Origin of the sequence: Peribacillus sedimenti, from assembly GCF_046237635.1 — a bacterium.
In the GTDB taxonomy this organism is placed as follows: Bacteria; Bacillota; Bacilli; order Bacillales; family DSM-1321; genus Peribacillus; species Peribacillus sedimenti.
On record NZ_CP143547.1, the window covers coordinates 4,117,399 to 4,172,500 of the forward strand.

Annotated in this window: 52 protein-coding genes, 1 rRNA gene and 1 other annotated feature (1 of these 54 cut by a window edge); of the genes, 7 read left to right on the top strand and 46 right to left on the bottom strand. The window is 42.4% G+C overall.

Features of this window, described 5'->3' with window-relative positions; all coding sequences use genetic code 11:
* From V1500_RS20205 to V1500_RS20340, 28 genes are all read right to left on the bottom strand, one after another.
* On the bottom strand, positions 1-435 hold the 5' portion of the coding sequence (locus V1500_RS20205) for a YsnF/AvaK domain-containing protein (protein ID WP_409302082.1). Its footprint begins 657 nt before the window's first position; 435 of the gene's 1,092 nt are visible here — the first part of the coding sequence; its start codon is at positions 433-435; the stop codon falls past the left edge of the window.
* A gap of 528 nt (positions 436-963) precedes the next feature.
* Positions 964-1,593 carry a nitroreductase family protein gene (locus V1500_RS20210; RefSeq protein ID WP_409302083.1) on the bottom strand — a complete coding sequence of 210 codons (630 nt, stop codon included), beginning with the start codon at positions 1,591-1,593 and terminating at the stop codon, positions 964-966.
* Positions 1,594-1,728: 135 nt separating this feature from the next.
* Positions 1,729-2,814 (bottom strand): M42 family metallopeptidase, encoded by a 1,086-nt coding sequence (locus V1500_RS20215; protein ID WP_409302085.1) that lies wholly within the window; start codon positions 2,812-2,814, stop codon positions 1,729-1,731.
* 468 nt (positions 2,815-3,282) lie between these two features.
* Positions 3,283-3,849 carry a TVP38/TMEM64 family protein gene (locus V1500_RS20220; RefSeq protein ID WP_409302087.1) on the bottom strand — a complete coding sequence of 189 codons (567 nt, stop codon included), beginning with the start codon at positions 3,847-3,849 and terminating at the stop codon, positions 3,283-3,285.
* 139 nt (positions 3,850-3,988) lie between these two features.
* Positions 3,989-4,267, bottom strand: a complete 279-nt coding sequence (locus tag V1500_RS20225; protein WP_409302088.1) for a DUF1294 domain-containing protein — start codon at positions 4,265-4,267, stop codon at positions 3,989-3,991.
* Between the two features lie 65 nt (positions 4,268-4,332).
* Positions 4,333-4,692: a 50S ribosomal protein L20 gene (gene rplT / locus V1500_RS20230; protein WP_409302090.1), complete on the bottom strand. Its 360-nt coding sequence runs from the start codon at positions 4,690-4,692 to the stop codon at positions 4,333-4,335.
* Positions 4,693-4,725: 33 nt separating this feature from the next.
* Positions 4,726-4,926: a 50S ribosomal protein L35 gene (gene rpmI / locus V1500_RS20235; protein WP_028392188.1), complete on the bottom strand. Its 201-nt coding sequence runs from the start codon at positions 4,924-4,926 to the stop codon at positions 4,726-4,728.
* Positions 4,927-4,948: 22 nt separating this feature from the next.
* Positions 4,949-5,452: a translation initiation factor IF-3 gene (gene infC, locus V1500_RS20240; RefSeq protein WP_409302091.1), complete on the bottom strand. Its 504-nt coding sequence runs from the start codon at positions 5,450-5,452 to the stop codon at positions 4,949-4,951.
* Between the two features lie 118 nt (positions 5,453-5,570).
* Positions 5,571-5,708 (bottom strand) — a sequence feature (ribosomal protein L20 leader region).
* A gap of 156 nt (positions 5,709-5,864) precedes the next feature.
* Positions 5,865-6,359: a GNAT family N-acetyltransferase gene (locus tag V1500_RS20245; RefSeq protein WP_409302093.1), complete on the bottom strand. Its 495-nt coding sequence runs from the start codon at positions 6,357-6,359 to the stop codon at positions 5,865-5,867.
* A gap of 687 nt (positions 6,360-7,046) precedes the next feature.
* Positions 7,047-8,978, bottom strand: a complete 1,932-nt coding sequence (thrS, locus tag V1500_RS20250) for a threonine--tRNA ligase (RefSeq protein ID WP_409302095.1) — start codon at positions 8,976-8,978, stop codon at positions 7,047-7,049.
* 444 nt (positions 8,979-9,422) lie between these two features.
* Positions 9,423-10,277, bottom strand: a complete 855-nt coding sequence (gene ytxC, locus V1500_RS20255; RefSeq protein WP_409302097.1) for a sporulation protein YtxC — start codon at positions 10,275-10,277, stop codon at positions 9,423-9,425.
* Positions 10,278-10,425: 148 nt separating this feature from the next.
* On the bottom strand, positions 10,426-11,364 hold the full coding sequence (dnaI, locus tag V1500_RS20260; protein ID WP_409302099.1) for a primosomal protein DnaI: 939 nt from the start codon (positions 11,362-11,364) through the stop codon (positions 10,426-10,428).
* 7 nt (positions 11,365-11,371) lie between these two features.
* Positions 11,372-12,775, bottom strand: coding sequence for a replication initiation and membrane attachment family protein (locus V1500_RS20265; protein ID WP_409302101.1), 1,404 nt, complete (start codon positions 12,773-12,775; stop codon positions 11,372-11,374).
* Between the two features lie 81 nt (positions 12,776-12,856).
* Positions 12,857-13,324: a transcriptional regulator NrdR gene (gene nrdR / locus V1500_RS20270; RefSeq protein WP_409302102.1), complete on the bottom strand. Its 468-nt coding sequence runs from the start codon at positions 13,322-13,324 to the stop codon at positions 12,857-12,859.
* A 69-nt stretch (positions 13,325-13,393) separates the two neighbouring features.
* The gene (locus V1500_RS20275; RefSeq protein WP_409302104.1) at positions 13,394-13,807 is read right to left on the bottom strand and encodes a hypothetical protein; all 414 of its coding nucleotides are present in this window, start codon (positions 13,805-13,807) and stop codon (positions 13,394-13,396) included.
* A gap of 254 nt (positions 13,808-14,061) precedes the next feature.
* The gene (gene speD / locus V1500_RS20280) at positions 14,062-14,442 is read right to left on the bottom strand and encodes an adenosylmethionine decarboxylase (protein ID WP_409302106.1); all 381 of its coding nucleotides are present in this window, start codon (positions 14,440-14,442) and stop codon (positions 14,062-14,064) included.
* Between the two features lie 326 nt (positions 14,443-14,768).
* Positions 14,769-15,800: a glyceraldehyde-3-phosphate dehydrogenase gene (locus tag V1500_RS20285; protein WP_409302108.1), complete on the bottom strand. Its 1,032-nt coding sequence runs from the start codon at positions 15,798-15,800 to the stop codon at positions 14,769-14,771.
* A gap of 298 nt (positions 15,801-16,098) precedes the next feature.
* Complete coding sequence (coaE, locus tag V1500_RS20290) at positions 16,099-16,701, bottom strand: dephospho-CoA kinase (RefSeq protein WP_409302110.1); 603 nt, start codon at positions 16,699-16,701, stop codon at positions 16,099-16,101.
* Positions 16,702-16,719: 18 nt separating this feature from the next.
* Positions 16,720-17,346, bottom strand: coding sequence for a sporulation membrane protein YtaF (gene ytaF, locus V1500_RS20295; protein ID WP_409302111.1), 627 nt, complete (start codon positions 17,344-17,346; stop codon positions 16,720-16,722).
* A 333-nt stretch (positions 17,347-17,679) separates the two neighbouring features.
* A complete protein-coding gene (gene mutM, locus V1500_RS20300; protein ID WP_409302112.1) occupies positions 17,680-18,507 on the bottom strand; it encodes a DNA-formamidopyrimidine glycosylase in 828 nt (275 codons plus the stop codon).
* Positions 18,508-18,636: 129 nt separating this feature from the next.
* Entirely contained in the window at positions 18,637-21,270 is a 2,634-nt protein-coding gene (gene polA / locus V1500_RS20305) for a DNA polymerase I (protein ID WP_409302114.1), read from the bottom strand.
* A gap of 437 nt (positions 21,271-21,707) precedes the next feature.
* On the bottom strand, positions 21,708-23,480 hold the full coding sequence (gene pnpS / locus V1500_RS20310) for a two-component system histidine kinase PnpS (RefSeq protein ID WP_409302115.1): 1,773 nt from the start codon (positions 23,478-23,480) through the stop codon (positions 21,708-21,710).
* Positions 23,477-24,193 (bottom strand): response regulator transcription factor, encoded by a 717-nt coding sequence (locus V1500_RS20315; RefSeq protein ID WP_409302117.1) that lies wholly within the window; start codon positions 24,191-24,193, stop codon positions 23,477-23,479. The genes pnpS and V1500_RS20315 overlap by 4 nt, the downstream gene beginning before the upstream one ends.
* A 295-nt stretch (positions 24,194-24,488) precedes the next feature.
* Positions 24,489-24,947 (bottom strand): MaoC/PaaZ C-terminal domain-containing protein, encoded by a 459-nt coding sequence (locus tag V1500_RS20320; RefSeq protein WP_409302119.1) that lies wholly within the window; start codon positions 24,945-24,947, stop codon positions 24,489-24,491.
* Positions 24,948-25,079: 132 nt separating this feature from the next.
* Complete coding sequence (mdh, locus tag V1500_RS20325) at positions 25,080-26,018, bottom strand: malate dehydrogenase (RefSeq protein ID WP_409302121.1); 939 nt, start codon at positions 26,016-26,018, stop codon at positions 25,080-25,082.
* A gap of 180 nt (positions 26,019-26,198) precedes the next feature.
* Positions 26,199-27,467, bottom strand: coding sequence for an NADP-dependent isocitrate dehydrogenase (gene icd, locus V1500_RS20330; RefSeq protein WP_409302122.1), 1,269 nt, complete (start codon positions 27,465-27,467; stop codon positions 26,199-26,201).
* Positions 27,468-27,577: 110 nt separating this feature from the next.
* On the bottom strand, positions 27,578-28,693 hold the full coding sequence (gene citZ / locus V1500_RS20335; protein ID WP_409302124.1) for a citrate synthase: 1,116 nt from the start codon (positions 28,691-28,693) through the stop codon (positions 27,578-27,580).
* A 542-nt stretch (positions 28,694-29,235) separates the two neighbouring features.
* The gene (locus tag V1500_RS20340; protein ID WP_409302125.1) at positions 29,236-29,694 is read right to left on the bottom strand and encodes a DUF441 domain-containing protein; all 459 of its coding nucleotides are present in this window, start codon (positions 29,692-29,694) and stop codon (positions 29,236-29,238) included.
* A gap of 147 nt (positions 29,695-29,841) precedes the next feature.
* Between V1500_RS20340 and ytvI the strand changes: the two genes are divergently transcribed.
* Positions 29,842-30,969 (top strand): sporulation integral membrane protein YtvI, encoded by a 1,128-nt coding sequence (gene ytvI, locus V1500_RS20345; RefSeq protein ID WP_409302127.1) that lies wholly within the window; start codon positions 29,842-29,844, stop codon positions 30,967-30,969.
* Between the two features lie 98 nt (positions 30,970-31,067).
* On the opposite strand, the gene aceA is transcribed toward ytvI, so the two are convergent.
* From aceA to dnaE, 8 genes are all read right to left on the bottom strand, one after another.
* Complete coding sequence (gene aceA, locus V1500_RS20350; protein ID WP_409302128.1) at positions 31,068-32,369, bottom strand: isocitrate lyase; 1,302 nt, start codon at positions 32,367-32,369, stop codon at positions 31,068-31,070.
* A gap of 535 nt (positions 32,370-32,904) precedes the next feature.
* On the bottom strand, positions 32,905-33,291 hold the full coding sequence (locus V1500_RS20355) for an FxsA family protein (RefSeq protein WP_409302130.1): 387 nt from the start codon (positions 33,289-33,291) through the stop codon (positions 32,905-32,907).
* A 160-nt stretch (positions 33,292-33,451) separates the two neighbouring features.
* Positions 33,452-35,212 (bottom strand): pyruvate kinase, encoded by a 1,761-nt coding sequence (gene pyk, locus V1500_RS20360; protein WP_409302131.1) that lies wholly within the window; start codon positions 35,210-35,212, stop codon positions 33,452-33,454.
* 43 nt (positions 35,213-35,255) lie between these two features.
* Positions 35,256-36,215 (bottom strand): 6-phosphofructokinase, encoded by a 960-nt coding sequence (pfkA, locus tag V1500_RS20365; RefSeq protein WP_409302133.1) that lies wholly within the window; start codon positions 36,213-36,215, stop codon positions 35,256-35,258.
* A gap of 457 nt (positions 36,216-36,672) precedes the next feature.
* On the bottom strand, positions 36,673-37,650 hold the full coding sequence (gene accA, locus V1500_RS20370) for an acetyl-CoA carboxylase carboxyl transferase subunit alpha (protein WP_409302135.1): 978 nt from the start codon (positions 37,648-37,650) through the stop codon (positions 36,673-36,675).
* The gene (gene accD / locus V1500_RS20375; RefSeq protein WP_409302137.1) at positions 37,647-38,513 is read right to left on the bottom strand and encodes an acetyl-CoA carboxylase, carboxyltransferase subunit beta; all 867 of its coding nucleotides are present in this window, start codon (positions 38,511-38,513) and stop codon (positions 37,647-37,649) included. The genes accA and accD overlap by 4 nt, the downstream gene beginning before the upstream one ends.
* A 91-nt stretch (positions 38,514-38,604) precedes the next feature.
* Positions 38,605-39,234 carry a FadR/GntR family transcriptional regulator gene (locus tag V1500_RS20380; RefSeq protein WP_409302139.1) on the bottom strand — a complete coding sequence of 210 codons (630 nt, stop codon included), beginning with the start codon at positions 39,232-39,234 and terminating at the stop codon, positions 38,605-38,607.
* 345 nt (positions 39,235-39,579) lie between these two features.
* A complete protein-coding gene (dnaE, locus tag V1500_RS20385; RefSeq protein WP_409306056.1) occupies positions 39,580-42,945 on the bottom strand; it encodes a DNA polymerase III subunit alpha in 3,366 nt (1,121 codons plus the stop codon).
* A gap of 159 nt (positions 42,946-43,104) precedes the next feature.
* On the opposite strand from dnaE, the gene V1500_RS20390 reads away from it, so the two are divergent.
* Positions 43,105-43,446 (top strand): YtrH family sporulation protein, encoded by a 342-nt coding sequence (locus tag V1500_RS20390; protein ID WP_409306057.1) that lies wholly within the window; start codon positions 43,105-43,107, stop codon positions 43,444-43,446.
* Complete coding sequence (gene ytrI / locus V1500_RS20395; protein WP_409302141.1) at positions 43,443-43,943, top strand: sporulation membrane protein YtrI; 501 nt, start codon at positions 43,443-43,445, stop codon at positions 43,941-43,943. Before V1500_RS20390 ends, ytrI begins: the two co-directional genes overlap by 4 nt.
* A gap of 37 nt (positions 43,944-43,980) precedes the next feature.
* On the opposite strand, the gene V1500_RS20400 is transcribed toward ytrI, so the two are convergent.
* Positions 43,981-44,916, bottom strand: a complete 936-nt coding sequence (locus V1500_RS20400) for a DHH family phosphoesterase (RefSeq protein WP_409302143.1) — start codon at positions 44,914-44,916, stop codon at positions 43,981-43,983.
* Between the two features lie 132 nt (positions 44,917-45,048).
* Between V1500_RS20400 and V1500_RS20405 the strand changes: the two genes are divergently transcribed.
* Positions 45,049-45,357: a YtpI family protein gene (locus tag V1500_RS20405; RefSeq protein WP_409302145.1), complete on the top strand. Its 309-nt coding sequence runs from the start codon at positions 45,049-45,051 to the stop codon at positions 45,355-45,357.
* A gap of 46 nt (positions 45,358-45,403) precedes the next feature.
* Here V1500_RS20405 and V1500_RS20410 read toward each other — a convergent pair whose 3' ends face one another.
* The 3 genes from V1500_RS20410 to V1500_RS20420 form a co-directional block, all read right to left on the bottom strand.
* On the bottom strand, positions 45,404-46,723 hold the full coding sequence (locus tag V1500_RS20410; RefSeq protein ID WP_409302146.1) for a DRTGG domain-containing protein: 1,320 nt from the start codon (positions 46,721-46,723) through the stop codon (positions 45,404-45,406).
* Positions 46,724-46,790: 67 nt separating this feature from the next.
* A complete protein-coding gene (locus tag V1500_RS20415; RefSeq protein WP_409302148.1) occupies positions 46,791-47,030 on the bottom strand; it encodes a hypothetical protein in 240 nt (79 codons plus the stop codon).
* 234 nt (positions 47,031-47,264) lie between these two features.
* Positions 47,265-47,948 carry a metal-dependent hydrolase gene (locus V1500_RS20420; protein WP_409302150.1) on the bottom strand — a complete coding sequence of 228 codons (684 nt, stop codon included), beginning with the start codon at positions 47,946-47,948 and terminating at the stop codon, positions 47,265-47,267.
* Positions 47,949-48,112: 164 nt separating this feature from the next.
* On the opposite strand from V1500_RS20420, the gene V1500_RS20425 reads away from it, so the two are divergent.
* Positions 48,113-49,210 (top strand): M24 family metallopeptidase, encoded by a 1,098-nt coding sequence (locus V1500_RS20425; protein WP_409302152.1) that lies wholly within the window; start codon positions 48,113-48,115, stop codon positions 49,208-49,210.
* Positions 49,211-49,300: 90 nt separating this feature from the next.
* Here V1500_RS20425 and V1500_RS20430 read toward each other — a convergent pair whose 3' ends face one another.
* Positions 49,301-49,456: a hypothetical protein gene (locus V1500_RS20430; RefSeq protein WP_409302153.1), complete on the bottom strand. Its 156-nt coding sequence runs from the start codon at positions 49,454-49,456 to the stop codon at positions 49,301-49,303.
* 110 nt (positions 49,457-49,566) lie between these two features.
* Here V1500_RS20430 and V1500_RS20435 point away from each other — a divergent pair, with 110 nt between their 5' ends.
* Complete coding sequence (locus V1500_RS20435) at positions 49,567-50,010, top strand: universal stress protein (protein ID WP_409302155.1); 444 nt, start codon at positions 49,567-49,569, stop codon at positions 50,008-50,010.
* Positions 50,011-50,034: 24 nt separating this feature from the next.
* On the opposite strand, the gene argH is transcribed toward V1500_RS20435, so the two are convergent.
* Both argH and V1500_RS20445 read right to left on the bottom strand, forming a co-directional pair.
* On the bottom strand, positions 50,035-51,435 hold the full coding sequence (gene argH, locus V1500_RS20440) for an argininosuccinate lyase (RefSeq protein ID WP_409302157.1): 1,401 nt from the start codon (positions 51,433-51,435) through the stop codon (positions 50,035-50,037).
* Complete coding sequence (locus V1500_RS20445; RefSeq protein ID WP_409302159.1) at positions 51,432-52,637, bottom strand: argininosuccinate synthase; 1,206 nt, start codon at positions 52,635-52,637, stop codon at positions 51,432-51,434. Before V1500_RS20445 ends, argH begins: the two co-directional genes overlap by 4 nt.
* A gap of 183 nt (positions 52,638-52,820) precedes the next feature.
* Between V1500_RS20445 and V1500_RS20450 the strand changes: the two genes are divergently transcribed.
* A complete protein-coding gene (locus V1500_RS20450) occupies positions 52,821-53,135 on the top strand; it encodes a hypothetical protein (RefSeq protein WP_409302160.1) in 315 nt (104 codons plus the stop codon).
* Between the two features lie 59 nt (positions 53,136-53,194).
* Here V1500_RS20450 and V1500_RS20455 read toward each other — a convergent pair whose 3' ends face one another.
* The 3 genes from V1500_RS20455 to rrf form a co-directional block, all read right to left on the bottom strand.
* Positions 53,195-53,707 carry a molybdenum cofactor biosynthesis protein B gene (locus V1500_RS20455; RefSeq protein WP_409302162.1) on the bottom strand — a complete coding sequence of 171 codons (513 nt, stop codon included), beginning with the start codon at positions 53,705-53,707 and terminating at the stop codon, positions 53,195-53,197.
* A complete protein-coding gene (locus tag V1500_RS20460) occupies positions 53,704-54,546 on the bottom strand; it encodes an EcsC family protein (protein WP_409302164.1) in 843 nt (280 codons plus the stop codon). Before V1500_RS20460 ends, V1500_RS20455 begins: the two co-directional genes overlap by 4 nt.
* Before the next feature lie 324 nt (positions 54,547-54,870).
* Positions 54,871-54,987 (bottom strand): 5S ribosomal RNA (rrf, locus tag V1500_RS20465).
* Between the last annotated feature and the right edge of the window lie 115 nt (positions 54,988-55,102).

Here is a 55,102-nt window from a genome sequence, read left to right on the forward strand (position 1 = left end):
ATTCGGATCCGGATTATTAGTTAGTCCGGCTGTTCCCCTGTTTAAGGTGTCATTTGTATCCGTATATAGGGTATCCTGTGTATCGATGCCGGCTGCAGACTGATCAACCAGAACCACTATTCTTCCTGCTTCGACATCATTAACATATTCAGCAGCCTCGGCATCGCTCAATCCAGCTGCGGTCAATCTGTCCTGCAGGCCATATGTTCCATCGTTCATAAAGAATCGCATGACCTTGTCCATAAATGAATCATCGTGATCAGTATTATTTGTTACTGTATTTACGTCTCTTGCTGCGCCTCTCAGATTCAGCGTTTCCTCATTATCCGCAATAACCGTAATATCATCACTATCGAAACCTTTTGCCTTTAATGAGTTAATAGCCTGAATAACCTCCGGGCTGGAATTATAGACTCCATATACTGTTTTATCCATTATAACTCCTCCTTGAAATTTATTGCTTTGTGCCATGTTCAATATTTACCCGCGGGAGCAGTTCGTAAACAGAAAAAAACAGTTAGCGGCAAGACAGTCAACTAGTAAATTTTGCCTTACGGCGAATTTCATGCTTCATTTAAATTTTTGGTCAAATTCGTAAGGAAAGCAGAAGAAAGCAGCCGAAGCCGTCAAGGAATACATCTGGCAGAAGTATTAAAGAAACGTAACTGCAATGAGGGATATTGGGCTATTTTTTACATTACTGAAAAAAGGAGCCTTCATATTCAAAATGAAGGGCCACACTTGTTTTATAGCTGAAATAAGGGCCATCCTATGGATAATGAAGAAGAGAAATACCTAAGGACTATATCTGAAATACCAGAGTACATAGGGGTGATGAGCGACTCATTTGTTTTATATGAAGAAAGGTTTTTCATATTACATATGAAAGATATGAATTACCCCTAGAAATCTACCACGCAAAAAACATCCTTCACTACAGGCAGTGAAGGATGTTTAAACTCATTACGCAAAACGAACAGTTGCGTCCAATGGCAAGCGTGTTGTCTGGAATGCCGGTGCCGCTGCTTTCCCGATCGCAATCAATACAATCGGAAATTCATTATTTGCAAGGTTGAATTTCTGGCTAAATTTAGCCTTATCAAAACCCCCCATCGGGACGGTATCATAACCTCTTGCTTTAGCAATGAGCATCAGCTGCATGGAAACAAGCCCAGCATCAAAATTGGCGATATTCTGCCTTACTGAATCTGGAAGTTTTGGATACAGCTGATTTGTACCTTCTACCAATCGCTTCATATTAGCTTCATCCACTAAGCCTGCTTCGAAGCTTTGGCTATAGATCTTTTCTACGTTTTTATATGCTTCTGTATCGCCAAGTACGGCGATCACAGCTGAACTGGTTTCAACCTGTGCCTGGTTATTGGCGATTTCCCTAAGCTCTTTTTGTGTTTCCTTATCATCAATGACAATGAACCGCCATGGCTGAAGATTGCTGGAAGATGGCGCCAGCATAGCTTCCCTAAGCATATCCTCGAGTTCTTCACGAGGTATTGTGACTGTGTCGTCATATACCCGTACAGATTTTCTTTCCTGAATAACTTCCTGCAGAGTTTTCTCTGATAGTGTAGACATTGTAAGTTCCTCCCTGTTATCGACTCACTTATAATAACGATATATGTAACTTACTAAAAGTAAGTATTAGGAGTCAAATGTATTGCTCAAATCAAGGATATAAAAAACAGGCCTTATAAAGACCTGTTCGCATTCTCATTCAAATGTAATTTTGTCTACTGTTTCACGGTCCAATTTCTTAATAACTTCGACAATCAGCTTAACCGCGTTTTCATAGTCATCCCTATGGAGCATGGCAGCATGTGAATGAATATATCTTGTTGCAATGGTGATTGCCAGTGCGGGAACACCATTCGCCGTCACGTGAATGGACCCTGCATCTGTTCCGCCGCCCGGAATAGACTCATACTGATATGGTATGTTCAATTCATCAGCCGTATCGGTTACCAGGTCTCTAAGGCCTTTATGAGAGACCATGGAAGCATCATAAATGACAATTTGCGGCCCATGTCCCATTTTGCTGAGTGCTTCCTTTTCTGTGACGCCAGGAGTGTCTCCAGCAATACCAACATCAACAGCAAACCCTATATCCGGCTGGATCTTGAACGTTGAAGTTTTTGCACCGCGGAGTCCAACCTCTTCCTGGACAGCCCCAACCCCATATACTATGTTTGGATGGTCTTGGCCCTTTAGCTGCTTTAGCACATCGATGGCAATTGCACAGCCAATCCGGTTATCCCATGCTTTAGCCAGCAGCATCTTTTCATTGTTCATTACTGTGAATTCAAAGTAAGGAACAACCATATCCCCTGGCCGAACTCCCCATTCCTGTGCTTCTTCTCTTGAAGATGCACCAATATCAATGAACATATCCTTAATCTCGATCGGTTTTTTTCTAGCTTCAGCAGAGAGAATGTGCGGCGGCTTTGAACCAATGACTCCTGTAACATCGCCTTTTCTGGTTACGATGGTCACCCTCTGCGCAAGCATGACCTGTGACCACCATCCGCCAACCGGCTGGAAGCGAAGGAAACCTTTGTCGTCAATCTGTGTGATCATAAAGCCTACTTCGTCCATATGCCCGGTAACTACAATTTTAGGCCCATTTTCTAGTCCGGTTTTTTTTGCAATCAAACTCCCTAAACCGTCCGTTTCAATTTCATCTGCGTACGGAGTTATGTATTCCTTCATTACTTTTCTTACCTGGCCTTCATTGCCGGGAATCCCGTTGGCATCGGTAAGGTCTTTAAGCATGGTTAAAGTTTCATCTAATTGTGCCATGAAAATGCGCCCCCTCTTTAAGTGGTGTCCGTCTAAAGATATTCTGTTCCATTCAAATTGTGCATAACAAAACTGGTTAGATGTACACGCTTATTTAATTATACAAAACTAATGAATATTCTCAAAACGATTAATATCCTTCCTTTTGTCTCGTATAATTTACCTTATTTTTTTTGTAATATGCATCTGCTGCTTCTTTTCTGTTAAGCCTGATGCATCGCTAATTCTACATATAATCGGATCTTGCTTCCATAACTTCGAGGAAAAGGAAAACATGCAGGCCGCGTATCCTGACGTTGCTGTAATCAGGCTTCACTCCGGGAGCTGATCAGTAAAAATAACCTTCCATTCCGAGGGAAAGTTTATACCGTCTGCGTACCGTTTCTTTCGCTGAGAGCCTTTGAGAGCCCCGGTACGCAAAAAAACCCTGTACGATAACATACAAGGCTATTTCAGCTAACAGGTTTTCTACTCATTCGTTTGAAAAAATTCCTGCCATTTGATGATCGTATTTTTTTCCCTCAACACATAAAGGAGGATCATAACGGTTGCTAAGATCACTGCCACCATTGTGGGGCTGAAGGCGGAGATATAACTTCCGAAGACAGTATAACCGAACGCCAGGGGTAAATTGGACAGAAAGGATTGGTTCACATAATGTTTAATGCCGCTGCTTTTTTCCATCAAACAAAGTGATAACAAATGAAAATGGACGAATGGCAATAGCCGCAGAACTGTTATTTGCCTGACGTTCAACGTCCGGTTCCCAAATAGCTTACTTTTCAGTTTCATCAATCGCTTCAATGTTTTTGGGAGTTTATTTATCGCCATGTAAAAAACAATACTGGATAATGTCAGCCCAATAACCGAGTATATAGAGCCCAATAACGAACCGAACAGTATTCCTCCCGATATACATACAACAGCTACAGGAACAAACAGAAACTGCCTAAAGATATGGAATAAGATAAAGAAGAACGGAGCAAAAACACTTCCTGAGCTTACGACGGCTGTAATGAGAGTAAGTTCTTCCATTCATGATTAGCCTCCCTGCGGTGTCTGTCTCGAACTCACTACAAGCATATACATGTGGCACTGTCCATATGCCTACAAACTGCCGACAGCTTATGTAATCAGTGATCAAACAGGAGTTCGCCCTTGAAGAATCAGCCCTTTATTGTTGGCGGATCATTCCATACACAAGCAGTATAATATGGCAAACCGCAAGGAAAGGGAGCCCTATTTTAAAGTTCAAATGTTTTGTTTTATGCCGGAAGACCTTCATCCCGGCGGTACCTCCAGCTGCTCCTCCAAATATGGCAAGCAGCCAAAGCGTCCTTTCACTGATGCGGAATCGGCCCTGCTGCGCTTTCCGCTTATCTGTGCCCATGGCGATAAAAGCAGCCGCATTGATGACGATACAATAAACCGCCAGCAAGCTAAAATTATCCAATATAAAACACTCCGTTTCTATATTAAAAAGCCATCCTCTCATGGAGAATGGCTTATAAGAAAAGATTACTTATCTAATTGCTGCTTAGCTGCAGTTGCTAATTGTGCAAATGCCTGCTCGTCAGCTATTGCAAGTTCAGCTAGCATTTTGCGGTTAACTTCGATACCAGCCAGCTTAAGACCATGCATTAAACGGCTGTAAGAAAGACCATTGATACGAGCTGCTGCATTGATACGAGCGATCCAAAGCTTACGGAAGTCGCGCTTTTTCTGGCGACGGTCACGGAAAGCATACATTAGAGATTTCATTACTTGCTGGTTAGCAACTTTATATAATGTATGTTTTGAACCATAATAACCTTTAGCTAATTTAAGAACTTTTTTACGACGTTTGCGAGTAACAGTACCGCCTTTTACACGTGGCATGTTATTTCCCTCCTATTTAAATCGATAGCACGATTACTTAATATTGTCTAACATGTGGCGAATGCGTTTGAAGTCACCTTTGCTTACAAGGCTAGCTTTGCGAAGCTTACGCTTAGCTTTAGTAGATTTGTTAGCGAATAAGTGGCTTGTGTAAGCGTGTGAACGTTTCAGCTTGCCGGATCCAGTTTTCTTGAAACGCTTTGCAGATCCGCGGTGAGTTTTCATTTTAGGCATAAGGTATTCCTCCTCATTACAATTACTTGTCGTTTTTCGGTGCTAAAACCAAGAACATGCTGCGCCCATCCATTTTAGGGTGAGTCTCAATAGTAGCCACCTCTTTGCATGCCGCTGAGAAACGGTCCAGAACACGCTGACCAATTTCTTTATGTGTAATGGCACGTCCCTTGAATCGGATAGAAGCTTTAACTTTATCCCCTTTTTCCAGGAACTTGATTGCATTGCGGAGCTTTGTATTGAAATCATGTTCTTCAATTGTTGGGCTCAGACGAACCTCTTTCAAGTTAATGATTTTTTGGTTCTTGCGTGATTCTTTATCTTTCTTTTGCTGCTCGAAACGGAATTTTCCGTAGTCCATGATACGGGCTACCGGAGGCTTTGCGTTTGCAGCAACTACAACTAAATCAAGGTTAACACGAGCGGCGATTTCCAATGCCTCGAATTTCGTTTTAATTCCCAACTGCTCGCCGTTTTGGTCAATTAGACGAAGTTCACGGGCACGAATACCCTCGTTTACCATCATGTCTTTACTAATAGTTAGCCACCTCCAAGGTTATTTAGCGAATACTGAGTTTTAGAAAATATTCGTAGTACCAATCCTAAACTACTCACCATGATCTGCAGCGCAATACTCACTTGTAAGCATTAAAAAAGTGTGGATGCTATAAACACCCACACAGATAGACTAAGTAGAATAAATCCAAATAATCAAATCATGAACCTGCCAACTGCATTATCTGCGTCACTCAGGTGAGAAGCGGGTGCCTCTTCTTTTCCTATAACACGTATTCAATTCACCTTAGAAAATATATCATAAATCATGATGATAGTCAATTCATAACTTGTTTTTTACAACAACAAAAATTATATTACCAGAGTCTTATATGATTTGCAACCTATTTTCGTTAATTTCAAGTAAACCAAACTCAGTTTTTTCATATAAGCTTAGATAAATAATATTCATCCACATAATGCCCATCAATATAGAGCGAATCCCGCTTAGTACCTTCTATTCGAAAGCCTCTTTTTTTATACAAGGCCAGTGCCGCTGTGTTATTTGCCAGGACGGTAAGTTCTATTCGGCGGATGCCCTTTCTACTGGCCCAGTCTTCCATGAATTCAAACAGGAGCGTTCCAACTCCTTTTCCTCTTGCGTGTTCGGCAACTCCTACAACCAGGTAGATTCTATGCCTGACCCTTATAGGCGTGTTTCCAATGATGATCAAATATCCCGCAAGCTCTCCGGATAATTCGGCGACCAGCAGTTCTGACTGCGGGTCATCATTTAATCTTACAATTGTTTTCAGCTGTGCTTCCTCTGTAAGTTTTCTTTCTCCCGGACCAAATAACATAGTATTGGATTCTTCCACCGAATGAATCAAATCTGCCAATTTTGCCGCATCTTCTGGAACAGCTTTTCTAATAATCATTGCTAATCCCCCATCATCACGTAAGTTTGATTTTTAAATCAGTTGACAGATAATACACTAGAGTACAATATTAATTGTTTATTTGTGATGTTATGGTAGTCGAACCATGATTTTTAAAGATAATATACTCTGAATAGAGGAACATTTTTCATAAGGTAATCTATATTAAACATTTTATTAACTTCTTTAAAACAAAAAGGATTTAGTATGAAATAGCCAAAAATTCTCTGAATTTACTAAAGAATGTTGTGAGAGCATGATGTTTTTGATATCCACAATGGGGTTTATGATAGAAATTCCACGCTTTATGGGCGAAATGCTAAAGTTTATGATCGCTATCCGTGAGCCATGATCGTAATTCGTTATTTATGCTCGAAATCTGTATTTTATGCTCGAACTGCAATTTATGATCGATTTGGCTTTTCAGTTTTCGAGGGAAAGGAACAGGTATCATTGAAATTCACAGTTTATACTCCAGTCTGAAATTTTGATTGAATTTCCGGACATAAATCGAAGTAAAAATTTAAAACAGCTTGCTAGCTTCTGTATTGACTTTATTAAACAACCCATATGCCTACCCAGTACAAATACAGACCCACGTTACACCCTACCTGAATCAAAAAAGGGAAGCACCAAAAGTGCTTCCCGGTTGTAGAATCTTAAAATATACAGTCAGCAGCCAAGCCATCAATGGCTGACTTCTTCTTTTAATGAACGCATGAAGTCTTCAAATGCTACAGTATTTGATGCCTGCTGTCCATACTTACGCACATTCACACTGCCTTCTTTAATTTCGTTGTCACCCACAACGAGCATATATGGAATTTTCTGCATTTGAGACTCACGGATCTTGTAGCCGATTTTCTCATCGCGCTGGTCCAATTCTACACGGAAGCCTTCAGCCTGCAGCTTCTCCCTTACTTCCTTTGCATAATCAAGATGAACATCGGGAGAAACAGGGATGACTTGTACCTGTACCGGTGCCAGCCATGTCGGGAATGCTCCTTTGTATTCTTCAATTAAGAAAGCAACAAAACGTTCCATTGTAGATACGACTCCGCGGTGGATAACAACAGGGCGATGCGGCTTGCCATCCTCGCCTACATAGCTAAGGTCAAAACGCTCAGGCAATAGGAAATCCAGCTGTACAGTAGACAGAGTCTCATCCTTTCCTAATGCAGTTCTTACCTGGACATCCAGCTTTGGCCCATAAAAAGCCGCTTCTCCTTCTGCCTCGAAATATTCAAGTCCCAGGTCATCCATGGCATCCTTCAGCATGCCCTGCGCCTTTTCCCACATTGCATCATCGTTGTAATATTTTTCAGTGTCCTGTGGATCACGGTAAGAAAGACGGAAAGTATAATCCTTGATATTAAAGTCTTTATAAACAGCTAATATCAGGTTTACAACGCGTTTGAATTCATCCTTGATCTGATCTGGGCGGACAAAAATATGGGCATCATTCAAAGTCATCCCCCGCACACGCTGAAGTCCGGAAAGTGCACCAGACATCTCATAGCGGTGCATTGTCCCAAGCTCTGCGATACGGATTGGAAGTTCCCGGTAGCTGTGGATGCTGTTTTTGTATACCATCATGTGATGAGGACAGTTCATCGGACGCAGAACAAGCTGTTCATTATCCATATCCATAACCGGGAACATATCCTCCTGGTAATGCTCCCAGTGTCCGGAAGTCTTATACAAATCAACACTTCCCATGATCGGAGTGTATACATGTTCGTATCCAAGACGCTGTTCTTTATCAACGATGTAACGCTCAATTACCCTGCGGATTGTTGCACCCTTTGGGAGCCATAGAGGAAGTCCCTGGCCTACCAATTGAGAGCTTGTAAAGAGGCTAAGCTCTTTCCCCAGCTTTCTATGGTCACGCTCTTTCGCTTCTTCCAGCAAGCGAAGGTGTTCTTCCAGGTCTTCTTTCTTGAAGAACGCAGTTCCGTATATACGCTGGAGCATCTTATTGTCGCTGTCGCCTCTCCAATAAGCACCGGCGATGCTCATTAATTTGAATTCCTTTATCTTGCCTGTGGATGGAACATGAATCCCGCGGCAAAGATCAAAAAATTCTCCCTGCTCATATATAGTTACCTGATCTTCTGCAGGAATCGCTTCAATTAATTCAAGCTTATACTCATCGCCAATCTCTTCAAAGCGTCTTACCGCTTCATCGCGGCTCACTTCCACACGGTGGATATCAAGATTCTCATTGACGATTTTTTTCATTTCCTTCTCAATCTTCGGAAGGTCTTCAGGTGTTAAGGACTCTTCCAGATCCATATCGTAGTAAAAACCGCCTTCAATGACTGGCCCAACACCAAATTTGGCATTCTTATACAGGCGTTTAATCGCCTGTGCCATTAAGTGGGCAGTGCTATGGCGAAGTACTTCAAGGGCTTCCTTGCTGTCCTGGGTTACAATTTCAATCGGCCCATCAGCTTCTAGGGGGCGTCTTAAGTCGTACAGTTGTCCGTTGAATTTACCGGCGATTGACTTCTTTTTTAACCCCGGGCTAATCGAAGCTGCAATGTCTTCTGTAGTCGTTCCCCTTTGAAACTCCTTCACCGCTCCATCTGGAAAACTAACTTTAATCATTTCAGACATACAGTCTCACTCCTTCGTTTTAATTAATTCGTTTTGCCAGGGGCCTGGCTATTTCCGGGATAAACGCAAAAAAGCCCGCCCCTGTATATAAATACAGGGACGAGCTTATTAATTGTTTTATATAAACCCGCGGTTCCACCCTCGTTTCAATCCGGCTAAGCAGATCGACACTTATAACTGATAACGGCAGCATCCCGTCAGCCAATACTTACACGAATGCTTTCATAGCTGAAGTTTAGAGGTGGTAGGTGCCCTAACCGTATTAGGAAGCTTTCAGCCATGTCTTCCCTCTCTGCAAACCGTTTTTAGAATACCCATATCCTCATCATAACTTATGGAAATATTATGTTTCATAGTATGTAGGAAATTATAATTTGTTATGTACAGAAAATCAAGTCAAATTAAGAAGAATTTTAAGGTATGGATGAAGTGCTCTTTCTATAATTACTCACCAATCGGTGTCTGTACCGCGCTGTAAAAGCCTTTAACAGAACGGACGACAGTACGCTCCTCAAATATGCGGATGACAGTTTGAATCAGCCCGTCCTCCCTTTCATCCGTATATATTTGCAAGGTTTGGGGCGCTATGGAGATTAGCGGTGCAATGGTCGTCGAATCAATATACACCGGATTCTCCGACAATAGCTTTCTGTCGATCAATTTATGTATCACCTGTTTCCCCATTTCCCTAAATTGCGAGTCATAAAAGTGGAAGCCGTTATGGTGCAAAAGGTGGATTACATCCATTTTCGATTCGGTATTATTTAAAAAATCGCGAAGGGTTGCGATGAAGTTTTGGTAGTCCTGCTCCAATTTATATTCATCAATTGCATTCTCAACGAATACGAGCAGCGATTCATGGAAGGATTTCAATCGAAATGTAGCAAACGAATCAAATGAGAACGAAATGTGCCCGAGCAAAAAACTGCATAGTCCTTCATGGAGAATCTGTCTTTCTTTTGAAAAAATGGCATCGCGTGTTTCAATCATTTTTGTTTCGATAAGGGAGTACGCAATTTCTACGATTGTATCAATCTCTTCCTGTTCCCGATAAAAGAACTTTTGCCTTAGGATGTTTTCCATCAGGCTAAGGAGTTTATGTTCAAGTAGAAACCTGTAAAACACATCGCTCAGCAAATTGACGAGCTTGCCCGTATAGTTTGCCTTCATATTAACAAACAATCCCTTTTCATCTTCAAATACTATATATTCATTTAATTCCCGCCCAAATGGATGGGCAGAAACATACTGTAGCATTTTCATGGCTTCTGATGGTTTTTCAAAATGAATGTATAACAATAAAACCCCCCCTAAACCCTTTCCTGATATATGTATATGGAAGGGCCGGTTTGTTTAGAAGTAGAATGGGTACCAGTTTGGGACAAATATGACTGCTAGACTACAAAAAAAAGCAAGCCAGTGTCAGCGGCACTGGCTTGCATGGTATTCATGCCCTTCTGTTCTCTCCCTGAAGCAGAAGAGGTTCGGCAAGATATTTGATTCGTTCCATGATTCTTGCTGCCTTGACCTCCTCTTTCTCTCCTCTCTGAGAAAAGGTAAAGTGATTTTGAAGGCCAGCGTAATCAAAATTGGATGTAAAGAAGGTGGGCATATTTTCAAGCATCCTGAATTGTAAAATCGGACCTAGAACTTCATCCCTTGCCCAGCTGCTCATCGTTTCTGCACCGAAATCATCAAACATGAGCACCGGAGCTTTCTTTATCATTTCAATTTTTTCGTTAACTGTGTTATCTCCTATAGCTGCCTTGATTTCGCGTAAAAAGTCTGGAACATACACAATCATGGAAGGTATATTCTTTGCTGCCAATTCATTGGCTATTGCCCCCAGCAAATAGGTCTTGCCTACGCCAAAACTCCCATATAAGTACAGCCCTTTTTGCTTCTTGCCTTCAGCATACTCTTCGACAAAGCTGGTTGCCTTGTCGACTGCCTCCATTCGATAATCACCTCTGTCGCTCTGATAAAAATCTTCAAGTGTCGCCGACAGGATTTCCTTAGGAACGTAGAGGCTTTGGATGAGTTTTTGCTGCTTGCTCTTTTCATCATGAATAAGCTTGCGTGGACAAGCTTCATATTGCAGGTCTATCAAGTTGCCACGTATGACAAGCTTTGGGTGATACCCCTGCATCATGTTAATACAGCCGTCCAGGCTTGGGCATTTATCGCACATCTTGCTTTGGGCTGAAAATTCATAGAGTTTGCTTAAACTTTTGTCAACCATTTCCTTTGTGATACGGGAGCTGTTTTCATTCAGAAAAAGCCTGACGCTTTTGTCGTTAAGAACCTCATTTTTTAGATGTTCATAGCGTTTAAGAAAATCTGTACTGTTTGTGAGTTTGCTTAAAGAATCGCCGATTTTTTCCATTATTCATTCACCCCCTGCTTTTTAGCTTCTTCAGTCTTTCCTCCAGCTGGCGTTTACGTTCCTCGGTTTCTTTATCCGCTTTGTTTTGCTTTCTATCCGCCATTGCTGGAGCATTCTCTTCTTTCAGCCACTCCGGAACTATTTCACTCCTGGTAGCTCTTTTTTGTATATTCCTGCCATCCTTTTTGCCTTGAGCCCATAATTGATACTGGTTTTCCTCCCGTTTTGCCAGATCCATCGCTTGTTTAACAGTCTCAACCTTTTTCCGTGCCCAATGACTGGCAATTTTCTCAATATAGCTCTTAGTTAGCTTCATATCCGTCTTTAGCATTACATACTCAATGAGGACATTCACGACGCCCGGATTCAAGTTTTGGTTCATCATAATTCCTTCGATAATCTGCAAATCTGAATTAGATGGCTCCGCACCGCCAGAGAGCTGCATTAATCTTTCTCTGGGAGACACAGTTTCCAAATGGCGAATCAGCTGTTCCTCCTTGGTAACAGGCTCATTTTTTTGTGACTGCAATATCGCAGGCTGCACTCTGTCAATCAAGGAGGGCATCTCATTGCTATACTCTATCTGATACCAGTCTCTTGCCGCTTTTCGGAGGGCTTCAATATCAATTTCATTCTGCACATCCAAGGAACCAATCACAAGCTTCTGCATTTGCAGAACGTCAATACCATATAGGAAAGAAAGCTTGGCAATGGTATCCTTCACCTTTGGAGTGAAAGCCTTTGAGGGTATTAAGGAAGACTTAATGCCGGCGAGCAAAAGGTCAAAATCAAACAATTCATCAAATCCCTTTGTGTCTCCAGCCTGCGCCTTACTAAAGAAATTGGTTCCTTTTTCAGGAAGCAGCTCCTCTCTCGCTTCGTCAGTGACATATAGAGAATCCAACTGGTCTGAGGCAAATACCTCTGTAAACGACTTTGTCACATTATCATATTGGTCTGTAGCTATCACTTGGTCGGAAAAAAGCTTTTTGAGCCTGCCAAATTGGACCTTACCCACTTTTTTATACAAATAAATATTTAGCATGCCGTCCGTAAAAAATTGCTCCGGTGAAAGAGGAGCATTCAATTCATAAACAAAATTGGTTTCCTCTTCTCCTTTGTTTTTATAAACATTGAGCAGCCCTATGCCTTCCAGTTTAATCCTTGCCGAATAAATGTCTGCCAGGTTAAGTCCCATTGCATTCATTAAATTATAATGAAGCGAGGATTGTGACCAGAGGCGGTTTTCTTCCAATTCACTCCATAGAGTCATATACAAACTGACGCAAACCGGTCCGATTAAAGGCTGGTATAGCAGAGTAATTATTTTACGGTCGTATTCATGAAGAAGCCCAGCAGCCGATACCATATATCTGTCTACCGGAAGCAGTTCTTGCCAATGCTTTGTCATAGCTTCAAAACCTTTCCTTTCACTCTTTCATCGAAACACTCTCTAGGTGGCAAGCTAAAAAAGAGCCAAAGGATGATTTCTTCAGCTCTGATTTCGTTCTTTATTTATTAGTTCCTTAAGTTCATCTATGAAGACATTGATATCTTTAAATTGCCTGTAAACCGAGGCAAAGCGCACGTATGCCACCTCATCCACCTTGGCAAGCTTGTCCATTACCATTTCACCAATATCGTCGCTTTTCACTTCCGAGACCCCCTGGTTCCGTAGCTCCTTTTCGACGTGATTGGTAATATCCTCAAGTTCTTTTAAGGGAACCGGCCTTTTTTCACAGGCCTTAATCAGCCCACGCAATATTTTATCCCTGCTGAACTCTTCACGGGTTCCTTCTTTTTTAACTACAATAAGCGGTATTTCTTCCACCTTTTCAAATGTAGTAAATCGGAATCCGCATGCCTCGCATTCCCTTCGCCTTCGTATCGATTTACTCTCATCTACCGGGCGGGAATCCAACACTCTTGTTCCATTATATTGACAGGATGGGCACTTCATAACAATCAGCTCCGGAATCAAATGATTATACTTTGTAATGAAAAACAGGTGTACAGTACAGGAGAGAACTTACGGACGGATGCCCCTTCCCCGCTTTCCTGCACCTATGGTTGTAAGTTTTTGATCAAGGCCGCCGTATGCCTCGCTAATTTGCTTTCTTAACGCAGGGTAAATTCCAGCAATAGACTTTTTATCCGAAGAAGCAGTAAAGTCAACAGCTGTTTCAAATGGTTTAACAGTTATGCATGTCGCTACCAGAAATATTTTTGGAGAAGTAAGCGTTTCTATAAACATTTCTCCATGCTCCTTGGAGACAGACCGTATTTTATAATTGCGTTGATTGGAAAACACTTCTTGCAGCGAAGATAGGGCCTGGTCTGCCGTAGCTTTATAGTATCTGGTCAAAAGCTGTTCATCCGAATGCTTTTCACTTGTTTCGCACTGCTGTGAATATCTTTGGAACAATGTCTGAAACAATCCCACTTATACATCATCCTTAGACTTAATTTCAGGTTTATTTTATAAAAATTTGAACTCCCGCACACATTTCTCCGAGCCAAAGACACCGGCTCCCTGCATGATGATACCCCTATTATACATGTTTATGTGAAATTTAAATAGCGAATCAAATAACAAATGCTTATGTAAAACTTGTCACTTCACGCTTCTACCGGAATACACATAGTTTTGCATCAAAAAAGAGATGCAGTCAATTCTACATCTCTTGCGGCTTCTTCTTATAGGGCATTTGCCTTGTTTTGTTTAACTTGAACAGGACCCATGCCACGAGGAAGTTCAATAATTTCGCGAGTCTGTGCATGTAATGCTTCTGCAATATAGTCTGCAGCAATGTTAGGATCTAGATCTCCGCATGTGTAGACATCAATGCTTGCGTAACCATGTTCGGGAAAACTGTGAATGGTCAAATGTGATTCAGAAATGATGACCACACCGCTTACTCCCTGTGGCGCAAACTTATGGAAAGTTACTTCACGTACCTCTGCACCAGATTTCAATGCAGCATCAACAAAGATTTGTTCAATTAACTGAACATCGTTTAATTTTCCAACGTCACAACCCCAAAGCTCTGAAATGACATGCCTTCCCATTGTTTCCATGTTCAAGTTCCCCCTTTAAACATGATTTGGAATCTAACCCAATAATCTAACAAACAACTACCACGGGGGAAAGTTAGTCCAAAGAGGTCCTAACCCTTTAAGTAGCTATTTATGAACTATAACAAGTTCACGAGTCATAGTATACTTTGTTTATTTTTGATTTGCAATAAATCTATTTATTTTTTTAGGTTCTATATTCCTCCCCAGGTTGACCGCAATATAGAAGCATTCTTAATTATTAAAAGCCGACTTTGCAGCTATGAAATGTTTTATGTCAAAAAAAACCTGCTGATGAGAACAGCAGGTTTAGCAGGCAGGTATCCTATTTATCCAACCTTGACGTGTTGCATGCTAAGCAATTCATGGGCTACATATTTCGCAAGATCCACTACTCTTGTTGAATATCCCCACTCATTATCGTACCAGGCAAGCACTTTTACCTTAGTTTCTCCAATCACCATGGTAGAAAGCCCATCAATGATAGCAGAGTGTGGATTGCTGTTAAAGTCAACGGAAACCAATGGCTTTGTCGTAAAATCCAAAATGCCGCTTAAAGATCCTAATGAAGCAGCTAAGAAAGCATCGTTAATCTGCTCAACGGTTACCTCCTGCTTTAAATCCACGACCAGGTCTACCAGGGACACATTAGGTGTAGGGACACGGAGTGCCATACCATGAAGCTTGCCCTTCAAATGGGGCAGTACAAGCGAAAGAGCCTTGGCAGCTCCGGTAGTAGTCGGAATGATACTTTGTCCGCAAGCACGTGCACGCCTTAGGTCCTTATGCGGGTTATCTATATTTTTCTGATCGTTTGTATAGGCATGTACTGTTGTCATTAAACCATTCTCTATCCCAAATTGCTCATCCAGTATCTTCACCACAGGTGCCAGACAATTGGTTGTACAAGATGCGTTAGAAATGACATGGTGCTTATCGATTTTAAGCGCGCCCTCATTTACACCCATTACAATGGTAACATCTTCATTTTTACCTGGAGCAGTCAGAATCACTTTTTTGGCGCCAGCCTCCAGATGCTGTGCTGCTTTCTCCCTATCATTGAATTTACCAGTTGCTTCTATGACGATATCTATGTTCATCTCTTTCCACGGAAGCTGTTTTGGATCCCGGTTGTTTATTAACTGAACACGGTGGCCATTTACTATGAGAGCACCTTCCTCGGCAGCCACCTCTCCTTCAAATTTTCCATGATTTGTATCGTATTGTATTAAATGAGCTAATGTTTCTGCAGGATAGCTTGCATTAATTGCTATAATATCGAGATTACCTTCCAATATTGCCTGACGGAAAACCATTCTTCCAATTCTACCAAACCCGTTGATTGCTATTCTCGCCTTCATTTATTCGGCCCTCCAGAATTAATGTTATACTTTTTCGGATTATTCTTGGAATTAGTATAACATATTAACGAAAAAATGTGAGGACTAAATGTATAATTTTTTTAATTTTCCAACCTGTTTGTAATTTATCTTGTAAAATATCTATTTTCATCAAATTCATACAAAAAAGGAAAGCCCAAGTCGGCTTTCCTGATGTTATATACGGGTTTTTGGAAAAATACATTTTGGTATCATGCTACGGTTATGCCCAAGAATCACCATGCCAGGTTAATCCCGTCCTGGAGTTAGAAACCAAGATTTATAGAATACCCATATTATGCAAGGCGGCTTTAACCTGACGCTTCGTTTCAGAGATATCTCCATTATTATCAATGACTACGTCAGCCAGTTCTTTTTTTTGAGTAAGCGGCATTTGAGAGGAAATTCTGGCCTTAGCTTCCTTTTCATCCAGCTGGTTTCTGTTCATTAAACGTCCCAATTGAATATCAGGGTCAACATAAACAAGAATCGTTTTATCCACCATATGGGTTAGATTGCTTTCAAACAGAAGAGGAATATCCATAAAAACCGTGTTTTCTCCACGCAAGAAAGCCAGCTCCTTTTGTTCATTCATCCATGCCCTAACAGCTGGATGGACAATACTATTCAGCAACAGCCTCTTTTCTTCATTATGAAATATTATTGCTCCCAATCTGGGGCGGTTGATCGATCCGTCAGCACCAATGATTTCTTGCCCAAATGCTTCCACGATTTGATTGAATGCCTTCTCCCCCGGTTCGGCCACCACTCGTGCTGCTATATCTGCATCGATAATTATATAGCCTAATTCCTCTCTGATATAACTGCTGACTGTACTCTTGCCGCTTGCAATTCCCCCGGTAATGCCTATCACCTGTCCCATACAAAGCTCCTTAATCGTTCAAAATTTTATAACTCCGATTATGATAAGTAAAACTCCGGGAAGAAAAGTAATTTTTCTAATTAGATGGTTCTCTGCCAGCAGCTTTCCGCTCTGTACGCCTCCCCATATGAATAAACCGCTCATGGACGCTGAGATTATAGACAGAATGATAGGTGATATGCCAATCATAGCCGCCGCTATCCCAGCACCAAAGGCATCCAAAGAAAGAGCCAATCCAAGCATGAAGGCTTCAATCCCATTGATTGCACCTGATTTATCAAAATCAGCTGTTAAAGGTTTGCGCAGAATGTTGATAACTAATCCAAGAGACTTGATTTCCAGATTAATCAAAGTTTTCTCATGCTTTTCTTCCATTTGTTTTTCGGGCCTGAAATATTGATATACCACCCAGCATCCAATGAAGATAAGTATCGAGCCGCCAATCTTTTCTGCAGTTACTGCTGAGAAAAAACGGCTAATCATTTCCCCAATCGTCATGGAAACACCTAGACTGATAGCAGAACAACATGCAATCACTGCTATAGATGCCACTGAAATCTTCATTTTTTTCAGCCCATATGTCAGTCCTACGCCAAAACTGTCAATACTTACGGCAAAAGCAAGAAATAATAGCTGCAGCCACATATAATGGACGCTCCCTCCCTCCCTAGTGCTAGGATAGTATATGGAAGGAGCAAATTGGGTGTGTGTCATTATTACAAACAAAATCGGCAATTGAAATTATGTGACATTCTTTTCTTGCTGCAGGCGTTCAGCCCATTCGGAATCATTAGATATGCGTTGAAGTGCCTTGGGAACATCCTCCTTGCGTTAAGTCTTATGCCTGCTGCGGCTGGATGAACGGTCTGATTTTTCTCATTATACAACTAGTTGGCGCTAGCCGTTGTGGCTGCAGGGGAACGGCCACCTCGATGTCTTAAGTCTGTCGCGATTTTTGGAGCCTTTCGTTTTTCTTAATTACAGTGGCTGGCAGGATGGACATATATGAGTCCCTCTTCCGCCTACTGTCAGCTTTTCAAGCGGTTTGCCGCAGCGCTTGCACTCCTCGCCCTTTCGTCCGTAAACGAAAAGCTCAAGCTGGAACATCCCGATTTGTCCCTGAGAGTTGACATACGACCGGATAGTACTGCCGCCTTTCTCAACGGCTTCCGATAATGTTTGGACAATTTCATTGTGCAAGCGTTCGATTTCCTCATCAGTTAATGTCGATGCGATTCTTTCAGGATGTATTCCTGACCTGAATAAGGATTCATCAACATATATATTGCCAATACCCACTACTATGGTTTGGTCGAGGAGAACGGGTTTTATTTTTCTGTTCGTTCTTGCCAGCCTTTCAGCCAAATATTCTATAGTAAATCCTTCGGACAAAGGTTCAGGACCAAGGTGGAGAAGAGGCAGCTCATTTAATTCCCTGCCCTTTGCGAACAGATGCATCGTGCCGAATTTCCGGACATCGCGATATCTCAACTGGGATCCGTCGGTAAAGTTAAAGATTACATGTGTGTGCTTATCATAAGGCTCCTCTTCAGGATAGAGCCCATATTTTCCTTCCATCCTCAAGTGGGAAACCATAGCATAGTCATCCAGCTGGAAAATTAAAAATTTCCCCCTTCGCCCTATCGAATGAATAGTCTGCCCCTTGAGGGCGTCGCGGAACTGTTCAACATCGAGCGGTGCTTTAATTATTTTTGGCCAGAAAACCGAAACATGATCAATGGTTTTCCCCACCACAAGCTGTTCAAGTGTCCTCCGTACTGTTTCAACTTCAGGTAGTTCAGGCATATGGCGCCCTCCTTTCAAGATAGATCCCTTTTCTGTTGTTGAAGGAGCCGGGCCATCTTTTAAAATGCTTTATATTTTATAGCTCACTCGCAAACAATATATAAACCATGATTTAGAACAAATTCTAGATTATTTTGCATCGAACCACGTAGGGCCATATGCATAATCGACCTTTAACGGAACCGTCAATTCAATGGCTCGTTCCATCTCCTCAGGTACGATCTTCATAAGGATCTCCAACTCATCCTTTGGCGCTTCCAGGATAAGTTCATCATGTACCTGCAATAAAAGTCGAGCCTGCATCTTTTCTTCTTTAAGCCTCTCGCTCATGTTGATCATCGCAAGTTTGATGATGTCAGCGGCACTCCCCTGGATCGGAGTATTCATCGCAGTACGTTCTGCAAAGCTTCTTACATTAAAGTTTCTGCTGGTTATTTCAGGAATATAACGCCTTCTTTGAAGCAAGGTAGTGGAATAACCTTTTTGCTTTGCTTCCTGGATGCTCTCGCTCATGTATTCCTTAACGCCCGGGAAGCTCTTTAAATATTGGTCAATAAAATTTCCGGCTTCTTTTCGGGTAATCCCCAGACTTTGCGACAAGCCATAATCGCTGATTCCGTAAACAATTCCAAAGTTTACTGCCTTTGCATGGCGGCGCATATTGGAAGTTACTTCTTCCTGTGAAACATGAAAGACATCCATGGCCGTCTTCGTATGAATATCCATATCGTCACGGAATGCTTCGATTAAACCGGCATCATTTGCAATATGCGCGAGCACACGCAACTCAATCTGTGAATAGTCTGCGGCAAAAATGATCCAGTCCTTTTCTGATGGAATGAAGGCTTGCCTGATTTTGCGTCCTTCTTCCAGGCGAATTGGAATATTTTGCAGGTTGGGGTCTGTAGAACTTAACCGGCCAGTTTGCGTTAATGCCTGATTAAATCTGGTATGGACCTTGCAGGTATCCGAATGGACGACTTTCAACAAGCCCTCTATATATGTCGACTGCAGTTTTCCCAGCTGCCGGTAATGCAAAATTTCCCTAACTATTTCATGTTGATGCTCCAGCTTCTCTAAAACATCCGCTGATGTAGAGTATCCAGTCTTAGTCTTCTTTGCTGCAGGCAGCTTCAGCTTTTCAAACAGAATGACTCCGAGCTGCTTCGGTGAATTAATATTAAACTCTTCTCCGGCCAGCGTATGAATTTTTTCCTCGATAGATCGGATCCTGCTTGTGAGCTCGACGCCCATCTCCTTTAGTCTGTCAACATCTACTTTAATACCCTGTATCTCCATTCCGGCAAGGATGATGGCAAGCGGCATCTCAAGCTCTGTGAGCAAATGATATTGTTCGTTTTCCTCCAGGGCCGTTATCATTGGCTCCTTCAATTTGAAGACGGCATCTGCTTTACGAACCAAATGCTCGCTCAGCAGATCTTCCGAAGGGACTTTCCGTTTTGCTCCCTTTCCATAAAAGACTTCATCCGGCTGAAGAGAAATTTCCAGCTGCGCTTTGGCCACCGCAGCCACATCAACCGCCTGCTCAGATGGGTTTAGGATATACGAAGCCAAAAAGACATCGAACTCGATTCCCGCTAATTGAATATCCCGCCGTTTCAGTGCGACAATGGCACGCTTAGCATCATAGACAGTCTTTTTCTTCATCTCATCCTCTGCCCATTCCTTAAAAGAAGCTGAGGATAAAGCCAGCTGTGCAGGAATAAAGAAATTGCCCTTTTCGTTCGAAACGGAGACACCAAGGATTTCACCATGAAAGTAATTGTCCTCTAATATTTCAATGTAGAGTCCATTTTCACCGGCAAATATATCTGAGGTTACTTCGGTGACAATCCTGAAGTCAATGTCTTCTTGTACTGCTGCTTCTTCCCCAGGAATTTCTTCATCCAGTTTTTCCAAAAGAGTTTTAAAACCAAGTTCTTTATATATAGACACAACCTTGCCTGGATCCATACCAAGGTATTTTGTATCCTCAACCGTGATTTCTACCGGAGCTTCCCTGGTAATCGTAGCGAGTTTCTTGCTTAGAGCAGCTAAATCCTTATGTTCTTCTACTTTTTCCCTGAGTTTGTTCCCGCTTATATCGCCCGTCGATTCGATTAGATTTTCCACCGTGCCAAATTGCTGGATTAGCTTGAGGGCCGTTTTTTCCCCTACACCCGGAATACCGGGGATGTTATCGGAGGCATCCCCCATCAGGCCTTTCATATCTATAATTTGTTCAGGTTTTATCCCGTATTTTTCCTGAATATGCTGAGGAGTATATTCCTCAATATCCGTAATCCCTTTTTTCGTAATGGCTACTGTCGTCGCCGGGGAGGATAGCTGCGTTAAATCCTTATCTCCGGAAATGACTTTAACTTCAAACCCCTCTTTTTCAGCATGCAGGCTGAGCGTGCCGATGATATCGTCAGCTTCATAATTTTCAAGTTCATATTGCGGAATACGATGCGCATTAAGCAATTCCCGAATGAACGGAAATTGTTCCGATAACTCTGGGGGCGTCTTTTGCCTCCCGCCTTTATATTCCTTAAATGTCGCATGCCTGAAGGTAGTTTTCCCTGCATCAAAAGCTACCAAGAGATGGCTGGGTTTTTCATCCTCCAATATCCTGTTAAGCATCATGGCAAATCCGTACACCGAATTTGTATGTACCCCTTTTTCATTATTTAGCAGCGGAAGAGCGAAAAAAGCTCGATACGCAATACTATTTCCGTCTATCAGCACTAATTTTTTCTCCATTAATACGTATCCTCCCATTCATTTTGAGGTATATATCCTTCGAATGCTGCTGCCCCAGGCTAAACAACAGGGTCTGGCGGGCAATCACTTTGTTCGAACCATTTATTTATGAGTTTATAATAGCGCTAGACAAACAGCCGTTCTTTTCCCTCTATATTCTACCACGAGAATAATACGAAAGAAAAACAACGGCTATAAAAGCTTGATAGTTGTTTTACAAATAGAAAAGGCGAGGACGGGGTCTGTCCTCACCTTTCCAAACCTTGGATGAAGGGGTTTTCAAAGGTAATTGTAACGCCATGATATTAAGGCAGATTGAATAAATTGTAAAATTCATGTAAATTCCCCTGCCCCCCTTCTTCCATTCCAATTTGTTCATTTGTAATATAGAATGAGATTTTTACAATGTTTTTATAGTGGGATCCCCGGTAAATAGCCTATGTAAGTCTTTTGTTTAAAACCAGTGTAAACGAAGTGCCCTTTCCAGGTTCACTTTCCACATGTATCCTGCCCTTGTGTGCTTCTACTATGTGTTTGACAATGGCAAGACCAAGACCGGTTCCCCCGGAATTCCTGCTGCGAGCCTTATCCACTCTGTAGAACCTTTCAAATATTCTCGGCAGCTCGCCCTTTTCGATTCCAATGCCTGTATCGCTGATGATGATGCGTACATCCCTTTTTTGCTCGATGATTTCGGCTTTGACCTGGCCTCCATTTGGCGTATAATTCAGCGCATTGGAAATAAGATTAAGGAATACTTGTTTAACCCTATAAGAATCTCCTTCAATCGTAACCGGTGCAGTTGGAATCTCTTGAATCACCTTTATTCCTTTTTCCGCTGCCCTTCCCTGGAGGATGTCACAAGACTCCTTCAATAGGCTTGTTACATTAAGAGAAGTCAGGTTTAATATGAAGTCCTGCTGCTCAAGCTTGGAAAGCTCCAGTAGCTCCTGTATTAATTGCTGCAGCCTATCGCTCTCTTTTAAAATAATCGTCAAAAAATGTTGCAGGGTTTTTTCATCATGCAGAGCACCATCCAGCAGGGTTTCTGAAAATCCTTTAATGGAAGTTATAGGGGTCTTTAGCTCATGAGAAACATTGGCGACAAAATCCTTCCTCATTTGCTCCAGCCTCTTTAATTCAGTAATATCATGAAAAACTACCAGGATGCCCTTCCATTCATCATTATTGCCGATGATCGGGGCGCCATACACCTCAAAATTCCTTCTTTCAAACGACAAAGGAATGTTCATCTGGCGTTTAAAGCTCTGTTCAGTAATAAAAATCTCTTCAATAAAAGCAATGATTTTTTTATGCTCGATCACTTCGTAATATACTCTATAAAGGAAGTCTGATGCGTCCACTTTAAATATATCCTTATAGGCTTTATTTATAAGGGTGATATATCCTTTATTGTCAATCAACAGTACTCCGCTTCCGATGTTTTCAATAAGTGTCACCAGCCGGTCCTGCTGCATCTCTGTGGCTATTTCCATCTCCTGAAGATTCCTGGCGAGAATATTAAGTGAAGTGCTTAACATACCTGTTTCACCCGAACCCTTTTCATAGGTCCTGGCACGATAATTTCCTTTTGCAAGCTGCATCGCTGTATGGGCTGCAGCTTCAATCGGCCGGGTATACCGCGATGCAATCTGGCTTCCCAGCATGATGATCACAATCAGGCATGAGCCAAGGCTGACAGCGAGAATCCACCACATTTGGCGATTGACTTTCTTAATGGCATCAATCTCATAGCTTAGTACTACATAACCTTCTATTTGATCATTCTTTCGGATGTCCTTCCAATAATAGTGGAGATCAGATGTGCCTTCAGCCACTTCAAACCCCTCAGTATTATCTAAGCTATGATTTTCAATAATTTTCTCCAATACTTTAGCATGCGTATCCGGGTTATTTTTTCTGTTGTTATTCCAGTCGAGGAGGATTTCTCCTTTCGCGGAAAGTATCGTGAAATTCGATTCCAATAATGAAGCCAGCTCTTTTTTGTTTCCATCCCTTAAAAATGGCTCAATCCCGCCATGCTCTTCTATATAATGTGAGATAAATACAGTTTCCTTTTTTATTCTTTCATTAAAGGACTGCACATAATAGTTTTTAAACAGCTGTCCAAGAAGCAGACCAACTGCTACCAATACAATCATAATTAAAGATATTAATGCAAATAGCAGCTTTGTTTTAAACCTGGTCATTCAGTTTTGGGCTCCTCCAGTTTGTACCCGAGGCCTCGAATTGTTTTTATATAGACCGGTTTCTTAGTATCAGCCTCTATCTTCTCCCTTAAATGGCTTATGTGTACATCCACAATTCTAGTGTCCCCGGCAAAGTCATATTTCCAGACAGCACTTAGAAGCTGGTCCCTTGTCAGAACTCTGCCCTTATGCTTGGCCAAATATAAAAGCAGTTCAAATTCCTTCGGTGTCAATTCCAGCTGGTTATCCTCAAAGTAGGCTTCATAACGTTCAGGATATACCTTTAGTTCCCCGAACCGCAACGTCTCATCCTGTTCCAACTCTGTGTCACCGGATTCCGCCTGTATTTGGGAACGGCGAAGGATCGCCTTCACCCGTGCGACAACTTCACGAGGGCTAAACGGCTTGGTCATGTAATCATCAGCACCTAGCTCCAGGCCGAGCACCTTATCAAATTCATCATCTTTTGCTGTCAACATCAGGATAGGAACCATGATTTTCTGCTGTCGCAATTGTTTGCAAACTTCAATTCCATCAAGTTTAGGCAGCATTAAATCAAGGACAATTAAATCTGGGGATTCCTGTTCGGCAAGTGTCTTCCCTTCCTCACCATCCATGGCTGTGATCACTGAGTAACCTGCTTGCTCAAGATTGTACTGAAGTAAGGTAAGAATAGAAATTTCATCATCCACTACGAGAATTTTTTTAGACATGACATCCTCCAACATAAGATTACCCCTTAAAACATTATCTCTCCTTCATCCACTTTCATTATAATGAAATTATGCCAATGAGAAAACAGTTATGGCAAGAACTTAAAATATGCCATGTATAAGATTCATGGCCAAGCACATTTTTACAATTCCCCTAATTGTATATACATTTTTATCATAATGGATTAGGAATCTGCCCATGAATAAATTATCGCAGAATTATTTTGAGGTCTGGCTACCGGCCTGAACTCGATGCCCTCCCAAAAAAAACCTTGCCAATCGGCAAGGTTTTTAATCAAAATTTTTCCGCAAAGGCATTTGGATTTGGCGGACTAACTCTGACTTTACCAGTCAAAACATTTTCCCCTTCTTCATTTTCACCTTGCACTTCTATTGTTACTTCATGCTCAACTAGATCGATGCGGATGACTTCAAATAAAAATTTGACTGTTCCGTAATGATATACCGGTTTTAGGAATTCGATTTCCTGTGCAAGAATATGGCTGCCCGGCCCTGGCAAGTACTTGGAAATCGCAGATGTGATAATGCCCAGAAGCATTATGCTTGGTACAATTGGTTTTTTGTAGAGGGTCTGAGAAGCATAGTCATGTTGAATATATAAAGGGTTGGCATCATTGGTAAGCCCCAGATATAACAGAAGATCACGATCCTCAATTTGTTCTGTCAGGGTCAATTTTTCACCTGTGGCCATCTCCTCAATTTTTCTGCCAGGCTTTCGTTTCTTTAACAACATACCAGCACCTCCAATTTGGGTAAAAAATGAAAGATATTGGGGTTATTGGCGAAAAGAGGGTGCCCTCCTGAAACATTATATTCCTGGTGGACATCCCCTTTTCATTTCCTGCCTATTCAAAAAACATCATCATTAGTTCAATACCTTCATAACACTGCGCACAGAATCAGCAGACTTAGATAAGGCCGCTTTTTCTGTTTCGGTTAACTCTAGCTCGATAATTTGTTCGATTCCGCCAGCACCTAGAATGGTTGGGACTCCTAAATAAATTCCGTCAAATCCGTATTCTCCTTCTAAATATGCGACAGAAGGAATGACACGGCGCTGGTCCTTCAGTATAGCTTCTGCCATTTCCACAAGTGATGCAGCCGGGGCATAATAGGCACTTCCATTGCCTAGCAGGTTAACGATTTCCCCGCCGCCCTTTCTTGTACGTTCTACAATCGCCTCTAAGCGGTCTTGCGGGATCAGCGTTTCTAGTGGAATTCCTCCAGCGTATGAATAACGGACCAAAGGCACCATATCATCACCATGTCCGCCCAATACGAATCCCGTTATATCTTTTACGGAAAGATTCAATTCCCGTGCTACAAAAGTGCGGAAGCGTGCTGTATCCAGTACGCCTGATTGGCCGATCACACGGTTCTTAGGAAATCCTGATTCCTTAAACACTGTATATGTCATGGCATCTACTGGGTTTGTCAGAACGATAATGTAAGTATTTGGAGCATATTTCACAACTTCCTGAGTAACGGATTTCATGATTTTTTGGTTTGTCTGCACCAAATCGTCGCGGCTCATTCCAGGCTTGCGCGCGATACCTGCAGTAATGATCACTAAGTCAGAATCAGCAGTATCTTCGTAGTTGGATGTACCTGTAATGTTTGCATCGAATCCTTGTATAGGGCTTGCCTCCAGCATATCGAGGGCTTTACCCTTTGTTGGGTTTTCCATTTGTGGAATATCGACCAGCACAACATCGCCAAGTTCTTTCTGCGCCAATAGGAATGCAGTGGTAGCACCGGTGAATCCGCTGCCAATAACAGAGATTTTTTTGCGTTTCATGGACATAGTAAGTCCCTCCTTGAAAATATAAAAATCTCAAAACAAACAGACAATCTTTAAAAATAGGGAGCGAAACAACGCTCCCCATTTTCATATATTTTTTATGAAGCCATACTCTAGGCTGCTGTGTGGTACCATAGCATAAATGCTCGCCCTTACAACATAATTACATAGACAGCTTTGAAATTAAAGGTTCTTGATCAGCTCATCAGCAAATTCAGAACACTTAACTTCGGTTGCACCGTCCATCAAACGGGCAAAATCATAGGTTACAACCTTGGAAGAGATTGTTTGTTCAACAGATTTCTCGATTAGCTTAGCTGCTTCATTCCAGCCGAGGTGCTCCAGCATAAGTACGCCTGAAAGCAATACAGATGAAGGATTTACCTTATCCTGGCCTGCATATTTAGGAGCAGTACCATGTGTAGCTTCGAAAATGGCGTGTCCGGATTCATAGTTAATATTTGCTCCTGGGGCAATACCGATTCCGCCCACTTGTGCAGCCAAAGCATCGGAGATATAGTCACCATTCAAGTTCATGGTAGCAACTACATCGAATTCCTTAGGACGGGTAAGGATCTGCTGTAAGAAGATATCGGCAATAGAATCCTTGATAATGATTTTGCCAGCCGCTTCGGCTTCCGACTGAGCCTTATTGGCAGCCTCTGTACCCTGTTCTTCTTTAATGCGGTCGTATTGCCCCCATGTGAATACTTTATCGCCGAATTCCTGTTCAGCTAGTTCATATCCCCAGTTCTTGAAGGCACCTTCAGTAAACTTCATGATGTTTCCTTTATGTACTAAAGTAACAGACTTGCGTCCTTCTTTAATCGCATAATTGATCGCTGCACGAACCAGGCGCTTTGTTCCTTCTTCAGACACTGGCTTAATCCCGATTCCAGAAGTTTCAGGGAAGCGAATCTTGGAAACACCCATTTCATTTTGCAAGAAGTCAATCAATTTCTTAACTTCATCGGATCCCTTAGCATATTCAATCCCTGCGTAGATATCTTCAGTGTTCTCACGGAAAATTACCATATCTGTATCTTCAGGGCGCTTTACTGGAGAAGGCACTCCGTCAAAATAACGAACCGGGCGCAAGCATACGAACAAATCAAGTTCCTGGCGCAAAGCAACATTCAAAGAACGAATTCCGCCGCCGATTGGTGTAGTAAGGGGTCCTTTAATTGCGATGAAATACTCACGGATCACATCTAATGTTTCCTCAGGAAGCCATTCTCCTGTTTGGTTGAATGCCTTTTCTCCTGCAAGTACTTCCTTCCATACAATCTTCTTTTCCCCGTTATAAGCCTTCTCTACGGCAGCTTCTAAAACTCGGGAAGCGGCAGCCCAGATATCAGGGCCAATTCCATCTCCTTCAATAAAAGGAATAACTGGATTATTTGGCACGTTTAAAGTACCGTTTACAACTGTAATCTTTTCACCTTGTGTCATTTACATTACCTCCGCTTCAATATCAAAGGTTAGTGGCTATACTCTGCCAGCTAACCCTTCAGTTATCAATCACATATATTAATTTACTACATAATTACTAATTTTTAAAATTATCTTTGCTCTACTGGTACATATTTTTGCAGTCCTGGACCAGTATACTCTGCACGCGGACGGATTAATCTATTATTTTGATACTGTTCCAAAATATGAGCCAGCCAGCCAGAGGTACGGCTAACAGCAAATATTGGCGTAAACAGATCATGGTCGATTCCAAGGCTGTGGTATACAGATGCTGAATAGAAATCCACATTTGGCGGAAGATTTTTCTGTGATGTTACCAGCTCTTCGATTTTTGTGGACATTTGGTAATATTCAGGCTGTCCAGTAAGCTCTGTTAGTTTTTTTGACATATCTTTTAAATGCTTCGCACGGGGATCACCCTTGCGGTACACTCTGTGGCCAAAGCCCATGATTTTTTCTTTATTTTCCAATTTGCTATTAATGTAGGTTTCTACATTATCCAATCCGCCAATTTCTGTAAGCATTTTCATCACTGCTTCGTTGGCTCCCCCATGAAGTGGTCCCTTAAGGGCCCCAATGGCGGCAGTCACACCAGAATAAACATCAGAAAGCGTAGCCACACAAACACGGGCTGTAAATGTAGAAGCATTTAACTCATGGTCGGCATGGAGTACAAGTGCTTTGTTGAAAGCTTCTTCTTCAACCGGAGATGGTTCGTTTCCGCTGAGCATATATAAGAAATTGGCTGCAAAGCTTAAATCAGTCCTTGGGGCTACAGGTTCAAGCCCTTTTCTTACACGGGCAAACGCTGTAACTATAGTAGGGATTTTTGCCTGCAGGCGGATTGCTTTCAGATAGTTCACTTCGTCGGTCATCTCGTCGGCTTCCTCATCATATAAGCCCAGTAAAGATACCGCTGTACGAAGAGCAGCCATAGGATGCACTTTATCAATCGGATATTGTTTAAAATGCTGCAGGACCTCGTCAGGCAGGCTGGCGTTTTCGGCCAATTGCCTTGTCAATTGCTCTAGCTGAGCCTGATTTGGAAGTTTGCGGTGCCATAATAAATAGATGACTTCCTCGAACGTTGCATTTTCTGCAAGGTCATCGATGTCAAATCCTACATAAGTAAGAGTGTCATCAATGATGGAACTGATAGATGAAGTTGTTGCGACAATTCCTTCAAGACCTTTTGTTACTGTCATAAAAACCTCTCCTTTTCTTGAATTTTCCCCTATGCTCTTGCTTTGTAAATATAGAGCGCTTCCAAGATGGCTGGCTTTCGCACAGTCATTATGTATAGTGAGAAGTGTTTACTCATAACTGAAAGCGTTACCAATAAGACTATACTTATAAATATATAAATATATCAATTGAACTCTTTCATTTTTACCCTGAAAGCAAATAAGTAAAACTTCTTGTCGAGCGCTTGCTCGGAAGCAGCCCAAGCGAATTGAACCTATAATTTTCACAATTTGCTGGAATACTAATCTGACTTCCTGAACGGCGGCTACATATCTATTATAATCAATTATCTGACTTTTGGAAATGGTAAGCGCTTAAAATGTGAAAAAATTATTATTTTATTAGAAAAATACAATTGCCATTCCAGGCTAGTAGGGAAAATGTGTTTTCAACTTTTATCCGCCGATTTTTCTCTCATGGTTCCAACTCTAACTCCTTTGAGTAATAGACATGTTCCGCCGTCCATGAACAAGCGGAAAGCAGGAATTTCTCCTGCTCATTACTACTTGATCAAGCTGTAAAGCTGCATGCATAAGTATGCAATGCCTGCACCAATTAAAGGTCCCACTGCCACACCCCTGAATAACGCAACCGCCATGATAGTTCCAAATACCAGGGCCACAGTTATATGGGGATCGTTAGCAAGCAAAACAAGGCCGCTTTTAGCGATCAAAGCAACTGTGATCCCTGAAATAAGCGCAATCCAGGCATATGGGGATTTCAGTGCATCCGCGAGTTCTTTAAACCCAATGGAGCCATTGGCAATAGGAACTAAGACAGCAATTGTGATGATGGTTACACCAAGATTGATGCCTTTGGCTTCCAGGTACGGAAAAACCTTTACATCCAAGCCAGTGATGCGCAGCAGAACAAGTGTGACTGACGCTGCTATTAAAGAGTTGTTTTTCGCAATAAAGCCTATTATGGCAAGCATAATTAAAAATAGGAATGCTCCATTCATATCTGTCCCGCCTTATTCGTTCTTACTATGGTAGCATAACATTATCCAAGGAATTTTACATTAATTTTCCTTCACGAGACTAATCTCCCTTTTATGTTCTCCATTCAGTTCAAACATAATAGGATGATTATAAAGGAGGAGAAAACATTGAATACAGTGATAGGCCACCGAATCATCCGTTTCATTTTTGTTGTACTAGCCTTTTTAATTGGATCCTTATTCATTTTTTATTTATCCCAATATACATATCCATTTATCATCGCCATCATCCTCGCCTTTTTAATGAACCCGACGGTTAACTTCCTTCAGATAAAACTTAGGCTTCCTCGAGCTCTCTCGGTATTGTGTACCATGTTATTCATTTTCTTTATAGTTGCCGGCTGTATAACGCTCCTGGTTACCGAAATTGTTTCGGGGGCGACCTATCTTGGGACGGCAGTGCCTCATCACCTTCAGACGATCATTCATTTCATGGAGGATTTCATTGCAGATAAGCTGCTTCCTTTTTATAACAGCATCGCCCTATTCTTCAATGATTTAGATAGCAACCAGCAGCAGGCCATCCTGAAAAATATCCAGTCCATAGGAGAACAAATTGGTTCCTCAGCAGGTAATTTTGTACAGGCCTTTTTTCTCAATATCCCTTCCATTATCGCCTGGATTCCAAGTACGGCAACAGCATTAATATTTTCACTTCTTGGTACATTTTTTATTAGCAAGGATTGGTACCGGCTTTCACGGTTAAGCCACACCATACTGCCCTCCAATGTGTTTTCCGGCATTAAGCGGGTGTTTGAAGATTTAAAGAAAGCACTATTTGGGTTTATCCGGGCCCAGTTTACTCTGGTCTCACTTACAATCATTATTGTCCTGGCCGGTTTACTTATACTCAATATAAAATATGCCATAACCATTGCCCTGGTCTGCGGCATTGTGGACATTCTTCCATACCTGGGAACAGGGACGGTCTTTATACCGTGGATTATTTATGAAAGCATTACAGGCCATACAAGCCTTGCAGCCGGCCTCGGAGTCTTGTATGTTGTGGTTATTGTCCAGCGCCAGCTGATGGAGCCGAAAGTATTATCCTCCAGCATTGGCTTGAACCCACTTGCAACCCTTATTGCTTTATTTGCGGGCTTTAAATTATTTGGATTTCTCGGACTGATTACTGGACCAGTCATTCTTGTTATCATCAATACTCTATATAAAGCAAACTTTTTAATGGCGATTTGGAATTTCATTCTGGGAAAAGAACCTGGCGGCAGGGTATAAACAACCGTTCGAAGGATGGACCGCATGCCCTATAAACGGATAATATAAAAGCCGTCTGTCATTTTACGTATCGACAGACGGCTTTTTGTGCTATAGAGTTATGCTCCTACTCCCTCTTTTTCTTCACTGTAGAACTGATCAGCCTCAGTAGAGCCAGTTAACGCTGTGGTAGATGAAGTCCCCCCCGAAATTACCTGTGATACTTCATCGAAATATCCTGTGCCAACTTCGCGCTGATGCCTTGTAGCGGTATAACCAAATTTTTCACTGGCAAACTCCGCTTCCTGCAGCTCTGAATAAGCTGCCATGCCGCGATCCTTATATTGTCTCGCCAATTCAAACATGCCATGATTTAATGCATGGAAACCTGCAAGTGTAACAAACTGGAATTTGTATCCCATTTTGCCGAGTTCCTTCTGGAAATTGGCGATGGTTTCATCATCAAGTTTTTTCTTCCAATTGAATGATGGGGAGCAGTTATACGCCAGCAGCTTGCCAGGGAATTTCTTGTGAATCGCTTCTGCAAAACGGCGGGCTTCATCAATATTTGGTTCAGATGTTTCACACCAGATTAAATCTGCATATGGAGCGTAGGCCAATCCCCTGGCAATCGCCTGGTCAAGGCCCGCATTTGTCCTGAAAAAGCCCTCAGGTGTTCGTTCACCTGTAATGAATTCAGCATCCAGCGGATCGATATCACTGGTGATTAAATCAGCCGCATTTGCATCCGTTCTTGCCACCAGGACAGTTGGAACCCCCATTACATCCGCAGCAAAACGGGCCGCTATCAAATTTTTCACAGCTGTTTGTGTAGGAAGAAGTACCTTTCCGCCTAAGTGGCCGCATTTCTTCTCCGATGAAAGCTGGTCTTCAAAATGGACACCTGCTGCACCAGCTTCAATCATGCCTTTCATTAATTCAAATACATTCAGCTGCCCGCCGAACCCAGCTTCAGCATCCGCTACAATCGGTGCAAACCAATCGGTTTCTTCGTTTCCTTCCATGTAGTGGATTTGATCAGCCCGCTGCAGCGCCTGATTTATCCGTTTAACAACCTGCGGTACACTATTCGCTGGATATAGGCTCTGGTCGGGGTACATATGCCCGGATAGGTTGGCATCTGCCGCTACCTGCCATCCGCTTAGATAAATGGCCTTTAAGCCTGCCTTTACCTGCTGCATTGCCTGGTTGCCTGTCAATGCCCCAAGTGCATTAATGAAATCCTCTGTATGAAGAAGATTCCAAAGCTTTTCTGATCCCCGCCTTGCAAGCGTATATTCAATTTCAATTGATCCCCGAAGCCTTACCACATCTCCTGCATTATAGGGTCTCGTAATGCCATTCCAGCGCTGGTCTTTCTTCCAATTTTCTTCTAATCTTTCTGCCATTTCCTGTCTCATTTGTATTCCTCCTAATTTTAGTAAGTATTTTTACGGAATGCTAAGTACCGCTATCGATTACGAACTTATTATTATCAGGCCAGCGTTGTTCTGCATCGCGGCTGTCCCATTGGATGAATCGAAATTCCCAGGTGCGATTAGTACAGAAAATGCCTTAACACAGGAACACAACTTAGTTCATTTCACATCCTTTGTTAAATTATTTTTGTTATATTACAGATAACTCATTTCTTGAATGTATTATATAACAAGGAGATTTTAATTGTCACTTATTTTCTGACATTTTTTTAAAAAATTTGGCTGTGTTAAACTTTGGTGTTGCATTTCCGCTCCAGGCACATAGTTTTCCCCGGGCGGTGCCGGGAGCCTCTTCAGCGCTAAATGCACATGCGGGGTTTCCCCAGTCCGTATTCCCGCTGGAGTCTTCGCGCCTTCCGCTCCAATCAGCTGGTTAACATTAATCAATCATCGAACCTTATTACAGCTAAAAATTTTAATAAATAAAAAAGCCCAACATAATTGTTGAGCTTTCAAACTATCTGATTATTGTAAATCTGCCTTTATTCATCATATTTCTAATCAACTTCAATAACAAAGGTTTGATAAATCTTCTGGTTGGCGGGAGCAACAACACAAGCCCAATTAAATCTGTAACGAAACCGGGAGATAAAAGAAGTGTTCCTCCAATAAGTATGCACACCCCATCGAGAAGGGCATCTCCGGGCAGCTGGCCATATCTCATCTGCTCCTGAGCCTTCCTGATAACCTCTAGTCCTTGCTGCTTAGCCAAATAGGCTCCAATTATGCCTGTTGCAATGATCATAAGCACTGTGGGAAACGCTCCTATTATTCTTCCCGATTGTATAAGTACAGCTATTTCAATTGCTGGAATCACAATCAAAAAAAGCAGCATGTATCTCATATCCTCACCTCCAGCATACATTCCTTTTTTAGGTCTGTACTAACCATTATAGCAAAGAATGGTTTTGATATCCGCTTGTATACGGCAAAGTATGGCAGCGGCTATAAAAATGTGCAGGAACATTTTTGTTCCTGCACATTAACAGATTTATTTAAAATTTTTAAAGAACACTTGCGTAGCCGTTATAAATGATGCCTCTGTTTGCATCAACTGTTACACTTTGTCCATCTTTCAATATGTTGGTCGCATTTTCGGCACCAACTATAACAGGAATTCCAAGATTGATTCCAATGACTGCAGCATGGCTTGTTAACCCGCCCTCTTCTGTAATTAATGCCGAGCATCTTTCAATAGCAGGCATCATGTCTTTGTCAGACCCAATTGTGACAAGGACTGACCCTTCCTTGACCTTGGCGTTGGCTTCATCTGCGTTTCTTGCCACTACGACCTGGCCTTTTGCAGATTTTCTGCCAATCCCCTGCGCTTTAATGAGTTGTTCGCCTAGCATATGAATCTTCATTAGATTTGTTGTTCCTGCTTCACCAACTGGTACACCCGCTGTTATGACTACCAGGTCCCCATGCTTCACGAGATTGGAATTAAGGCTGGCATCAATGGCAACTTCAAGCATCTCATCAGTTGTTTTTGCTTCCGTTCCGAGCTGAGGGTAAACACCCCATACAAGCGCCATCCCCCTGGAGACACGCCCTCTGGATGTCACTGCAATGATAGCGGCTTTCGGTCTGTACTTGGAAATCATGCGGGCTGTATGTCCACTTTCTGTCGGCGTAATGATTGCGCCTACTTCCAGGTTCAAAGCTGTGTGCGCCACAGATTGTCCAATAGCATCCGTTACATTATGTCTAGTATCCTTGCTGCGGGCTGATAGAAGCTCCTTATGGTTCAGTGCACTTTCTGCTCTCTTGGCAATATTATGCATCGTTTGAACAGCTTCGATTGGATAACTTCCTGCAGCTGTTTCTCCGGAAAGCATAATTGCATCTGTTCCGTCGAATATAGCGTTGGCTACGTCACTGGCCTCCGCTCTTGTTGGACGAGGGTTGCGCTGCATGGAATCAAGCATTTGCGTAGCTGTAATGACAGGTTTTCCAAGTGTATTGCATTTTTTGATGAGCATTTTCTGTACTAAAGGAACTTCTTCTGCAGGAATTTCCACGCCCAGATCACCGCGGGCCACCATTAATCCGTCAGAAACCTCTAGAATTTCGTCGATGTTATCGACACCCTCCTGATTTTCTATCTTTGGAATGATTTGAATATGAGATGCCTCGTGCTGCTGCAAAAGCTCCCTGATCTCAAGGACATCAGATGCACGGCGAACAAAAGAAGCAGCGATAAAGTCCACATCCTGTTCGATTCCGAAAATAATATCCTGTTCGTCCTTTTTCGTGATTCCAGGGAGTTTTACCGACACACCTGGAACATTGACACCTTTTTTGTTCTTTAGGGTACCGCTGTTCAGGATTCTCGTGTGGATTTCACCCTCAGATTTATTTAAATCAAGTACTTCCAGCCCAATCAATCCGTCATCAAGAAGAATTCTTGACCCAGGATGGACGTCATCGATTAGCCCTTCATATGTGATGGAGAATTTTTCCGGTGTACCAAGCACTTCCCTCATCGAAACCACAACATTGTTGCCGCTTGTTAATTCGATCGCATCATTCTCCATGTTATGCGTACGTATTTCAGGCCCTTTTGTATCCAATAAGATTGCTACCTGTTTTCCGGTTTTTTGTACGGCTTCCCGGATATTAGTGATTCTTGCACCATGTTCTTCATGGCTGCCGTGAGAGAAATTCAGGCGGGATACGTTCATTCCAGCGTCAATCAGCTGAACCAGTTTTTCAGGACTTTCACTTGCAGGACCAATTGTACATACGATTTTTGTTTTACGCATCTAAAAAACCCCCTATGTTCGTTGTGTCAATAAGAATAAATAATTAAATTGATAGTTCTGAGGATAATGTGTACATTTTCTTATCAATATTGTGAGGCTTTGCAAGTGCTTCAATGATGTCGTAATCAACCAGCTGGTTTTGTTCAATACCGACAGCGCGTCCTCCCTTGCCTTTCAGCAATAATTCTACCGCGTAAGCCCCAAGACGGCTTGCCAGCACCCTGTCAGCCGCTGTTGGCGACCCTCCGCGCTGAACATGCCCCAATACTGTTACTCTTGTTTCGAAACCAGTCATTTCTTCGATCTTTCTGGAAAAATCAACAGCACTCCCAACGCCTTCCGCTACAATGATTATGCTGTGTTTCTTGCCGCGCTCATGTCCCCGCTTAAGCTTGGAAGTGATGTCTTCCATATTATAATCATATTCAGGAACAACAATTGTCTCAGCTCCACCAGCAAGGCCTGCCCATAGGGCTATATCGCCAGCGTTCCGGCCCATGACCTCAATCAAATAGGTACGTTCGTGTGAGGTTGCTGTATCTCGGATCTTGTCAATTGCATCAATTACAGTATTTAGAGCAGTATCAAACCCTATAGTAAAGTCGGTTCCAGGTATGTCGTTGTCAATTGTTCCTGGTACGCCTACACAAGGGAAACCTCTCTTCGTCAGTGCTTCAGCACCCCTGTAAGAGCCGTCTCCACCAATGACAACCAGCCCTTCAATTCCAAATTTCTTCATTTGCTCAATGCCTTTAAGCTGCCCTTCCTCTGTTTTAAATTCCAGGCATCTAGCTGAATAAAGCATTGTACCGCCTCTATGTATAATATCACCGACCGAGCCTAGCTCCAGTTTTTTAATCTCTCCTTCAATTAACCCTTGGTAACCATGATAAATGCCATAGACCTCAATATTATGATAAATCGCTTTACGCACCACAGCACGCACAGCAGCATTCATGCCGGGCGAATCCCCTCCGCTTGTAAGTACACCTATACGTTTCATACAATCACCCTTTTGATATATTAAAAAATCATCACCTGAGCACACTTATGTTTATAGAATGGCTCTCTAATTTAATTCCGCTCTCTTTAATATTGTCTACTAGAGCATTGTTTATTTGTTAATGTTCGCATGCGTTATTCTACTTTGACCTGCGCTTGTAACACAACACCAAACAAAGCCGGAAATCGGCAACGGAATGCAACTTGCACTTTCAGGTAATATAAAAGTTTTTTCGGCTGGCCACACCGTTTGTTGGTACCATTTTAAAGTCGATTTTTTTTACCGCGCTTTCATTCTAGAATAGATGGCCAGTTTCGTAAACCAATTTATATGTGGATTATCATGAAATTCGAAGGATAAGCGCTTTCACGGATAAATTGTAAAGAAACTATTTTTTCTAAATAAATGAAAAATTAGTCTTAGAAGAAAAGACGCGCTGCCCTTTTAGGCAACACGTCTATTTTACCCGTGTAAACTCTTTTTCTAACGAATATTCCCCAATTTTTTTAAACTTGGCATATCTCTGATTTACCAGGTTTTTCGGATCGAGTCGAATAAGTTCAGCCAAGGAGCCCTTAAGAGCCGTCCTTATATGATTAGCCTGGCCCTCAACGTCACGATGGGCCCCGCCTTTTATTTCCGGTATAATCTCATCAATGACTCCGAGTTCTTTCAAATCGGGTGCAGTTATTTTCATAGTTTCAGCAGCGTGCTTGGCTTGGTTGGAATCCTTCCATAGAAGTGCCGCAGCCCCTTCAGGGGAAATGACCGAGTATGTGGAATTCTCAAGCATATGGATCCTGTCAGCAACACCTAATGCAAGTGCCCCCCCGCTGCCTCCTTCACCAATTACAATGCTTACAACGGGTACCTTCAAGCCTGCCATTTCAAATAAATTCCGTGCAATTGCTTCACTTTGGCCTCGCTCTTCCGCAGACTTTCCCGGATATGCCCCTTTCGTATCGATGAAGCAGACAATTGGACGATGGAATTTTTCTGCTTGCTTCATTAATCTGAGTGCCTTCCGGTAGCCCTCTGGATGCGGCATGCCAAAGTTGCGACGAAGATTCTCTTTTGTATCTTTTCCGCGCTGATGGCCGATGACTGTTACCGGTCGGCCTTCAAATTTTGCAATTCCTGCGACAATTGCTTCATCATCGCCATAATAACGGTCCCCGTGGAGCTCCATAAAGTCCGTAAACAGCAGGCCAATATAATCCAGTGTAGTTGGCCGGGCTGGATGCCTTGCAATCTGTACCCTATCCCACGGCTTCATGTTTTCATAGATTTCCGTTTCCAATTTTGCAAGCCGTTTTTCAAGCTTTTCAATTTCCGCAGACAAATCTACGTCCGCCTCTTCTGTTATTGCTTTCAATTCTGTAATCTTTTTTCTTAGGTCGATTACCGGCCGTTCAAATTCCAATTCACCAATCATATCCATTCACCACCCGGGGCATGTATATCTAAAATAGTCAGCAATTTGTCCTTCAGATTAAGGCGGGATATTACTGCATCCAGCTGCCCATGTTTAAGAAGAAATTCAGCAGTTTGAAAATCCTCAGGAAGCTCTTCCCTTATGGTTTGCTCAATAATACGTCTGCCTGCAAATCCAATCAGGGCACCTGGTTCCGCCAAATTGATATCTCCAAGTGATGCAAAGCTTGCGGACACTCCTCCGGTAGTAGGATGAGTCATAATGGATATGATCAAACCGCCTTCATCACTGAACATTTTTAACGCAACACTGGTCTTCGCCATTTGCATAAGGCTGAGGACACCCTCCTGCATGCGTGCTCCTCCCGAAGCGGTAAAAATAATGAGTGGAATTTTTAATTCCGCCGCTTTTTCAATCGCTCTTGTAATCTTTTCCCCCACTACAGAACCCATGCTTCCCATGCGGAAGGAGGAATCCATAATGGCTACAGCAACCTGGTGTTCACCAATATTTCCGACACCAGTAACCACTGCTTCATTGAGGTTTGTTTTCTCTCTGTCCTTATCGATTTTTTCCATATATTCTGGAAAGTCCAAAGGATTCACCGAGAGCATGTCCTTATCAATCTCTGTAAAAGAATCCGGCTCAAACAGGCTATCGATCCTTTCATATGCTGTCATGGAATGATGGTGTCCACAGTGAAAACAAACCTTGTTATTTTTCAACAATTCTTTTGTATACATAATTTTTTTACAGTTAGGGCATTTCGTCAAAATCCCTTCGGGTACATCCTGCTTATCCCGCTCGGTAGGAATTGTTGCATACTTCTTCTTTTTAGACTTTGTAAATAATTCTTTAAGCAAGATGAATCCTCCCTTTGCCGCGCATTCTCATTCCCGTTTTTACATTTGCAATACTTTACCAGAGAATCAATGAAAATCGTGTAAAACCATGTCATAGACTGCTCGACAATTTTCTGATTCGATTCGTATAGATATCTAATGCTTTCGTTTCATTCCGTTCGACCAGAGCCTTTGCCAGATCGATATAAGGCTCTCTCAAAGACGGACTCTGATTACCCAGCTTAATTGTTGTATAACTATTAACAATTGTCCAGATTCTTTCCATTAGGCGGTTTCTGTTCAGCCGTGCAAGTCTTTCGAAAAAGGATGCTGCATCAAATGACTGGCATTCAGTCCATGCAAGCAGCTCTTCAAGATCTAAGCTTCCTGCAGAAGCTGCTATTATTCGGATGCAATCCATTTCGATAAGGTATTTTGTCTCGAGTAAATCCTCCTGTACCCGTGCATCCTGCAAGAAAAACGTGCCCAGCAGTTCTACCAGCCTGTGGTCCTGGAAATCCTTGATAAAAGTACCTTCTCCACGGCGGGTCTCAATCAACCCTAATAATTCCATAGCCCGCAGCGCTTCCCGCACTGAAGAACGCCCAACATCCAGGCGTTCCGATAACTCCCGTTCAGAAGGGATTTTATCCCCTGGCATTAGCCGATCCTGTTCAATCATGGAGCGCAGCTGCTCCACAATCGCAATATATACCTTTACTGTCTGGGTTTGATTAACCATATATTTCGCTCACTCTTTCCGGTAACAGCAGGGCCGCGGTTTTTTACAGTATTGCCCTTCATTGTATGGTCATACACTGTTTCGGGCTTATCTTTTATTTCCTGACATGGCTCAGCTGCTCCCCGTAAGTATTCAAGGCTGAGATTGATCTGGGTTGCATACATCTACTCTAGCTTCAGTTTCAAAATACCCTTATTCGGTCGAGGCATATGCATATCTTCTTCTCATAATGTCATTTTTTCACTTCTTGAACCGGTTCGGTACAAGAGATTTATATCAAATGGAAGTGGTCAGACCACGACAGTCTTCTACCAATATAACATATATGTCAATGTTGTAAACAATTTAATTCTTTTTAAAAACGACGTTTTGGTCCCCTGCAATTTTTTTAAGCTTATGGAATAAAGCTTCCGATGGAGATACCCAATCCAGGAAAGATAGCTGGACGTACCTGGCTTCTCTTTCATAATAGAGCATTACCTTGGTCCTGCCTCTATGCTGCAACAACACCTTTTTTACACTGTTTAGCACCTGGTTCGTCTGCATTTCTGCCTTAATCCTTATAAACACGCAGGAAGTGTCGCTATCCATCCCTTTTTTTAGTTCCTCGAGCGAATAGGCTTCCTGGATGATTATTTGTTTTTTCCCATCCCGTTCCTCAATGCTGCCGATTATCATAAGGATATTGCCATTATTGAATAATGGGGAATACATTTTGTATACATTTGGAAAGGCAATGGCTTCTAAGTCGCCGCCCTCATCTGAAATCGTGAGGAATGCCATGACTTCCCCTTTCTTTGTCCGGATCGTTTTTAAGGACACAATATAGACACCTGCCAGAACTTTGGATTCTGCAGTGCTTGAAAGATCCATGGTTGCTGCTCCATAATGCTTAAAGATATCGCGATAAGCTTTAACAGGATGATTGGATAGATAAAGACCTAACACACTTTTTTCGAAATAGAGTTTATCTTCCATCCTGATTTTTTCCACTTCCACGTACTTCGGCTTCAGGGAAAATTCCTCATTACTGAACAATTCAAATTGATCATCTTCCGGATTGACAAATTCTGCATGGTTCATCGCAACATCCAGACTTGCAAGCAATACTGCCCTGTCCTGCCCGAATTCATCAAAAGCACCAGCATGTACGAGGGATTCAAGGATTTTACGATTGACAACCTTCCCTGAGACACGCATGCAAAAATCGAATAAGTCCTCGAACTTCTTGTTCCTCCTGGCTTGAAAAATCTCTTTGAGCACAGCGGCTCCAATTCCCTTAATTGCTCCCAGGCTGTAACGGATTCCATCGTTTCCTGCTGTAAAAGCGTAATGGCTTGTGTTAATAGATGGCTGCAGAACAGTAATTCCTTTATTCTTTGCTTCTGTAACATATTGGGCGATCTTATCGTCGTTCCCTATCACGGAAGTCAATAGTGCCGCCATGAAGTATTGAGGGTAATGTTCTTTCAGGTAGGCCAGCTGGTAGGCGATCATGCTGTATGCAACTGCATGGCTCCTTGGGAATCCGTAATTGGCGAATCTTACAATCAAGTCATAAATTTCATTTGCAGTTGATGCTTCGTAGCCTTGTTCCAAACAGCCGTTCACAAAATGTTCGCGTTCCTGGTTAAGTATTTCTCTCTTCTTTTTGGAAACTGCCCGGCGAAGCAGGTCAGCCTCTCCCAAGGTAAACCCCGCCATCTTGGAGGCAATCTGCATTATCTGCTCTTGATAGACAATGACTCCCTGAGTGTTGCCCAATATGTCTTGAAGAACCGGATGGGGGTACTCCACCTGCCTTAACCCATGTTTCCGTTCGATGAAGAGAGGTATATTGTCCATAGGACCCGGCCTATACAGAGCATTTACAGCGACTATATCTTCAAAAGTAGAGGGCTGAAGCCTTGTCAACACCTTTCTGATGCCGTCCGACTCAAATTGGAATACTCCTGTGGTATCTCCTTTACTGAGCAGAAGATAGGTTTCTTCATCGTCCAGGGGAATGGATGCTATATTAATATTTTCATTTGCTCCTCTCCTGATATTGGACACAATGTTTTCAAGGAGAGTCAGGTTTCTCAGACCCAGGAAATCCATCTTTAACAATCCCAATTCCTCGAGAAGGTCCATTGGGAACTGGGTTAGATGCACCCCTTCGTGCCCCTCCTGGATTGCGATGATATCAGTAAGCTGCATATCGCTGATTACAACACCGGCAGCATGGGTGGAAGTGTGCCGGGGCAGCCCCTCAATCTTTAATGCAGTTTCAAAAAGTCTTTTATTCCACTCGCTTTCCTCTATATAAGCCCGTAAAGACCTTGATTCGTCCAGAGCTGTCTTAAGCGTGATTCCCAGCCTTGATGGAATCATTTTCGATAAGCTTTCCTGTTCCTTTGGATTCAGCCCAAAAACCCTGCCTGTATCCCGAATTGCCGCTTTTGCAGCAAGGGTTCCGAAGGTAATGATCTGAGCAACGTGAAATTCTCCGTATTTGGAGGCAACGTAGGAAATGACTTCTTCTCTTCGGTTATCTGGGAAATCTATGTCTATATCCGGCATTGAGATTCGCTCTGGATTCAAAAATCTCTCAAACAGCAAATTATGCTCCAGCGGATCTACATTTGTAATCTCCAGCACATAGGCAACCATCGATCCTGCGGAAGATCCTCTCCCCGGTCCCGTCAGAATATGTTTTTTCCTGGCAAACCTCATAAAGTCCCAGACTATCAGGAAGTAATGACTGAACTTCATTCTCTTTATGATTTCAAGCTCATAATGCAGTCTTTCCATATATGCCGGCATATCTTCCGGCGCTCGCCGTTTTAAGCCATCCTGGCAGATTTTCTCCAGCATCTCATCTGCAGTTATACCGTCTGGAACAGGGAATTTCGGAAGCAGCTTTCGGTTAAATTCTATTTCTACAGTGCATTTATTGGCTAAATCCAATGTGTTTTCCAATGCATCCGGATAATTCCGGAACAGCTGGACCATTTCTTTGGTTGATTTTAAGTAGAATTCATGCGATGGAAGTCGCGTTCTTTCTTCATCCGAAAGCTTTTCTCCATTTTTGACGGCAAGAAGCACCTCCTGAGCAAGACTGTCCTCTTTATTAATGTAATAAACAGGATTTGTCGCGATCACTTTAATGCTGCTTTCTTGCGCCAGTCTGAGTGTTTGGGCGAGCAATTCTTCCTCTTTAGGCATGGATAGCTGCTGGATAGAAAGATAAAAATGCCCTTCCCCGAATAAACGGCTAAATAGTTCTGCCGTTTTTTTTGCCCCGACTGAATCTCCCTCCAAGAGCTGTTTTTCAATTTTCCCCTCATAACCAGGAGAAATGGCAATGAGGCCTTCCGAATATGGTTTGAGCCATTTCATGGGAAGGCCGGAAGGAGATTTAGTCTTGATCGCGGAACTTATTTTCATTAAATTTCTGTAGCCAATATTATCTCTTGCCAAAAGAATGAGAGGATAAGGTGTATCATTTTCATCCAGGATATCGGCTGTGACCCCTATGATCGGTTTTATTCCATGTTTCATACATTCCTTATAAAAGTAAAGGATGCCATACACCACATTTCTGTCTGTTAAAGCAATAGCTGAATAGCCCCTGTCCTTTGCTTCAGATACGAGCTCATCTATCTTGACTGTACTGGTTAGCAGACTGTATGCACTATGAACGTGAAGATTTACAAACAAATATCTCACCACACTTTTTTACTAGCTTCTTTGCTTTATTATAGAACTTTATCAAAAAAAAAGAAAATATGTTCCCATTGACTTCTGTGTTTTTCAGATGGTAATCATAACCGGAATGAATTATCCATACACATGATAATAGAGATACTAATTGCAACTTAAGGGATGATGATATTGAAGGAAGCATTCTTTCCTGCATTTTTGAACAGTTACTTCATCGCACTGGGAGTATTGCTGGGTGGGTCATTGATTGGCGGTCTTGGGTCATTTCTAACTGGACAGGCGCCGTTGACGACCATTTTCCGGCTTTCTGACAGTCTAAGGATCTGGGCAATCGTTGCTGCAATTGGCGGCACCTTTGATGCCGTATACACTTTTGAACGGGGAATCTTTCACGGTGAAACCAAGGTTGTTTTAAAACAGGTACTATTTATTTTATCGGCACTCGGAGGGGCACAAACAGGGGCTATGCTGATAAGCTGGCTCACCCAGGAGCATTTATCGCAATGAGGGTTCCTCCGTATTACCGCGACCCCGGATGGCAGCGTTTTTTTGCTGGTGCAGCGATTGGGGCCCTCGTGAGCTGGCTGATGTTCCTATACATGTTTGGGGAGCAGCAGGACAGGCATTTTGAGAAAATTGATGAGCAGCAGGACGTAATTGACCAGCTAAAAAAGGAAATCAGTATCTGGGAGGAGGATAATGAAAAGTTAAACGAGGAAAACAAAGAGCAATTAACCATTCAGGACATCCATATTTCCATCATTAACGATAAGATAAATAACCTGGACCACTTGAGTATTGCCCAGGCAGAAGATGCCATTCGAGACGATTTGGCTGTATTGATTACAAAAGACGTAGAAACGGTTTATAAAGGAAAGTCACTCCTGAAAAAGTCGATTGAAAATAAGATTCTTGAAATTAACAAAAAACGGTACCAATTAAAAGTTACAGAAATTTTATTTTACACTGATTTATCGATCCAGGTAAGACTGGTCCGTTTATAAAAAAGCGCAAGTGCCTTCCGGCAGCTCGCGCTCTTTGTTATTGTCTGCATACCTCTTGCAGGTCTGCTAATACATTTTCCGCATCTGCCCAGGAATAAATGGATGCCCCTGCTGCCAGAGGATGTCCCCCGCCATTATACTTCTTTGCCACCCCGTTGATGACTGGCCCCTTGGAACGCAGGCGGACTCTTATTTCTCTATCTTCCTCGATGAAGAATACCCACGCTTTGACTCCCTTTACCGCTCCGAGAGCACTTACAAGAAGCGAAGCTTCGGCTGGAGTTGTATTGAATTTTTCTATGATCTCCTTGGTTATCACCATTTTGGCAACACCGTGGTCCAGTATTTCAAAATGTTCGAGAACATATCCATTCAGGCGGACCACATTCTCGTTTACGTCATACATGTCGTTGAATAAGTCTGTCCGGGAAAAATTGTAATGAATCAGTTCGCCGGCAATCTTGAAAGTTTTTTCGGTCGAACTGGCATACAGGAAACGGCCCGTATCACCGACAATCCCTGCAAAAAGAAGCCGGGCGGCTGCGTCATTCAGCCTCAGACCTTTCTCTTTCCCAGATTGATAGAATTCATAGATCATCTCGCTTGTTGAACTCGCCTGCGTATCGACCCAAATCAGGTCTCCATAGGCATCTTCATTCGGATGATGGTCGATTTTAATCAGCTTTGCTCCTAATCTATATCGGCCATCATCGATACGTGCTTCATTTGCGGTATCACAAATAATAACCAGGGCATCTTCATATGTATCATCTGGTATAACATCAAGCCTCTTTAAGTAATGAAGGGATTTTTCTTCATTCCCTACAGTATAAATCTGCTTTTCGGGATAGGATGCCCTCAAAATTTCGGCAAGCCCGCCTTGAGAACCATAAGCATCCGGATCCGGCCTTACATGCCTGTGAATGATGATCTTTTCATGGTCCTCGATTTCCCTTAAGATCTGTTCCTTCATAATTGCCTCCTTCAGAGCGTGGACATATATGTTAATTAAAACAGAAAAAGAAAAGAATGGAAAGCAGAGGGGTTGACGTTTCTGCCTCACCCGTTACAATAAAATGTAGACGGCGCAAATGGAGGAAACATTATGTTACTATTCGCTACACTCATTATCATTTCGTTAATGTTTTATATTTTCTACAAAGTCCGCTATTACCGCACAAGGATGCCAATGGAGAGAAAATGGCTATCCGGCAAATCCTCGATAGCCCTGGGACTCTTCGTCGCCCTATTTGGAATCAACCAGCTTTTCCTATATCAAACAACTACTACCTATTTAGTATCCGCTATCTTTATTGTATTTGGCGGGCTAAGCATTTGGAATGGCTTTAAGATGTATAAATTCTATTTGCCGCATGCGATTAAGGAAGCTGAACACGCTGAGACTCAAGCTTAAGGATGGCCAACAGACGGCCATCTTTTATTATTGAACGGAAGCTTTCTTAACTTCGATCAAGCAGCTGGCATGTCAGCATTGCTTTACCGGCCAATTTCCCCTGATTGTACACTTCCACATCTACCTTCCCAAATTTTCGGCCAACTTCAAGCACCCGCGGGACAATTTCGAGAGTACTGTCAATCTGTACAGGTTTAATAAAATAAATGGTCGTATTCTCCACTACCAGGTCTCCCCGTTTATAGCTCCTCAGGGCCCTGTTTGCCGATTCGATAACGAGTGTGGTGAATACCCCGGCGGATATGGTACCAAGATAGTTCGTCATTTGCGGGGACACTTCACATTGATAGACTTCTTCCCCTTTCGAACGGTTCCCGCTCAAACTTAGCTGTCCGGCAATTATATCATCGATTGTTTCACCAACCTGCGGCTGTCTCTGGCTCATTTGCATCGCCTTTAAGACATCCTGCCTGCTTATAATTCCCTGGAGAATATGGGCATCATTCACCACTGGAAGAAGCTCGATCCCTTCCCAGACCATCATATGCGCTGATGAAGCCACACTAGTTTTTATTCCGACTGTCATCGGGTTTTTCGTCATGATTTTTTCGATTGAAGTGTCTCCAGACTGCCCCAAAACATCCTTCGAGGTGACAATCCCCTGGATTTTCATTTTATGGTCTACCACCGGAAAGCGGCTGTGTTTCGTTTCTCTGTTATAATCCATCCATTCAGACACAGTGTCTCCAGTACTTAAAAAGGTTGTATTCTGAATCGGTGTCAAAATATCCTCAACTAAAAGGATTTCCTTTTTTATCAGTTGATCATATATAGCACGGTTTATCATGGTTGCAACTGTAAAAGTGTCATAGCTGGTTGATATGACAGGCATCTGCAGCTCATCGGCCAGCTTTTTTACATTGTCGCCGGTGTCAAAACCGCCTGTTATCAGAACTGCAGCACCCGCTCTTAGGGCCAGTTCATGCGCCTGTATTCGGTTTCCAACAATCAGTAAATTCCCGGGGCCGGTATAGCGCATCATGGCATCAAGTTGCATGGCGCCAATCACGAATTTATTTAATGTTTTATGTAGGCCTGTTCTTCCGCCTAGAACTTGTCCTTCAACAATATTCACCACTTCAGCAAAGGTAAGCTTCTCTATGTTCTCTTTCTTCTTTCGTTCGATTCTTATTGTCCCTACCCGTTCAATGGTAGAAACATAGCCTTTATTCTCTGCATCCTTGATTGCACGATATGCTGTACCTTCGCTAACTGTCAATGCCTTCGCGATTTGACGGACCGAAATTTTTTCTCCTACGGGCAGGTCATCTATATATTTTAGTATTTGTTCGTGTTTAGTCGCCAAACTCTCTTCACCCTTCACGTGTCCTTTTCCTTCATTATAAGGTGAATGAATCGTCTATACAACGAACCTAGTGATAATAATGCATTCTTTTGCGAACTTGTTTGCTTCCCCCAGTTTTTTTCGCCTTTTGCTTCCACGGAGAATATAAAATTCCACTAAGGTTGCCTGCTGCGGCAAATATCGCCAAGAACAGCCACATGCCTGCAAACACACTTTGAATATCTCCGCTCTCCAGGGTCAGCCTGGGTATGGCATAATAAAGCATAACCCCTATTAAAAGCAGACATAGCAGCAATCTTTGTTTCATGATCTCTCTCCTAACCCCCTGGTGAATTTGGTCTTGATTTTCTCGCTATATTGTATGCAATGCTAATGATAAAAAGACTTCCGATTCGCAGTGCCAGGTTGTCCCGCTTTTTTTCACGTCAGAACAATCATGCAGTGTGCCAGATAAAAGGATATTGTGCCAATATAGGTAAGCCCAAAATATAAAAGCCAGAAGCAGGTTTGCTTCTGGCTTTTGCACATCACGCATCTTTTCTTATAGTTCCACGGATTGCCCAGGTTGAAGTATTTTTCCAATGCCGTCTTTTAGCATTCGTACAAATTGTTCAGGATCCTGTTTGATCGGCGGGAACGTATTATAATGCATTGGAACAACCTGCTTTGCCTGTAAAAACTCTGCGGCTGTTGCTGCATCTTCCGGTCCCATCGTGAAATTGTCGCCAATAGGCAGGAATGCCAAATCGATCGGGTGCCTTTCGCCAATCAATTTCATGTCAGAAAATAGCGCGGTGTCTCCTGCATGGTAGACAGTCTTGCCCTCCGCAGTGAATAACACACCTGCAGGCATACCCAAATAAATAATCTGTTGGTCATTCGTAACAAACCCGCTACCATGGAAAGCCGGTGTCAATTTTACTTTCCCGAAATCAAACTCATACGAGCCTCCGATATGCATTGCGTGCACATTATCCACACCCTGGAAGCCCAAATATGCAGCAAGCTCCGCAGTACCTATTACAAGGGATCCATGCTGCTTAGCAAGCTCAACTGTGTCACCAAGGTGATCTCCGTGTCCATGAGTCAGGATTATTACATCCGGTTTCACATCTTCCACTTTTAAATCTGTAAGGCCGTTCCCAGTTATGAACGGGTCAAACAAGATGGTCTTGCCTCCAGTTTCGATGATTATAACTGAATGTCCATGATAAGATACTTTCATTTGTTATCTCCTTTCGAAAACTTTCCTTGTCTTCTATATCATGCCAGCATCTTTTCCAAAAAAGCAAATACTTGAACCTGTTTTTCCTAACAAAGAGTTTACAACCGATTTTGTTACTGGTATGTTCAGATTATATGTACATATCTTCTTGAGGAGTGAAGAGAATGAATGAAAGAATAATTGCTTTAACTGACTGGCTGGACGAAAATAACATTGATGCAGCCATGGTGACAGCTCCTGAGAATGTGTTTTATTTCACTGGATTTCACAGTAACCCCCATGAAAGGGTCCTAGCTCTAATGGTTTTCCCTCATGCGGAACCATTCTTGTTTTGTCCTCAATTGGATGCGGAAGACGCAAGAAATGCAGGATGGAACGCTGAAATTATCGGATATACAGATGTACAGGATCCCTGGACCCTTATAAAAGCGGCCGTTTCCCGCCGCTCGGTCACCGTAAATAAGCTGGCGATTGAAAAGGAACATATGAATGTAGAAAGATATGAAAAGGTAAATGATATCTTTCAGGATCCTACATTTGTGGCGGCTGAACAAAAGCTGCGCCAAATGAGAATGCTTAAATCGGAGGATGAAATCGCTAAACTGAGAGAAGCCTGCCGCCTAGCCGACCTTGCAATCGAGGCGGGAGTCAGCGAAATACGCGAAGGCAAAACAGAGTTGGAAATTCTTGCTGCGATAGAGTATGAGATGAAAAAATCCGGAATTAACCAAATGTCCTTCTCTACTATGGTGCTTACGGGAAAAAACGGCGCCTCTCCACATGGTACGCCAGGACAGACTAGGATACAAAAGGGAGATCTAGTGCTTTTTGATTTGGGTGTCGTTTATCAGGGATATTGTTCCGATATAACTAGAACCGTTGCGTTCGGTGACATAAACGATAAACAAAAAGAAATATACGAAACGGTGTTAAATGCCCAATTAGCCGCAGTGGAAGCAAGTAAACCTGGTGCGTTATGTTCTGAACTGGATTTGATCGCCAGGAATGTTATAACAGAACGCGGCTATGGGGATTATTTCCCCCACAGGCTCGGGCATGGACTTGGCATAAGCATTCATGAGTATCCTTCACTGACGGAAAATACCGCACTCGCTTTGCAGCCTGGAATGGTTTATACCATTGAACCTGGAATTTATATGCCTGATGTAGCCGGTGTTCGTATAGAAGACGATGTATTAATTACACAACATGGGTATGAACTTCTGACCAAGTATCCGAAAACCTTGCAGATTATTAAATAAAGGATATAAAGCAACAGGGCTTTTTACTATTGAAAAAGGCTCCTGTTGCTTTATCATCTGAACAAAATCTTCTTAACCCCGAGCAGAATTTTATCCTTCTAATGTTTCCATCGAGCCTGGGTCTGAGGCTCCTGTATCCGCATCCTGCATATAACCGCTGATGTACGAATCAGATATCTGGTTTACAGTTTCATGCAGGCCATTCTCATCAAAAGTAAATTTCCTTGGCTTATTTGGCTCGTTCATTTTTAGTCCCTCCCTTATTGGCTTACTCTAGTTTTCACTAATTTGCTACAAGTATGACGGAAAAAGCATTAAACGACGTTGTATAATTATGGCAAAGGGAGGCGGTTAAAATGACACTGACATACAAGAAAATTTTAGTTGCAGTCGACGGTTCCGAAGAAGCAGACAGAGCGTTCAGGAAGGCCCTTGAAATCGCAAAAAGGAATAATGCAGAAATCGTTGTCGCCCATGTAATAGACACAGGCCATTTTGTTGCAATGGAAGCCTATGAGTTAACAGCTGCCGGTCTCAATGACAGCTATGCCTACGAATTAATGGACAAATTTAAAGAGGAAGCGGCTGCTGCCGGAATCGAAAATCTTATTACCGATGTCGACAAGGGATCACCAAAGGTTAGAATACCAAGACAACTGGCCAAAAAACATGAGGTGGATTTGATCGTATGTGGAGCAACCGGATTAAATGCGGTTGAAAGGTTTTTAATGGGAAGTGTAACTGAACATATTACCCGGCATGCGCCTTGTGATGTGTTAGTCGTTCGTTCAGAAAAATAGATGTAACATAAATAACCCGCTCCCTTATAGGTGAGCGGGCTCTTGTTGATATTCCTCAACAATTCTCTTTGCCTTCTGGATCGCAAGCTGGACAGCGTCAAATCCAGTTCCTCCTGCACTGTTCCTTCGTCTTACAGCTTCATAAGGGCTGAGTGCATTAAATATATCCTCTTCAAACAGCTCAGACGCTGCCTTAAACTGGTCCATGCTTAAATCAGCAAGGTAACATTGCTGCTTAACACAGGATAGGACAAGCTTCCCAACAACTTCATGCGCCTCTCTGAATGGCATTCCCTTTGCTGCAAGATAGTCTGCAAGTTCCGTAGCATTCGAGAAATCCGACTGAACTGTTTTCTCCATGACATCCTTCTTTACAGTCATGGTCTTAATCATGCCTTCAAAGATTTTCAAGGAACCTGACACGGTTCTCACTGTATCAAACATTCCTTCTTTATCCTCTTGCATATCCTTGTTATAAGCCAGGGGCAACCCTTTCAGGACGGTGAGCAATCCCATTAGGTTTCCGTATACACGACCGGTTTTGCCACGAATAAGTTCGGCCATATCAGGATTCTTCTTTTGAGGCATGATGCTGCTTCCTGTGGAGAAGGCATCGTCCAATTCTATATAGTGAAACTCGTGGCTGGACCAAAGGATGATTTCCTCTGCTAAACGGGACAGATGCATCATAAGAGTAGAACTATTGCTTAAGAATTCGATAATAAAATCGCGGTCACTTACAGCGTCAAGACTGTTTTCATAAATAGCTTCAAACCCGAGAAGCCCGGCGCTATATTCCCTGTCAATAGGGAAAGTTGTTCCGGCAAGCGCTCCTGCGCCTAGTGGAGAGACATTGACTCTTTTCATGCTTTCTGAAAATCTTTGACGGTCTCTTTCCAGCATCCAGAAGTAAGCCATCATATGATGGGCAAAAGAAATCGGCTGGGCCCGTTGTAAATGGGTATAGCCGGGAATCAAAGTAGTGATATTATCTTCAGCCTGGCTCAGGATAGCCTTTTGAAGATTGATGATTTGATTCTGCACTTCCTTGATTTGCGATCTTAAATAAAGATGCATGTCGGTTGCAACCTGATCGTTCCGGCTGCGGCCGGTATGGAGCTTTCCTCCAACTGGACCAATTTCCTGGATAAGCAAGCTTTCCAGATTCAGGTGGATATCTTCCATCTCCACAGAAAAAAGAAGTTGTTCTTTTTTCGCTTTTTCCTTAAGTGCCTGAAGGCCGCCGACTATCTGATCTGTCTCTTCTTTTCTTAAAATCCCGCAATGTTCGAGCATTTTCACATGTGCCAGGCTTCCTTCTATATCCTCCATGACAAGTTCCTTGTCAAAGGAGATCGAAGCACCAAATTCATCTACCCATTCTTCGGCAGTTTTGGTGAATCTCCCTCCCCATAATTTGCTCACACGGTCACCTTCTTTTGATTGACAATGCTGCTTACCTTTGTCGGAAGTCCCCATAAAGAAATGAAACCTACAGCAGCACTATGATCGAATTCGTCATCCGATGTATAAGTAGCCAATTTCTCATCGTATAAAGAATACTCGGATTTTCTTCCTTCTATGATTGCATGCCCCTTGAACAGTTTTACACGAACAGTACCAGTCACTGTTTGCTGGGTCTGTTTAAGAAATGCCATCAATGCATCCTTTAGCGGAGAAAACCATAGGCCTTCATAAATCAATTCGGTCAACTTTTTTTCAATAACTGGCTTGAAGTGTGCAACCTCTTTTACTAAGGTAATATCCTCCAGCTCCTTATGAGCCTTAATTAATGTGATTGCTCCCGGGCATTCATACACTTCACGTGACTTAATCCCTACCAATCTGTTCTCGACATGGTCTATGCGTCCAATTCCATGTTTGCCAGCCAATTGATTTAACTCAAGAATAAGATTAGCGAGGCTGTAGGATACATTATTTAAGGTTACCGGCACTCCATTTTCAAACCCGATTTCGATAACATCCGCAACATCGGGTGTGTTCTCCAGGCTGCTGGTAAGCTCATAGGCTTCTTCTGGCGGAGCAGCCCATGGATCCTCCAAGATTCCGCACTCGTTTGAACGTCCCCATAAATTCTGATCTATCGAAAACGGACTATCTAGGTCTACTGGAATAGGAATCCCGTTGTCCTGGGCATACTTGATTTCCTCTTCCCTGGACCATTTCCATTCACGGACTGGTGCAATAACCTTCAGATTTGGGTTTAATGCCTGTATAGAAACCTCAAATCTTACCTGGTCATTCCCTTTCCCTGTACATCCATGTGCTACCGCCACCGCATTTTCCATTTCAGCAATCTCAACCAACTTCTTTGCAATTAGCGGGCGTGATAACGCCGAAACCAGCGGATACTTTCCTTCATACAAAGTGTGTGCCTGAAGAGCTGCGAGAGCAAATTCATTGGCAAATTCTTCTTTAGCATCTATCACATAAGATTTAACAGCCCCAACTTTGAGTGCTTTATTCTTAACAAAATCTAAATCCTTGCCTTCCCCCACATCAAGGCAGCAGGCTACTACATCCAGTCCCTGTTCTTGAAGCCATTTAATCGCTACTGAAGTATCAAGACCGCCTGAGTAAGCTAAAACAATTTTCTGTTTATCCACACTGTTTACTCCTCTCGAACATGTATAAATATACAACTTGTATTATTTTTATTCATCATCTGTACTACACTTTATCAGTATTTTTAATAATTTGCAAGTGTTTATTTTACACTATAATGAAAAAATTCTGATATTATTCTTGTTAACAAAGGCTATAATTCATTATGTAAATAAGGAGATAGTATGAAAGAATTATTTATCTTTAATGGGCGTATTGGAATCGATATACCGAAGGCAGACCTGGATTGGGAGAATCTAGATGCTGATTCACAGCAGGAAATACTCGTCCGATGGGAAAAAATACGCGGGACAATACCAGACAGAATCAAGGAGCTGGAGCGGAATATTAATGAAAAGCAGGAAAGGTTAAATGATGAAGAAGATTTTTCTGTTTCGTGCACAATAAATACCGAAATAGCAGAATTGGCTTCAATTATAAATGAATTATGGCTTTGGTATCGAATAAACCAGAATATCAGCTACAAACTGCATATATGAACAAAGGCCCAGACATGTCATGTCCGGACCTAATATGTTTGCCATTTACTGGTTCAATATCATAAATCTTTTGTCATTTCTCGAACAACATGCCCCATTTCAGGCAATATAAGTTTTTCCATAGCCAGCCGCACCGCAGCAGTTGATCCTGGTGTCGAAAAAATTGCTTTATTCTTCACCACGCCGGCAATTGCCCGGGAGAGCATCGCAGCTGGACCTATGTCATCCTGATAACTCAGCATTCGAAACAGCTCTCCAAATCCTGGAATTTCTTTGTCGAGCATTGCTTTTACAGCTTCAATCGTAGTATCGCGTTTCGCTATACCAGTTCCTCCATTTGTAAGAATGATATCAATATCAGGATTTTCACACCCAAGGATGATTTCATTTTGGATTTCTTCCCTGTCATCTTTAACAATGGCATAATCTGAGATAACATGCCCCTGCTGCTTCAGCAGGTCATGCATCAGCTTTCCGCTTTTATCTGTTTCTTTATTTCTCGAATCGCTCACTGTGATGATTTTACACCTGACTTGTAATGGTGCCGCTTTCTTATGCTCTACATGGCTCATTCCAGTTCCTCACTTTTATTCAATAAGTAACGGTATTGATAATATCTTTTTGCAACTTCACTCACACTTCTGGTCAGATTGTAGTTAGCCGCTGCTCCAATTGCCATACTGATTACAGGCATTCCTTGGATGGTTTTTTTACGAAATGAGGATATGGCTGCCGCCTTCAGGATTTGTTTAAACGGCTGTTCGAGCCAGGAAAGATTGGTCAGTTCCTCTTTCCCTTCGTAAAAATACTCGTTGCTTGATTTCTCAGTTTCATTTATCAACTCATTCCATGCAGCCCCTTGCATCCTCTTTGGCATCATGCCGATGTGAAATACTTTTAAAGCCATCATCATTTCAAAAGGTGTGTTTACTTCAAATCCATAACACATGGCAATCAGTTGAACCACTCGAACGTTAATAACCGCGATTGCGGATAGATCAAGACCTGTTAGAAATATTCCGCCAAAACCACTGGCTCCCCCCTGAATTAAGGAATACAGCCTATGCTTTGCTATATGCTGGTCTGTTAGATAATTCAACTGGTCAATCGTTAATATTCTCAAATCGGCTATGGAACTAATATCGGAATGAAATACACGAGCAGTGTTTATGATTCCGGTACGGGCATCCACCTGGTATTGCGAACCTTGTATCAATGCCTGCATATGGAATAAGGAATTATCTAATTTTGAAAAAAATAATCTTTGGTTTTCCTCAGGAATCAATGAAAATGCTTGTTCCAGCCATTTATCATATAACGCCGTAAAATCCGTAGACTCGTACGAATTTAATTTTGCTTCCCACTTTTTTATTTCACCTAACACCTGTGATTCTCGCTCTGTTAAGACCATTTATTCTTCCTCCCGTACAGCCACAGAATAATAGTTTATAGGTAGTATACCATAGTGATACAACCACTGCTCTTTATTGGGCATACAGACTTTTTAGGGGCAGACGAAGTGGTCGAAGGAAATAGGAAGGATTTTTAGAGGGATTATACATCCATTCTCTTAACTTTCATATTCAGTCACAATCTAAAAATCATGCATATTATTTTTAAATGAGTAATGACTTTTCCTCCTCGCTGTCTGTGAACAGAGTCTCACTATAGGGTATGTCCCGTTGTTACAGTATTTTAAAATGCAAAAAACCAGCCTTTCGGCTGGCTTATCATTGCTTGGCGACGTCCTACTCTCACAGGGGGAGATCCCCCAACTACCATCGGCGCTGAAGAGCTTAACTTCCGTGTTCGGAATGGGAACGGGTGTGACCTCTTCGCCATCGTCACCAAACATATAAAGGAACGTTGTTCCTTCAAAACTAGATAACAGGTAAGGTTTTTGCGTATCAAAACATGATTGTGTCTAGCTGCGAAAGCCAAACCGTACGGCTGTTTCGCTTCTTCTG

Excerpts from the sequence above, each read along its gene's own strand:
- V1500_RS20210 (WP_409302083.1), bottom strand. The coding sequence starts at position 1,593 with ATGTCTACACTATCAGAGAAAACTCTGCAGGAAGTTATTCAGGAAAGA.
- V1500_RS20215 (WP_409302085.1), bottom strand. The coding sequence starts at position 2,814 with ATGGCACAATTAGATGAAACTTTAACCATGCTTAAAGACCTTACCGAT.
- V1500_RS20220 (WP_409302087.1), bottom strand. The coding sequence starts at position 3,849 with ATGGAAGAACTTACTCTCATTACAGCCGTCGTAAGCTCAGGAAGTGTT.
- rplT (WP_409302090.1), bottom strand. The coding sequence starts at position 4,692 with ATGCCACGTGTAAAAGGCGGTACTGTTACTCGCAAACGTCGTAAAAAA.
- rpmI (WP_028392188.1), bottom strand. The coding sequence starts at position 4,926 with ATGCCTAAAATGAAAACTCACCGCGGATCTGCAAAGCGTTTCAAGAAA.
- infC (WP_409302091.1), bottom strand. The coding sequence starts at position 5,452 with ATGATGGTAAACGAGGGTATTCGTGCCCGTGAACTTCGTCTAATTGAC.
- V1500_RS20245 (WP_409302093.1), bottom strand. The coding sequence starts at position 6,359 with ATGATTATTAGAAAAGCTGTTCCAGAAGATGCGGCAAAATTGGCAGAT.
- thrS (WP_409302095.1), bottom strand. The coding sequence starts at position 8,978 with ATGTCTGAAATGATTAAAGTTAGTTTTCCAGATGGAGCGGTGAAGGAG.
- dnaI (WP_409302099.1), bottom strand. The coding sequence starts at position 11,364 with ATGGAAAAAATCGGCGATTCTTTAAGCAAACTCACAAACAGTACAGAT.
- V1500_RS20265 (WP_409302101.1), bottom strand. The coding sequence starts at position 12,775 with ATGACAAAGCATTGGCAAGAACTGCTTCCGGTAGACAGATATATGGTA.
- nrdR (WP_409302102.1), bottom strand. The coding sequence starts at position 13,324 with ATGAAGTGCCCATCCTGTCAATATAATGGAACAAGAGTGTTGGATTCC.
- speD (WP_409302106.1), bottom strand. The coding sequence starts at position 14,442 with ATGGAAACAATGGGAAGGCATGTCATTTCAGAGCTTTGGGGTTGTGAC.
- V1500_RS20285 (WP_409302108.1), bottom strand. The coding sequence starts at position 15,800 with ATGAAGGCGAGAATAGCAATCAACGGGTTTGGTAGAATTGGAAGAATG.
- coaE (WP_409302110.1), bottom strand. The coding sequence starts at position 16,701 with ATGGGACAGGTGATAGGCATTACCGGGGGAATTGCAAGCGGCAAGAGT.
- ytaF (WP_409302111.1), bottom strand. The coding sequence starts at position 17,346 with ATGTGGCTGCAGCTATTATTTCTTGCTTTTGCCGTAAGTATTGACAGT.
- mutM (WP_409302112.1), bottom strand. The coding sequence starts at position 18,507 with ATGCCTGAACTACCTGAAGTTGAAACAGTACGGAGGACACTTGAACAG.
- polA (WP_409302114.1), bottom strand. The coding sequence starts at position 21,270 with ATGGAGAAAAAATTAGTGCTGATAGACGGAAATAGTATTGCGTATCGA.
- pnpS (WP_409302115.1), bottom strand. The coding sequence starts at position 23,480 with ATGACCAGGTTTAAAACAAAGCTGCTATTTGCATTAATATCTTTAATT.
- V1500_RS20315 (WP_409302117.1), bottom strand. The coding sequence starts at position 24,193 with ATGTCTAAAAAAATTCTCGTAGTGGATGATGAAATTTCTATTCTTACC.
- V1500_RS20320 (WP_409302119.1), bottom strand. The coding sequence starts at position 24,947 with ATGTTGTTAAAGAAACGAAAGCCTGGCAGAAAAATTGAGGAGATGGCC.
- mdh (WP_409302121.1), bottom strand. The coding sequence starts at position 26,018 with ATGTCCATGAAACGCAAAAAAATCTCTGTTATTGGCAGCGGATTCACC.
- icd (WP_409302122.1), bottom strand. The coding sequence starts at position 27,467 with ATGACACAAGGTGAAAAGATTACAGTTGTAAACGGTACTTTAAACGTG.
- citZ (WP_409302124.1), bottom strand. The coding sequence starts at position 28,693 with ATGACAGTAACAAAAGGTCTTGAAGGAATTGTCGCAACAACTTCATCT.
- V1500_RS20340 (WP_409302125.1), bottom strand. The coding sequence starts at position 29,694 with ATGAATGGAGCATTCCTATTTTTAATTATGCTTGCCATAATAGGCTTT.
- aceA (WP_409302128.1), bottom strand. The coding sequence starts at position 32,369 with ATGAGACAGGAAATGGCAGAAAGATTAGAAGAAAATTGGAAGAAAGAC.
- V1500_RS20355 (WP_409302130.1), bottom strand. The coding sequence starts at position 33,291 with ATGAGATACATGCTGCTTTTTTTGATTGTGATTCCAGCAATTGAAATA.
- pyk (WP_409302131.1), bottom strand. The coding sequence starts at position 35,212 with ATGCGTAAAACAAAAATCGTATGTACAATTGGTCCTGCAAGTGAAAGT.
- pfkA (WP_409302133.1), bottom strand. The coding sequence starts at position 36,215 with ATGAAACGTATAGGTGTACTTACAAGCGGAGGGGATTCGCCCGGCATG.
- accA (WP_409302135.1), bottom strand. The coding sequence starts at position 37,650 with ATGATTGGTGAATTGGAATTTGAACGGCCGGTAATCGACCTAAGAAAA.
- V1500_RS20380 (WP_409302139.1), bottom strand. The coding sequence starts at position 39,234 with ATGGTTAATCAAACCCAGACAGTAAAGGTATATATTGCGATTGTGGAG.
- V1500_RS20390 (WP_409306057.1), top strand. The coding sequence starts at position 43,105 with ATGATATTGAAGGAAGCATTCTTTCCTGCATTTTTGAACAGTTACTTC.
- ytrI (WP_409302141.1), top strand. The coding sequence starts at position 43,443 with ATGAGGGTTCCTCCGTATTACCGCGACCCCGGATGGCAGCGTTTTTTT.
- V1500_RS20400 (WP_409302143.1), bottom strand. The coding sequence starts at position 44,916 with ATGAAGGAACAGATCTTAAGGGAAATCGAGGACCATGAAAAGATCATC.
- V1500_RS20405 (WP_409302145.1), top strand. The coding sequence starts at position 45,049 with ATGTTACTATTCGCTACACTCATTATCATTTCGTTAATGTTTTATATT.
- V1500_RS20415 (WP_409302148.1), bottom strand. The coding sequence starts at position 47,030 with ATGAAACAAAGATTGCTGCTATGTCTGCTTTTAATAGGGGTTATGCTT.
- V1500_RS20420 (WP_409302150.1), bottom strand. The coding sequence starts at position 47,948 with ATGAAAGTATCTTATCATGGACATTCAGTTATAATCATCGAAACTGGA.
- V1500_RS20425 (WP_409302152.1), top strand. The coding sequence starts at position 48,113 with ATGAATGAAAGAATAATTGCTTTAACTGACTGGCTGGACGAAAATAAC.
- V1500_RS20430 (WP_409302153.1), bottom strand. The coding sequence starts at position 49,456 with ATGAACGAGCCAAATAAGCCAAGGAAATTTACTTTTGATGAGAATGGC.
- V1500_RS20435 (WP_409302155.1), top strand. The coding sequence starts at position 49,567 with ATGACACTGACATACAAGAAAATTTTAGTTGCAGTCGACGGTTCCGAA.
- V1500_RS20450 (WP_409302160.1), top strand. The coding sequence starts at position 52,821 with ATGAAAGAATTATTTATCTTTAATGGGCGTATTGGAATCGATATACCG.
- V1500_RS20455 (WP_409302162.1), bottom strand. The coding sequence starts at position 53,707 with ATGAGCCATGTAGAGCATAAGAAAGCGGCACCATTACAAGTCAGGTGT.
- V1500_RS20460 (WP_409302164.1), bottom strand. The coding sequence starts at position 54,546 with ATGGTCTTAACAGAGCGAGAATCACAGGTGTTAGGTGAAATAAAAAAG.